Origin of the sequence: Brachybacterium sp. YJGR34, from assembly GCF_003347015.1 — a bacterium.
Classification (GTDB): domain Bacteria; phylum Actinomycetota; class Actinomycetes; order Actinomycetales; family Dermabacteraceae; genus Brachybacterium.
In genome coordinates this window covers 1-41623 of record NZ_PNFB01000027.1, presented here as the reverse complement: position 1 = coordinate 41623, position 41623 = coordinate 1, and the positions used below count along the sequence as shown (strand labels likewise).

40 protein-coding genes, 1 tRNA gene and 1 pseudogene are annotated in these 41623 nt (G+C 72.3%); 20 read left to right on the top strand and 22 right to left on the bottom strand.

The features are described from left to right. Positions 1–32: 32 nt before the first annotated feature. The 3 genes from CXH06_RS17040 to CXH06_RS17030 form a co-directional block, all read right to left on the bottom strand. Positions 33–1013: a ribose-phosphate diphosphokinase gene (locus CXH06_RS17040; RefSeq protein WP_114856396.1), complete on the bottom strand. Its 981-nt coding sequence runs from the start codon at positions 1011–1013 to the stop codon at positions 33–35. Then, positions 1010–2452, bottom strand: a complete 1443-nt coding sequence (gene glmU / locus CXH06_RS17035; protein WP_369832999.1) for a bifunctional UDP-N-acetylglucosamine diphosphorylase/glucosamine-1-phosphate N-acetyltransferase GlmU — start codon at positions 2450–2452, stop codon at positions 1010–1012. Before glmU ends, CXH06_RS17040 begins: the two co-directional genes overlap by 4 nt. Positions 2453–2580: 128 nt before the next feature. After that, positions 2581–2652: transfer RNA gene (locus tag CXH06_RS17030), tRNA-Gln, on the bottom strand. Between the two features lie 185 nt (positions 2653–2837). Here CXH06_RS17030 and CXH06_RS17025 point away from each other — a divergent pair. From CXH06_RS17025 to CXH06_RS17015, 3 genes are all read left to right on the top strand, one after another. Beyond that, positions 2838–3485, top strand: coding sequence for a TetR/AcrR family transcriptional regulator (locus CXH06_RS17025; protein WP_114856394.1), 648 nt, complete (start codon positions 2838–2840; stop codon positions 3483–3485). A 106-nt stretch (positions 3486–3591) separates the two neighbouring features. Further along, positions 3592–4128, top strand: coding sequence for a MarR family winged helix-turn-helix transcriptional regulator (locus CXH06_RS17020; RefSeq protein ID WP_114856393.1), 537 nt, complete (start codon positions 3592–3594; stop codon positions 4126–4128). A gap of 46 nt (positions 4129–4174) precedes the next feature. After that, on the top strand, positions 4175–6004 hold the full coding sequence (locus tag CXH06_RS17015) for an ABC-F family ATP-binding cassette domain-containing protein (protein ID WP_114856392.1): 1830 nt from the start codon (positions 4175–4177) through the stop codon (positions 6002–6004). A 48-nt stretch (positions 6005–6052) separates the two neighbouring features. On the opposite strand, the gene CXH06_RS17010 is transcribed toward CXH06_RS17015, so the two are convergent. The 5 genes from CXH06_RS17010 to CXH06_RS16990 all read right to left on the bottom strand — a co-directional run bounded on the left by CXH06_RS17010 (position 6053) and on the right by CXH06_RS16990 (position 11756). Continuing rightward, complete coding sequence (locus tag CXH06_RS17010) at positions 6053–7828, bottom strand: HNH endonuclease signature motif containing protein (protein ID WP_114856391.1); 1776 nt, start codon at positions 7826–7828, stop codon at positions 6053–6055. A 662-nt stretch (positions 7829–8490) separates the two neighbouring features. After that, complete coding sequence (locus tag CXH06_RS17005; protein WP_114856390.1) at positions 8491–8898, bottom strand: RidA family protein; 408 nt, start codon at positions 8896–8898, stop codon at positions 8491–8493. 52 nt (positions 8899–8950) lie between these two features. Next, the gene (locus CXH06_RS17000) at positions 8951–9877 is read right to left on the bottom strand and encodes a 4-(cytidine 5'-diphospho)-2-C-methyl-D-erythritol kinase (protein ID WP_114856389.1); all 927 of its coding nucleotides are present in this window, start codon (positions 9875–9877) and stop codon (positions 8951–8953) included. Further along, entirely contained in the window at positions 9874–10764 is an 891-nt protein-coding gene (gene rsmA, locus CXH06_RS16995) for a 16S rRNA (adenine(1518)-N(6)/adenine(1519)-N(6))-dimethyltransferase RsmA (RefSeq protein WP_114856388.1), read from the bottom strand. Before rsmA ends, CXH06_RS17000 begins: the two co-directional genes overlap by 4 nt. Beyond that, entirely contained in the window at positions 10761–11756 is a 996-nt protein-coding gene (locus CXH06_RS16990) for a TatD family hydrolase (RefSeq protein WP_114856387.1), read from the bottom strand. Before CXH06_RS16990 ends, rsmA begins: the two co-directional genes overlap by 4 nt. Before the next feature lie 262 nt (positions 11757–12018). On the opposite strand from CXH06_RS16990, the gene rpmF reads away from it, so the two are divergent. Continuing rightward, positions 12019–12189: a 50S ribosomal protein L32 gene (rpmF, locus tag CXH06_RS16985; protein ID WP_114856386.1), complete on the top strand. Its 171-nt coding sequence runs from the start codon at positions 12019–12021 to the stop codon at positions 12187–12189. A gap of 102 nt (positions 12190–12291) precedes the next feature. On the opposite strand, the gene rsmI is transcribed toward rpmF, so the two are convergent. Further along, on the bottom strand, positions 12292–13134 hold the full coding sequence (gene rsmI / locus CXH06_RS16980) for a 16S rRNA (cytidine(1402)-2'-O)-methyltransferase (protein WP_114856385.1): 843 nt from the start codon (positions 13132–13134) through the stop codon (positions 12292–12294). Between the two features lie 63 nt (positions 13135–13197). Here rsmI and CXH06_RS16975 point away from each other — a divergent pair, with 63 nt between their 5' ends. Then, positions 13198–14859 (top strand): dolichyl-phosphate-mannose--protein mannosyltransferase, encoded by a 1662-nt coding sequence (locus tag CXH06_RS16975; protein WP_232820407.1) that lies wholly within the window; start codon positions 13198–13200, stop codon positions 14857–14859. Positions 14860–14926: 67 nt separating this feature from the next. After that, complete coding sequence (malQ, locus tag CXH06_RS16970) at positions 14927–17044, top strand: 4-alpha-glucanotransferase (RefSeq protein ID WP_114856384.1); 2118 nt, start codon at positions 14927–14929, stop codon at positions 17042–17044. Here malQ and CXH06_RS16965 read toward each other — a convergent pair. The 5 genes from CXH06_RS16965 to CXH06_RS16945 form a co-directional block, all read right to left on the bottom strand. Further along, positions 17031–17507: an S-ribosylhomocysteine lyase gene (locus tag CXH06_RS16965; protein ID WP_114856383.1), complete on the bottom strand. Its 477-nt coding sequence runs from the start codon at positions 17505–17507 to the stop codon at positions 17031–17033. The genes malQ and CXH06_RS16965 overlap by 14 nt on opposite strands. A gap of 41 nt (positions 17508–17548) precedes the next feature. Next, complete coding sequence (locus tag CXH06_RS16960) at positions 17549–18094, bottom strand: LysR substrate-binding domain-containing protein (RefSeq protein ID WP_114856382.1); 546 nt, start codon at positions 18092–18094, stop codon at positions 17549–17551. A gap of 29 nt (positions 18095–18123) precedes the next feature. Beyond that, entirely contained in the window at positions 18124–18906 is a 783-nt protein-coding gene (locus CXH06_RS16955; RefSeq protein ID WP_114856381.1) for an alpha/beta fold hydrolase, read from the bottom strand. Beyond that, positions 18903–19613 carry an alpha/beta fold hydrolase gene (locus tag CXH06_RS16950; protein WP_114856380.1) on the bottom strand — a complete coding sequence of 237 codons (711 nt, stop codon included), beginning with the start codon at positions 19611–19613 and terminating at the stop codon, positions 18903–18905. Before CXH06_RS16950 ends, CXH06_RS16955 begins: the two co-directional genes overlap by 4 nt. A gap of 103 nt (positions 19614–19716) precedes the next feature. Next, positions 19717–20274 carry a GNAT family N-acetyltransferase gene (locus CXH06_RS16945; protein WP_114856379.1) on the bottom strand — a complete coding sequence of 186 codons (558 nt, stop codon included), beginning with the start codon at positions 20272–20274 and terminating at the stop codon, positions 19717–19719. Positions 20275–20609: 335 nt separating this feature from the next. Here CXH06_RS16945 and CXH06_RS16940 point away from each other — a divergent pair, with 335 nt between their 5' ends. The 5 genes from CXH06_RS16940 (at position 20610) to CXH06_RS16920 (ending at position 26962) form a co-directional block, all read left to right on the top strand. After that, positions 20610–22385 (top strand): SulP family inorganic anion transporter, encoded by a 1776-nt coding sequence (locus CXH06_RS16940; protein WP_114856378.1) that lies wholly within the window; start codon positions 20610–20612, stop codon positions 22383–22385. Continuing rightward, positions 22382–23719: an ion channel protein gene (locus CXH06_RS16935; RefSeq protein ID WP_114856377.1), complete on the top strand. Its 1338-nt coding sequence runs from the start codon at positions 22382–22384 to the stop codon at positions 23717–23719. The genes CXH06_RS16940 and CXH06_RS16935 overlap by 4 nt, the downstream gene beginning before the upstream one ends. Before the next feature lie 196 nt (positions 23720–23915). Next, positions 23916–25637: a SulP family inorganic anion transporter gene (locus tag CXH06_RS16930; RefSeq protein ID WP_114856376.1), complete on the top strand. Its 1722-nt coding sequence runs from the start codon at positions 23916–23918 to the stop codon at positions 25635–25637. A gap of 265 nt (positions 25638–25902) precedes the next feature. Beyond that, positions 25903–26292, top strand: coding sequence for an SHOCT domain-containing protein (locus tag CXH06_RS16925; protein WP_114856375.1), 390 nt, complete (start codon positions 25903–25905; stop codon positions 26290–26292). A gap of 22 nt (positions 26293–26314) precedes the next feature. Then, positions 26315–26962, top strand: coding sequence for a hypothetical protein (locus CXH06_RS16920; RefSeq protein WP_114856374.1), 648 nt, complete (start codon positions 26315–26317; stop codon positions 26960–26962). Between the two features lie 185 nt (positions 26963–27147). Here the strand turns inward: CXH06_RS16920 and CXH06_RS16915 are convergent, their stop codons facing one another. Continuing rightward, on the bottom strand, positions 27148–27639 hold the full coding sequence (locus tag CXH06_RS16915) for a DUF1269 domain-containing protein (protein ID WP_114856373.1): 492 nt from the start codon (positions 27637–27639) through the stop codon (positions 27148–27150). Positions 27640–27850: 211 nt separating this feature from the next. Between CXH06_RS16915 and CXH06_RS16910 the strand changes: the two genes are divergently transcribed. Further along, positions 27851–28579: a Pr6Pr family membrane protein gene (locus tag CXH06_RS16910; RefSeq protein ID WP_114856372.1), complete on the top strand. Its 729-nt coding sequence runs from the start codon at positions 27851–27853 to the stop codon at positions 28577–28579. A gap of 52 nt (positions 28580–28631) precedes the next feature. Here the strand turns inward: CXH06_RS16910 and CXH06_RS18390 are convergent, their stop codons facing one another. Both CXH06_RS18390 and CXH06_RS16900 read right to left on the bottom strand, forming a co-directional pair. Continuing rightward, the gene (locus tag CXH06_RS18390; RefSeq protein ID WP_157975799.1) at positions 28632–29417 is read right to left on the bottom strand and encodes a hypothetical protein; all 786 of its coding nucleotides are present in this window, start codon (positions 29415–29417) and stop codon (positions 28632–28634) included. A gap of 9 nt (positions 29418–29426) precedes the next feature. Next, entirely contained in the window at positions 29427–30038 is a 612-nt protein-coding gene (locus CXH06_RS16900) for an LURP-one-related/scramblase family protein (protein WP_198684100.1), read from the bottom strand. A gap of 352 nt (positions 30039–30390) precedes the next feature. Between CXH06_RS16900 and CXH06_RS16895 the strand changes: the two genes are divergently transcribed. From CXH06_RS16895 to CXH06_RS16880, 4 genes are all read left to right on the top strand, one after another. After that, positions 30391–31320 (top strand): phosphotransferase enzyme family protein, encoded by a 930-nt coding sequence (locus CXH06_RS16895; RefSeq protein WP_114856371.1) that lies wholly within the window; start codon positions 30391–30393, stop codon positions 31318–31320. A gap of 145 nt (positions 31321–31465) precedes the next feature. After that, positions 31466–32110 (top strand): class I SAM-dependent methyltransferase, encoded by a 645-nt coding sequence (locus CXH06_RS16890; RefSeq protein ID WP_114856370.1) that lies wholly within the window; start codon positions 31466–31468, stop codon positions 32108–32110. A gap of 243 nt (positions 32111–32353) precedes the next feature. Beyond that, positions 32354–32833, top strand: a complete 480-nt coding sequence (locus tag CXH06_RS16885; protein ID WP_114856369.1) for an Rrf2 family transcriptional regulator — start codon at positions 32354–32356, stop codon at positions 32831–32833. A 71-nt stretch (positions 32834–32904) separates the two neighbouring features. Then, positions 32905–33336: a carboxymuconolactone decarboxylase family protein gene (locus tag CXH06_RS16880; protein ID WP_114856368.1), complete on the top strand. Its 432-nt coding sequence runs from the start codon at positions 32905–32907 to the stop codon at positions 33334–33336. Between the two features lie 61 nt (positions 33337–33397). Here the strand turns inward: CXH06_RS16880 and CXH06_RS16875 are convergent, their stop codons facing one another. After that, entirely contained in the window at positions 33398–34351 is a 954-nt protein-coding gene (locus tag CXH06_RS16875) for an acyltransferase (protein WP_114856367.1), read from the bottom strand. A gap of 59 nt (positions 34352–34410) precedes the next feature. Continuing rightward, a complete protein-coding gene (locus CXH06_RS16870; protein ID WP_114856366.1) occupies positions 34411–35016 on the bottom strand; it encodes a TetR/AcrR family transcriptional regulator in 606 nt (201 codons plus the stop codon). 100 nt (positions 35017–35116) lie between these two features. Here CXH06_RS16870 and CXH06_RS16865 point away from each other — a divergent pair, with 100 nt between their 5' ends. From CXH06_RS16865 to CXH06_RS18670, 4 genes are all read left to right on the top strand, one after another. Continuing rightward, positions 35117–35854: an SDR family oxidoreductase gene (locus CXH06_RS16865; protein WP_114856365.1), complete on the top strand. Its 738-nt coding sequence runs from the start codon at positions 35117–35119 to the stop codon at positions 35852–35854. Positions 35855–35882: 28 nt separating this feature from the next. Next, on the top strand, positions 35883–37076 hold the full coding sequence (locus tag CXH06_RS16860) for a sorbosone dehydrogenase family protein (RefSeq protein ID WP_114856364.1): 1194 nt from the start codon (positions 35883–35885) through the stop codon (positions 37074–37076). A gap of 215 nt (positions 37077–37291) precedes the next feature. Continuing rightward, complete coding sequence (locus tag CXH06_RS16855) at positions 37292–38749, top strand: hypothetical protein (protein WP_114856363.1); 1458 nt, start codon at positions 37292–37294, stop codon at positions 38747–38749. Positions 38750–39202: 453 nt separating this feature from the next. Beyond that, positions 39203–39559, top strand: coding sequence for a hypothetical protein (locus CXH06_RS18670; protein WP_114856362.1), 357 nt, complete (start codon positions 39203–39205; stop codon positions 39557–39559). A 232-nt stretch (positions 39560–39791) separates the two neighbouring features. Here the strand turns inward: CXH06_RS18670 and CXH06_RS16845 are convergent, their stop codons facing one another. The 3 genes and pseudogenes from CXH06_RS16845 to CXH06_RS16835 form a co-directional block, all read right to left on the bottom strand. Beyond that, positions 39792–40181, bottom strand: a complete 390-nt coding sequence (locus CXH06_RS16845; RefSeq protein WP_114856361.1) for a hypothetical protein — start codon at positions 40179–40181, stop codon at positions 39792–39794. 261 nt (positions 40182–40442) lie between these two features. Next, positions 40443–40634: a hypothetical protein gene (locus tag CXH06_RS16840; RefSeq protein ID WP_114856360.1), complete on the bottom strand. Its 192-nt coding sequence runs from the start codon at positions 40632–40634 to the stop codon at positions 40443–40445. Positions 40635–40765: 131 nt separating this feature from the next. Continuing rightward, a pseudogene (locus tag CXH06_RS16835) lies at positions 40766–41124 on the bottom strand (transposase); the annotation flags it as partial. Between the last annotated feature and the right edge of the window lie 499 nt (positions 41125–41623).

Genomic DNA, 41623 nt, shown 5'->3' with positions numbered 1-41623 from the left:
CCCCCCGACGTCGGTGCTGCTGCGACTGCCGCTCAGACCTCGCCGTCGAAGAGGCTGGTCACCGACCCGTCGTCGAAGACCGCGCGGATCGCACGCGCCAGCAGCGGGGCGATCGAGAGCTGCGTGAGGCGGTCGAACTGCTTCTCCGCGGGGATCGGCAGGGTGTTGGTGCAGACCACCTCGCGCACGGAGCTCGCCTCGAGGCGCTCGGTGGCGGGATCGGAGAGGATCGCGTGGGTGGTCGCGATGACGACGGAGGAGGCACCGTTGGCGACCAGCGCATCCGCCGCCTGGACGATGGTGCCGGCGGTGTCGATCATGTCGTCGACCAGGATGCAGGTCTTGCCGGTGACATCACCGATCACGCGCTTGGCCACGGCCTGGTTGGGCCGCTTGGGGTCGCGGGACTTGTGGATGAAGGCGAGGTTCACGCCGCCGAGCTTCTTCGCCCACTGCTCGGCCACGCGGATGCGGCCGGCATCGGGCGAGGCGACCGCGATGTCCTCGTGGCCGTACTGCGCCTGGATGTACTCGGCGAGGATCGGCAGCGCCATGAGGTGGTCGACCGGGCCGTTGAAGTAGCCCTGCACCTGCGGGGCGTGCAGGTCCACCGAGATCATCCGGTCCGCGCCCGCGGTCTCGTACATGTCCGCCATCAGCCGCGCCGAGATCGGCTCGCGGCCGCGGTGCTTCTTGTCCTGGCGGGCGTAGGGGAAGCTCGGAGCGATCGCGGTGATCCGCTTGGCCGATGCGCGCTTGAGCGCGTCGATCATGATCAGGTGCTCCATCACCCAGGTGTTGATGGGCGCCGGATGGGACTGCAGCACGAAGACATCGGTGCCGCGCACGGACTCGCCGTAGCGCACATAGATCTCCCCGTTGGCGAAGTCCCAGGCGTCCATCGGCAGGACCTCGACCCCGAGCTCCTCGGCGACCTCCTGCGCGAGGACCGGATGGGCTCTGCCGGAGGCGAGCACCAGTCGCTTCTCCCCCGTGGTGACGATTCCGCTCATCGCTGCTCGTGCTCCTTGTGCTCCTCGGCGGCTGTGGCTGCGGGCGTCTGGGCAGCGGACCGGTCCTCGGCCTCGAGCGCGGCACGGGCCGCGACCTCGGCCGCGGTCCCCGCACGGCGTCGCAGGGTCCATCCTTCCACGTTCCGCTGCGACACCGCGTTCACGCCCAGGGCACCGGGCGGGATGTCCTTGCGCACAGTGGTCCCGGCGCCGGTCGCCGCGCCGTCGCCGATGGTGACGGGGGCGACCAGGACGTTGTCGGAGCCCACACGCACGTGCCGGCCCACGGTGGTGCGGTGCTTGTCCACTCCGTCGTAGTTGGCGAAGATCGTCGCCGCCCCGATGTTGGTGCCCTCGCCGATCTCGGCATCGCCGACGTAGCTGAGGTGCGGAACCTTCGCCCCCTCGCCGATCGAGACGTTCTTGGTCTCCACGAAGCCGCCGATCTTGCCCGTCGCGCCCAGGTCGGTGCCGGCCCGCAGGTAGGAGAAGGGGCCGACGGAGGCCCCCTCGCCGATCACGGCGAGCAGGGCGTGGGAGCGGACGACCTCCGCCGCGGCGCCCACCTCGGTGTCGCGCAGCGTGGTGTCGGGCCCGATCACGGCCTCCTCGCCGATCTCGGTGGCGCCGTGGAGCTGCACGCCCGGGAGGATGACGGCGTCCTGCGCGATGGTGACGTCGGCGTCGATCCAGGTGGTCGCGGGGTCGACGACCGTGACGCCGGCGCGCATGTGCCGCTCGAGGGTGCGCCGGTTCATCTCGGCGCCGAGCTGGGCGAGCTGGACGCGGTCGTTGACGCCCTCGACCATCATCACGTCCTCGGTGACGACGGCGCGCACCGAGCGGCCGTCGGCCCGGGCGACGGAGAGCACGTCGGTGAGGTACATCTCGCCCTGCGCGTTGTCGGTGCCGATGCGGCCCAGCGCGTCGCGGAGGACGGCGAGGTCGAAGGCGTAGATGCCGGAGTTGATCTCGTCGATCGAGCGCTGGGAATCGCTCGCGTCCTTGTGCTCGACGATGCCGAGCACCTCCGAGCCGTCCTCGCTGCGCAGGATCCGGCCGTAGCCCGTCGGGTCCTCGACCCGCGCGGTGAGCACGGTGACGGCGGCACCGGCGCTCTCGTGCGCGCCGACCAGCTCCCGCAGGGTCGCCGGGTCCAGCAGCGGCACGTCGCCGTAGGTCACCAGGACGGTGCCGTCGGCGGCGGCGACCTGCTCGAGGCCGCACTGGACGGCGCGCCCGGTGCCGGGGATCTCGTCCTGGTCCGCGACGGTGGCCTCGGAGGCGTGCTCGGCGAGGTGCGCGGCGACGCGGTCGCGCTCGTGGCGCAGGACGACCACCAGCTCGGCGGGGCTCGTGCCCTCCGCGGCGGTGAGCGCATGGACCAGCAGCGAGCGCCCTCCGATCTCGTGCAGGACCTTCGGGGTGCGGGACCTCATGCGGGTCCCGGCGCCCGCGGCCAGCACGATCACGGCGGCGGGGGCGATGGTCTCGACGGTGTCCACGTCTGCGGCTCCTCGGGGTCGACGGGTGGTGTGCGGCGGCACCGCCGGCGAGGCGGTGAGCGTTCCGCCATCAGGACTCGAACCTGAAACTTCAGAACCAAAATCTGAGGTGTTGCCGATTACACCATGGCGGAACGGTCCGTCGTCGTCGGCCGTCGCACCGGGCCCTCTGGGCGCCGGCAGGAGCGGGCGGCGCCGCGGGCGCGGGCCGATCCTATCGCCCGCGCCGAGTGGCACGGGCCGGGCCGGAGGAGCGGCACGGGCCGCCCCCGCGGGAGCGGCCCGGCGGGGTCGAGGGCCGTGTGGGAGACTCACGCCCATGGTGGACAGAACGACCTCTCGCAGGGCGTCGACCCGCATGACGGGCCGGGAGCGGCGCGAGCAGCTGGTCGCCGTGGGGCGCCGGCTGTTCGCCGAGAAGGGCTTCGACATGACCACGGTCGAGGAGATCGCCGCCCGCGCGAAGGTGTCCAAGCCCATCGTCTACGAGCACTTCGGCGGCAAGGAGGGGCTCTACGCCGTGGTGGTGGACCGGGAGGTCTCCACCCTGCTCTCCGACCTCGAGGACTCGCTCTCGGATCCGCGGGCCCATCCCCGGGTCCTCATGGAGCGGGCGGCCCTGGCGTTCCTGTCCTACATCGACGAGAACGAGGACGGCTTCCGGATCCTGGTCCGCGACTCCCCCGTCAGCCACGCCGGTGGCACCTTCTCCTCCCTGCTCACGGACGTCGCGCGGCGGGTGGAGGAGATCCTCGCCGCCCAGCTGTCCCTGCACGCCTATCCGGCGCGGGATGCCGCCCTCTACGCGCAGATGCTGGTGGGCATGGTCGCCTACACCGGCCAGTGGTGGCTGGAGTCGCGCACGCCCGCGAAGGAGATCGTCGCCGCGCGGATGGTGAACCTCTCCTGGCACGGCCTGAGCGCCCTGGAGAAGAAGCCCGCGCTGCGCGGTGCCGCGCGCCGCTGAGCGGGCGGAGGCTCCCGGCCGGTCGGCGACCACGCCGCGGGTGGCGCGCACCACCCGCATCGGCGGCCGCATGCCGTGCGCCGCGCCCCGCCCCTAGACTCGCCCCATGCCCACCACGCCCGAGGACTCCGCCGCGCCCCGACGCGACGAGGTCGACCGCATCCTCGAGGGATGGGAGCGGGCGCGCGAGGACCTGGACATCGCGCCGCTGGCCGTGTTCTCCCGCATCTCCCGCCTGGCGCGCTACCTGGAGGTCGCCCGGCGCGCGGCCTTCGCCGACGCCGGCCTGGACGGGTGGGAGTTCGACATGCTCTCCGCCCTGCGCCGCAGCGGCGACGACGCCCTCTCCCCCGGCGCTCTCATGCACGAGACCCTCGTGACCAGCGGCACCATGACCACTCGGATCGACAAGCTGGCGGCCCGCGGCCTGGTCAGCAAGAACCGCAGCCCGCACGACGGCCGCGCGGTCGAGGTGCGGCTGCGGTCCGAGGGCGTGGCCCGGGTGGACCAGGCGATGGAGCGCCTGCTGGCGGCCGAGCGGGAGCTGCTCGAACCGCTGAGCGGCGCCGGCGCGACGGATCTGGCCGCCACCCTCCGCTCGCTCCTTCTCACCTTCGAGGTGGACGACCCCCTTCCGCGGTGACCACGCGCCGCCCCCCGCATCGAACGAACCGAGGACTCACTCCCGCATGGCTCATCTGCTCGGCACCCAGTCCCTGCACGTCGCGCTCCCCGACCGCGTGCTGCTCGACGACATCACCGTCGGCATCGACGAGGGCGACCGGATCGGCGTGGTGGGACGCAACGGCGACGGCAAGTCGACCCTGCTGCGCCTGCTGGCACGCACCCAGGAACCCGACGAGGGACGGGTCACCGTGCGCGGCGGGGTGCGCATCGGCGTGCTCACCCAGCAGGACGAGGCCACGGCCGGCACCACGGTGCGCGAACGGGTGGTGGGCGACCGCCCCGAGTACGAGTGGGCCTCGGACCCGAGGATCCGCGACGTGCTCGCCGGGCTGCTGATGGAGATCGACCTCGAGACCCCGCTTGCTGACCTCTCGGGCGGGCAGCTGCGCCGCGTGCACCTGGCCGAGCTGCTGGTCGGCGACTGGGATGTGCTGCTCCTCGACGAGCCCACGAACCACCTGGACGTCGAGGGCATCTCCTGGCTGGCCGAGCACCTGCGCCGCCGCTGGGGCGCGAAGGACGGCGGGCTGGTGGTGATCACGCACGATCGCTGGTTCCTCGATGCGGTCTGCACCCGGATGTGGGAGGTCCACGACGGCGTGGTCGATCCCTTCGAGGGCGGCTACGCCGCGTACGTCCTGCAGCGGGTCGAGCGCGATCGACAGGCCGCGGCGATCGAGTCCAAGCGCCAGAACCTGATGCGCAAGGAGCTGGCCTGGCTGCGCCGCGGTGCGCCGGCGCGGACCTCCAAGCCGAAGTTCCGGATCGACGCCGCCAACGAGCTGATCGCCGGCGAGCCGCCGGTGCGCGACACGGTCGAGCTCACGCAGCTGGCCACCTCCCGGCTGGGCCGGGACGTCATCGACGTGCTCGACGTCGACGCCGGGTACGAGGACACCACCGTCCTGCGCGACGTCACCCTCCACATCGGTCCCGCCGACCGCATCGGCGTGCTCGGACCCAACGGCGCCGGGAAGTCGACGCTGCTGGCCCTGATCACCGGGGATCTCGAGCCGCAGGCGGGGCGGGTCAAGCGGGGCACGACGGTCACGGTCCGGCAGGTCTCCCAGCGGCTCGAGGGGCTGCAGGACCATCTGCGCTCACGGGTCAGCGACGTGGTGGGCCGGTACCGCAGCAGCTTCCGCGCCGGCAAGGACGAGGTCACGCCGGGTCAGCTGCTGGAGCGCCTCGGTTTCACCACCGCGCACCAGAAGGTGCTGGTGGGCGCCCTCTCCGGCGGACAGCAGCGCCGCCTGGACCTTCTGCTGACCCTGCTCGAGGAGCCCAATGTGCTGGTGCTCGACGAGCCGACCAACGACATGGACACCGACATGCTGGCGGCGATGGAGGATCTGCTGGACACCTGGCCCGGTCCGCTGATCGTGGTCTCGCACGACAGGTACCTGCTCGAGCGCGTCACCGACACCCAGTACGCGGTGCTGGACGGCACCGTGCGGCACGTGCCCGGCGGTGTCGAGCAGTACCTGGCGCTGCGCGCGGAGGGGGCGGGGACCACGGCACCGGCCGAGCCCGCGACCCGCTCCACCGCCGGTCCGAGCTCCGCCGCAGCCGGATCCGACGCCGACCGGACCCACTCCGCCCCCGCGCTCTCCGGCGCCGAGGTGCATGCCGCCCGCAAGGAGCTCGGAGCCGTGGAGCGGAGGATGGCGAAGCTGGGCACGCGGACCGAGTCGCTGCATGCCACGCTCGCCGCGCACGACCAGTCCGACTACCAGGGACTGCAGTCGATCACCGAGGAGCTGCGCGCGGTCGAGCGCGAGGTGGAGGAGCTCGAGGAGCGCTGGCTGGAGCTGTCCGAGCTGGTGGAGTGACCTCGTGGCGCGGCCGGACATGGCACGGTCGCGCCACCGTCGCCCGGATCAGGACCCGGGCGGCGGCGCGGGGCCCGGCGGCGCTCCCTCGACCATCACGACTCCGCCGCGGACGATGTAGTCCCTGCGCTGCTGCCGCAGCCAGTGCCGGGTTCGACCGCCACCGCCCAGGATCGCGTGCTCGTCGGGAAGCGCGGTGAGGGGCACCTCCAGCTCGGTGAGAGCCCGGTGCAGCGGGGCCTGGGTCCCGTCCTCCAGCTCGCTCCTGTGCTCCGAGGGGGCGGTCCCGGCCGCGGAACGGGCCCGGCCCCGCTCCGCCCGGCGTCGCGCGGTGCCGACGGGATCATGGTTGACGCCGCGGCGCCGGGCCTTCTGCCCGTACCGCGTGGTCCACTCGACGGTCCGCCGTGTCCCGTCCTCATCGGTGACGACTCGGACGCTCTCCCCCGACTCCTCCTTCTGGTTGTCGCCCGCACACAGCCCGTTGCCGTTGTCCCGGGAGGTCGGACCACCCTGGGACCAGGGGACGATGTGGTCGTTGTGGCGGATGTCCGCGTCGCAGAAGGGCGCCCGACAGGACTCATGGCTCCACAGGAGGAGGCGCGAGAGCGCCGGCGGGAACGCCCGGGACCGGGACTCGACGGCGACCAGCTGCCCGTCCTCGGGGTCGGTGTAGAGGCGTCGCAGGGTGAGCGCGAGGTCGGAGTCCTCCTCCGTCACCAGTGCTCGGCGCATCTCGTCACGGATGTGCTCGTGGGGAACGGGCCCGAAACCCTCGATCGTGGCCGCATCCGCATGCCGCGGTGCCAGGAGGGAGCGGTCGGTGATGATGACGCCGATGTCGAGGGCCGTGGGGTCCACGCCGTCGCCGCGCCCGATCAGCGCATCGGCGAGGAGATCCGCCATGATCTGCTGGTGTCCGCGCCGGTCGCCCTCGGCGCGCGCCTTCTCCGCCGCGTGCGAGAGGCCCTTGCGGATCCGGGCGGCGTCGAGCCCGGGCAGACGCGCGGTCAGCACACCCATCCCGTGCTCGGTGCGGCGCACCGTGACGCTCCGCTCCCTGCGGGCCTGATGGTGCCGCGCGGCGGCGCCGTCGGGATCGAGGCCGTGCAGCACCTTCTCCGCCTCCGCGCCCCATTCCCGGGGCCCGCAGTCCTCGAGGTAGGGCACGTGCGCAGCGAGGATCTCGTCCACCTGTCCGCGCAGCTCGGGGCTCGCCGGTCCCATGACGCGACCGACCCGGTGGGAGGACTCCGCCGTCACGCGCCCCTCCGCGAGCGCGGTGAGCATGCCGGGCATCGACTGGACCAGGCGACGGCAGGTGGCCATCGTCCGGCCCGCCGAGGAGCGGGAGCGGCGGAGAGCGCGCGACGCCTCGGCCCGGGCCACCTTCCGCGCTGTGCGGGGCGTCTCCTCGCGCTCGAGGCAGTCCTGCATCACCGCGGACTCGAGCTGCACGAGCGCACGCGCCTGGAGCGCGGACATCGCCATGGACAGGCCCTCGAGCCCGGAGAGCAGCGCGATCGCCTCCTCCGCCGAGAGGCTGTCCAGGGCGCTCGCCCCCTGTGCGCCGATCTCGGAGATCGCGGCACGGGCGGCCAGGAGGTCGACCGTCCCGAGGCGGAGCTCCTCCTCGCGCGCGACGATCTCCAGCTCGCTCTTCGCGATCGCGGGGCGCTCCAGGGCTCTCCTCGCCCCGCTGGTTCCCGCCGGTCCGGCCACGGAGGCCGAGCCGATCGACCTCGCGGGGGCGCACGCCGCCTCGCGGTCGCCGTCCCCGGCTCCCGCGACACCACCCGGCCCGCACGTCTGATCGATTCCCATGCCGACATCTTCCCATGAACGCCGCGCGACGGGAAGGGCTCGACATTCATTACTCGCCAGTGGTGCGAATTTGTGGATAACCACCCTGTGGGGAGGAAGAGTCGCGATCGGCGATGGGTCGGACACCGTCGAGCAGGCGATGCCCACGGCGCGGCGGCCGCGACACGCGCGCCGTCGGTCCGCCCGGGCCCACCGGGTGCCGGCAGGCGAAACGGGGCCGGGGCACGCACAGGGCATGAGGTCGGCGCAGGAAACGGAGGCCGACGGCGACACACGTGCCGCCCGCGCCCCGTCGCCCATCACCCGTCGCCCGTCGCCCGAGGGGTGGACGAGACCGGCCTCCCAGCTGCCTCGGACGTCCCTCTCGCCAGAGGTGTCGGACCTCGGATATACACTCCGGAAAGGGTGGCGGAAATCCCGCCGCGCCCTTTCATCGTGTCATGATGAACAGGAACTCAAGCGCGGCATTCTGCGCCCCAGGATCCGCCGGCTCCCCCTCCCCTCGGCGCGGTCGTCCGATGCCGCGAGGCCCGGTCCCTGGCGCGGCGCACACATCGCGCCCCGCGATCGGGCAGGGACGCCTCGGCGGACGATCGCCGGCCACCGGGGCATCGCCGGAGGCACCGGAAGCACCGGGGCAGCCGGGGCCGCCGGAGGCCCCGTCAGTCGACGACGGCCGCCGTGGCCTCGATCTCGACCAGCTGATGGTCGTATCCGAGTGCCGCGACCCCGAGGAGCGTGCTGGGCACGTCGTGGTCGCCGAAGGCGTCGCGCACCACCTCCCAGGCCGTGACGAGATCGACCTGCCGCGAGGAGGCGACGAGCACGCGGGTGGTCAGGACGTCCTCGAGCGAGGCGCCGGCGTCCCCGAGCGCCGTGGTCAGGGTCTCGACGCAGGCCGCGGCCTGGGCCGCGTAGTCGCCGATGCCGACAGTCGCCCCGTCGGCGTCGAGCGGGCAGGATCCGGCCAGGAAGATCAGCCGGGCCTCCGCCGGCGCCGTCGCCGCATAGGCGTACTCGGCGACATCGGACAGCGAGGACGAGCGGATGAGGGTCACGGCCGAGGGCATGATGCTCCTTCTGGTCGGGGTGCGGGCCCCCAGTATCCCCGCCGACCCGGCCTCAGCGCGCCTCGAGCACGGTCGCACCCGGCGCTGATCCCTGCGCCAGCAGGCAGGAGTCGACAAGCCCGTCGGCCGCGAGCCCGGCCGCGATCTCGCGACCGTGCTCCTCGTCCTCGACCAGCGCGGCGACCGTCGGCCCCGAGCCGGAGACCAGGGCCCCGAGCGCTCCGCGCCGCTCCGCCGACTCGACCACCGGCTCGAGACCCGGGTGCAGCGCGAAGGCCGCGGCCTGGAGATCGTTGCGCAGGGTGGCGCCCAGCAGCTGCGGGTCACCGGCGCCGAGCGCCTGGAGCTGCTGAGGATCGACCTCCGGGACCACGGCCGGCTCACGTCCCAGGGAGCGGATGATCTCGTCGTGGCGCCGGTAGACCTCCGGGGTGGACAGGTGCCCGCCCGGGACGGCCAGCAGCCAGTGCCATCGACCACGGGTGAGGACGGAGGTGAGGTCCGCGCCGGTGCCGCGCCCCAGGGCGGTGCGCCCGAGCATCGCGAAGGGGACGTCGGCCCCGAGGCGGGAGCCCAGCCGACGCAGCTCCTCGCCGCTCAGGCCCACGCCCCAGAGCTGGTCGAGAGCCACCAGCGCGGCCGCGGCATCGGCCGACCCGCCGCCCATCCCGCCCGCGACCGGCACCTGCTTGTGGATGTGGAGGGCCGCACCCTCGTCGATGCCGTGCTCGGAGCGCAGCAGCTCGGCCGCGCGCAGGGCGAGATTGCTGCCGTCCAGCGGGATCCGGCCCGGCACCTCGGAGTCGACCTCGAGGGTCAGCGCGTCGGCACGGGTCGCGGTGACGGTCTCGAAGAGGTCCACGGCATGGAACAGGGTGGCCAGGGCGTGGTAGCCGTGGTCGTCGACGGCGCCGACGGCCAGGGACAGGTTGATCTTGCCGGGGGCCCGGACCACCACCCGCCGCTGCGCGCGCGTCATCGCGCGGTCTCCGCCGCGGAGCGGGCGATCGCGCGGAACTGCTCGATCTCGAGGGTCTCGCCGCGCGCACCGGGGTCGATGCCGGCGCCGCGCAGGATCGCCTCGGAGCGTGCCGCGGAGCCGGCCCAGACGGCCAGCGCCGCACGCAGGGTCTTCCGCCGCTGGGCGAAGGCGGCGTCGACGACGGCGAACACCGCCTCGCGCTCCTGGGCGGTGCCCAGCGGCTGCTCGTGGCGCACGAGCTCCACGAGCGCCGAGTCGACGTTCGGGACCGGCCAGAAGATCTGCCGGGAGATGCGCCCGGCCTGCACGGCGCGGCCGTACCAGGCGGCCTTCACGCTGGGACCGCCGTAGGTGCGGGAGCCCGGCCCGGCGGTCAGGCGGTCCACCACCTCGGACTGCACCATGACCAGGGCAGTCCGGATGCTCTCGAAGCGTTCGAGGATCGTCAGCAGAATCGGGGTGGCGACGTTGTAGGGCAGGTTCGCGACCAGCGCCGTCGGCGCCCCGGCGTGCGGCAGCGCCGGCAGCTCGGCGACCTGGAGGGCATCGGCGTGGACCAGGCGGAAACGGTCCTCTGCCACCCCGCGGGCGCGCAGGGTCATCGGCAGCAGCTCGGCGAGACCGCGATCCAGCTCGATCGCGACCACGTCCGCCTCCGCCTCGAGCAGACCGAGGGTCAGCGACCCCAGTCCCGGCCCCACCTCGAGCACGGACTGCCCGGGCTCCACCCCGGCGCGGTCCACGATGGTCCGCACGGTGTTGGGATCCATGACGAAGTTCTGACCGCGCTGCTTCGAGGGCCGGATGCCGGCGGCCTCGGCGAGTTCGCGGATGTCGCGTCCGGTCAGCAGCATCCCCGCCCCGGCCCCCTCGGCGCCGCTCATGCCGCGAGCGCTTCCGGCCAGGCGTAGACCTCTTCGGTGGTCGCGCGCACCGCGCGGCAGGCGTGCTCGAGCTCGGTGCCGGTGACCTCCGCGATGGTCGCCATGGTCAGCGGGATCAGGTACGAGGAGTTCGGCCGCCCCCGGTACGGGACGGGGGTGAGGAAGGGGGCGTCGGTCTCCACCATCACGCGCCCCAGATCCACCTCCGCGAGCGCGCCGCGCAGACCGTCGGCGTTCTTGAAGGTGACGGTGCCGGCGAAGGAGAGGTAGTGGCCGCGGTCCACGCACTCCCGCGCGAACTCGGCGTCGCCGGAGAAGCAGTGGAAGACCGTGCGCTCGGGCGCGCCGTCCGCGTCGAGCACCTCGAGCACGTCGCGGTGGGCGTCGCGGTCGTGGATCTGCAGCGGCAGGTCCAGCTCCTTGGCCAGCGCGATGTGCGCCCGGAAGGACTCGATCTGCGCGGCACGGGCCCGCTCGTCCCCGCGGGAGGTGCGGAACCAGTCCAGCCCGGTCTCCCCCACCACGATCATGCCCGGGCCCCGCAGGAGAGTGGACACCTCCGCGATCGCCTCGTCCAGACCGATCAGGGCGTTGCCGTCGTGATCGGTGCCGCGAGCGTGCAGCGCCGCCTCGTTGGGGTGCACGGCGACGCCGCCGCGCAGGCTCTCCGGGCGGTCCGGCGCCGCGAGCAGGGCGGCGGTCCAGCGCACGGCCTCGAGATCCGAGCCGATGGTGATCTGCGCGTCCACCCCGGCGGCCGCGGCACGCTCGACATGGTCCCGCACGCCCAGCTCCTCGTCGCCGTCGGAGAAGTCGAGGTGGCAGTGATTGTCGATCACCGGGTACGGGAGCGGCTCCGGCGCCGGCGGCCAGGAGCGGTCGCGCTTCGCTCCGCGCGGATCGAGAGCCTCGCGATCGCGCACCGGGGCCAGGGCGTGGGCAGACGCAGGGGCGGAGGCGGGAGCGGGTTCGGTCTCGTGCGGTGACGGCATGCGACCATGGTAGGAGGCTCCGGGCGCGCCGCCGTCCACGACCGGGCGGCAGCCGCAGCGCTCCGCCCTCCGGCACGGCGGCCGCGGTGCGATAGCTCACGCCCCCGCAGGGGGCGAAGTGCCGCGAGATGTGGCAGGATAGTTCGTTGTTGCGCGTCCTTTCGTGCACCCGAGCGCCCCGATTCCGCTGGACCGGGTTCGGGTCGCTGCTCGGGACGGATGCCAGCACCCGTTCATCCTCCGGACCGTCAAGGAGCGTCCCATGGCAGTGCCCAAGTTCAAGATGTCCCGTTCGCGCACGCACTCCCGTCGCTCGCAGTGGAAGGCGAACAACGCCGACCTCGTGCAGGTGACGGTCCGCGGGCGCACCGCCGCGGTGCCGCGCCGCCTGGCGAAGGCGTACCAGCGCGGTCTCCTGCAGATCGACGACTGATCGCGTCGCGGGCTCCGGCCCGGCGTGGAATCCTCGGGGAACGCCCCCGGCACCTGGTGCCGGGGGCGTTCTCGCGTCCGGGCGGGCGGCGGCCCGCCGGCGTCAGCGCCGCCGTGCGAGGGCCAGGTCGTAGAGCGCGCTCGCGCCGACGCCGGGGTGCCGTGCGGCCACGTCCTTCGCCGCGTCCTTGAGCCGCTCCCCCGCCGCGGCCCGCGCCAGCACCTGCTCCACGAGATCCTCGGGCGAGGCGGCGGCGGGCTCGGCGCCCTCGACGACGAGGACCACCTCGCCCAGCACCTCCCCCTCCTCGGCCCAGGCCGTGAGCTCGGCGAGGGTGCCGCGCACGATCTCCTCGTGGGTCTTGGTCAGCTCGCGGGCGACCGCTGCCCGGCGCTCGGCCCCGAAGGCCTCGGCCATCGCCGCAAGCGTCGCGGCGGTGCGGCGCGGTGACTCGAAGAACACCATGGTGCGCTGCTCGGCGGCGAGCGGCTCGAGCGCGGTGCGGCGCCGGCCGTCACGGCGCGGCGGGAATCCCTCGAAGGTGAAGCGGTCCGGGGCGATGCCGGAGGCGGCGAGCGCCGTGAGGACGGCCGAGGGGCCGGGGATCACCGTGACCCGGTACCCGGCCGCGGCCGCCGCGCGCACCGCCGCGAAGCCGGGGTCGGAGACGACCGGCATCCCGGCGTCGGTGACGACGAGGACGCGCCTGCCTGTCGCCAGCGCCTCGAGCAGCGCATCGGTGCGCTCGGCCTCGTTGTGCTCGTGGTAGGAGAGGATCCGCCCGGTGGTGGTCACCTCCAGCTCCCTCACCAGGCGGGCGAGCCGGCGGGTGTCCTCGGCCGCGATCAGATCGGCCTCGCCGAGGGCCCGCATCAGGCGCACCGAGGCGTCCAGCGGGTTGCCGATCGGGGTCGCGGCGAGGGTGAGGACTCCGGATTCGAGCATCCGCCCATGCTAGTCAGCACCGGCCGCCCCGAGTCCCCGCCGGCGATGTCCTAGCATGTGCGAGTGCACACGGAGGAGGAGGGGTCCCGCCCCGAGGACACCGTGCTCTCCGCGGACGCGCCGTCGGACGGCTCCGCCGCGGGCCCGGCGCACGCCGCACCCCCCGCGGACCCGGACACCGCGCTCGCCTCCTTCCGCCGACGCCTGCACACCTTCGACCTGCCGCTCTCGAGGATGGCCTGGGCCGGGGCGATGGCCGTCTTCGGGCTCGCACTGGTGCTGCGGCTGTGGGGGCTGGGCTCGATCGGGGAGCTGATCTTCGACGAGACCTACTACGTCAAGGACGCCTACGCCCTCACGCAAGAGGGCGTGGAGATGTCCTGGCCGGACGAGCACGACGCCGTCTTCGAGGCCGGGGACGTGGACACCTACGAGGAGACCGGCTCCTACGTGGTCCATCCCCCGCTGGGCAAGTGGCTGATCGGCGCCGGGATGACGCTGGTGGGGGCCGACTCCCCCTGGGGGTGGCGCCTCTCCTCCGCACTGCTCGGCGCCGTCTCGGTGCTGATGCTCGCCCGGATCGGACGGCGGCTGTTCCGCTCCACGACCGTCGGCCTCATCGCCGCGCTGCTGCTCGCGATCGACGGCGTCGCCCTGGTGCACTCGCGCACCAGCCTGCTGGACCCCTTCGTGATGTTCTTCGCCCTCGCGGCCTTCGGCGCGCTGCTCATCGACCGCGACCGCTTCCGTGAACGCCTGGCCCTGGCCGCCGTCGACCTGCAGGAGCTCGGACAGGACCCCCCTGCGCTCGGGATCTCCGGCGGCCCGCGGCCCTGGCGCCTGCTGGCCGGGGTGCTGCTGGGGATGGCGTGCTCCGTGAAGTGGTCCGGGCTGTACTTCCTGGCGGTCTTCGGGATCATGACCGTGCTGTGGGACTGGTGGGCGCGACGCACCATCGGCCAGCGGGACTGGCTGGTGGGCGGACTGGTGCGCGATGCGGTCCCCGCCTTCGTCGCCATGGTGGGCACCGCCGCGGTCACCTATCTGGCCTCCTGGGCGGGCTGGTTCGCCTCCTCCGTCGGCTACCATCGCGAGCTCGCCGCCGAGCGCGGAGTGGACACCGGCAACGGCGTGCTGGACTCGCTGCTCTCGCTGTGGCTCTACCACCGCCAGGCGTACGCGTTCCATGTGGGCCTGGACTCCGAGCATCCCTACCAGGCCCATCCGGCGGGCTGGCTGCTGCAGCTGCGGCCCACCAACTTCTACTACCGCTCCTTCGACTACGGGGAGAACGGCTGCGAGGTCGCCGAGTGCGGCGCGCACATCCTCTCCGTCGGCAACCCGCTGATCTGGTGGCTGGGGACGCTCGCCCTGGCGGTCACCGTGGTGCTCGCGATCTGGCGCCGCGACGGACGGGCCTGGGCGGCGCTGGCCGGTCTCGCCGCCGGGTACCTGCCCTGGCTGCTGTACAGCGAGCGCACCATCTTCACCTTCTACGTCATCGCCTTCGAGCCCTGGTTCCTGCTGTGCCTGGCCTACGTGATGGCCCTGGTGATCGGCCCCCGGGGAGCGGACGGGGAGCGGCGCCTGGCCGGCGGGCTGTTCGTGGGCTCCCTGCTGGTCCTCATCGTGCTGGTCTCCGCCTTCTTCTGGCCGGTGTGGACGGGGCAGGTGCTGGACCTGGAGCAGTGGCGCTATCGCATGTGGCTGCCCAGCTGGACATAGACCCCGGTCCCTCAGTCCCGGGTCCGGACGTGGCGGGGATCACTCCGCGGGCCGCTACGATGACCGCATGGCCTCAGCGCTCCGCGACCTCGCCCGCGACCTCGGCGTGAGCACCCGGCACCAGGAATGGGACGGCACCGTCCAGGACGTCCCGGACAGCACACTGCGCGCCGTCCTCCGCGCTCTCGGCGCGGACGCCGACTCCGCGGAGGGCATCGCGGCGGTGCGCGCCGAGCACGAGCGCCGCCCCTGGACCCGGACCCTGCCGCCGGTCACCGTGCTGCGCGAGGACCTCGCCAGCACCGTCCCCGTCCACGTGGACCACGGCACCGCAGTCAGCGTGCAGCTGCGCCTCGAGGACGGCGGGCTGCGCCGGCTCGAACAGGGCGAGGACCACACGCCCCCGTACGACCTCGACGGCACCCTGCGCGGACGTGCCCGCTTCCACCTGCCCTCAGGACTCCCCCTGGGCTGGCATCGCCTCGTCGCCGAGACCTCCGACGGCGCCGAGGAGGCCGATCTGGTCGTCGCCCCGGCGCGCCTCACCGCGCACGAGCACCTCGCCTCCCGGCGCGCCGTCGGGCTCCAGGCCCAGCTGTACTCGGTGCGCTCGGAGCGCTCCTGGGGCATCGGAGACCTCGCCGATCTGCGGGACCTCGCCGCGATCACGGGTGCCCGCCACGGCGCGGACTTCCTGCTCGTCAATCCCCTGCACGCCTCGTACCCGACCCCGCCGACGGAGCCCTCCCCGTACCTCCCGGTCACCCGCCGCTTCACGAGCGCGCTCTACCTGCGGATCGAGGACGTCCCCGAGCTCAGAGACCTGCCCGCGCATGCCCGGCAGCGCATCGAGCTGCTGCGGCGGGAGGTGGCCGCCGGGAACCGGCGCACAGATCGCCTCGAGCGCGACGGGGTGCTCGCCGCGAAGCTCGCGGCGCTCGAGGAGCTGCACGCCGTGCCCCTGACCGCCGCCCGGCAGGCCCTGCTGGACGCCTACCGGGCTCGCGAGGGCCAGGGACTGGAGGACTTCGCCCTGTGGTGCGCGCTCGCCGAGCGCGTCCACGGCACCGCCGACGAGGACCTGCTGCACCGCCTCGACGAGAGCACCGTCGAGCAGGCGCGGCGGAAGCTGGCGGGCCGCATCGATTTCCATGTGTGGACGCAGTGGCTGCTGGACGAGCAGCTGGGCGCGGCGCAGGCCGCGGCCCGCGAGGCCGGGATGCGGATCGGTATCATGCACGATCTCGCCGTGGGGGTCGAGCAGCACGGCGCGGACGCCTGGCGGCTGCGAGAGGTGCTGGCCGAGGGCATCGGCGTGGGCGCACCGGCGGACCAGTACAACCAGCAGGGGCAGAACTGGCACCAGCCGCCCTGGCACCCCGAGCGGTTGCGCGAGGCCTCCTACCGGCCCTGGCGCGACATGCTGCGCACCCTCATGCGCCATGCCGGCGCGCTGCGGATCGATCACGTGCTGGGGCTGTTCCGGCTGTGGTGGATCCCCGAGGGGCACGAGGCCTCCGACGGCGCGTACGTCGCCTACGATCACGAGGCGATGCTCGGGATCCTCGCGCTCGAGGCGCACCGCGCGGGCACGATCGTGGTGGGCGAGGACCTCGGCACCTTCGAGCCCTGGGTCCGGGACCACCTGGTCGAGCGCGGGATCCTGGGCACCTCGATCCTGTGGTTCGAGGCCGACGACGAGAGCGAGCCGCTGCCCGCGGAGGACTACCGCACCCTGTGCATGGCCTCGGTGTCCACCCACGACCTCCCGCCCGCCGCGGGCTATCTGCAGGGCGACCACGTCGCGCTCCGCCACACGCTGGGCCTGCTGGAGCGCGGGCTCGACGAGGAGCTCGACGCCGCCGCCGCGGCCCGGGAGCAGGTCCTCGCGATGCTGCGGGCGGAGAGCCTCCTGGCGGACGGGACGACGAGCATCGAGGAGCAGGTGATCGCCCTGCACCGCCACCTGGCGCGCACCCCGTCGCTGCTGCTGGGCGTCTCGCTCGTGGACTGCGTGGGCGAGCGGCGGATCCAGAACCAGCCGGGCACCGACGAGGAGCACCCGAACTGGCGGATCCCGCTCGCGGACGCGGCGCTGTCCCCGGTGACGGTCGACGACCTGGCCGACCACGAGCGCACCGCGCGCCTGCTGGCGGCGGTGCGCGAGGAGCTCACCCGGCGGTGACCTGCTCCCACTGGTCGCGCTGCGCGAGGAACTCGCGCGCAGCCCGCTGGGCGCCCTCGAGCGAGTGGTGCGCGCCCCAGCCGCACTGGACCTCGTTGGCGGCCGGCACCTCCGCGGCCTCCAGGAGATCGCGCAGGCCGGCCTCGAGAACGGGGGCGAAGCCCTCGGCCGTGTGGTCCCCGAACAGCAGCACGTAGAAGCCGGTGCGGCAGCCCATCGGCGAGACGTCCAGCACGTCCGCGGTGTGATCGCGCAGCAGCTCGGCCATCAGGTGCTCGAGGGAATGGACCGTCTCGGAGTCGAGATGGGAGAGATTGGGCTGGGTGAAGCGCACATCGAACTTGGTGAGCACGTCGCCGCCGGGGAGCTCCTTGCGGTCCGCGATGCGGAGGTAGGGCGCGGCGACGGTGCGGTGGTCGAGGTTGAAGCTCTCGACGTTCATGCGGGGAGCGGGCTCGGTCATGGGTTCTTCTCCTCGGGGATGCTCGGGGGTCGGGGGCGGGATCAGCGGCTGGAGCGGGCGGTGCGCCCGCGCACCACGCCGACGAACTCCTGGCGCAGCGGGTCGTCGGCCGCGCGGGGCCAGACCAGCGCGATCCGGGTCGGCTCGCCGTCGCGGAGCGGGCGGTGGACGGCGTCCTTGCGGTGGTGCAGCCGGGCCAGGGACAGCGGCATGCGGGTGAAGCCGACGCCGGTCGCGACCACCTCCACCCTCCCGCGCGCATCGTCGGGGTGCTCGGAGGGGATCTCGGTCTCGCCCACCAGGTCGTCCTCGCCGATCTCGTCGAGCAGGCTCAGCACGTTGTCCGAGCCGACCACGATCGAGGCCCGCTCCTCCCACAGCGGGACGGCGTGGAGGTCCTCGGACTCCAGCGGGAGCCGGACGAAGCACATGTCGACCTCCCCCTCCGCGAGCGCGGCGTGCTGGCGCGAGAGGGCCACCGGGACGAGCTCGAGCCAGGCGTCGCGACGGCCGGACTTCCAGCGACGCAGGAAGCGATCGGGCTCGACGCCGGGCACGAAGCCGACGCGCAGGGTGGGGTGATCCATGGGTCCAGCCTACGGCGCGCGGCGGTGTCTCAGACCCCGGCGCCGCGGACGTCCCGCTCGGAGCGCGCCAGCACCCGCAGCAGCGCCGGGGTGAAGCGATCCGGGCGGGAGAGGTTCTCGAGGTGGGAGCCGCGGCCGAGCAGCTCGAGCCGGCCCCGCGGCGCGGCCTCGACGAAGGAGCGTTCGTCGAGGCGCAGCTGGTCGAGGCGGCCGTGCAGGAAGGCCACCGGCACCTCGACCCTCCGCAGATCCGCGCGGAGGTCGAGGCTCGCCACGGCGTCCATCGCCGGGGCGACCACGGTCGCCTCGGCACGGCCGCCGCGCAGGTAGGCCCGCGCACCCTCGGCGCCGAGGACGATGCGGAACACACGCCCGCCCGCTCCCGGGCGCATGCCCGGCACCAGATCGGACCACGCGATCATCCGCCCGTAGAGACGGGCCGTGGTGGCGGTGGGCTGGACGGCGGCGCCGCAGGCGACGAGCGAGCCCAGCGGGAACGAGGGCTCGGCCCGGGCGTTCCGGGCCGCGACGTGGATCGCGAGCATCCCGCCCAGCGAGCTGCCCACCAGGTGCACGGGCAGCCCCGTGCGGTGCGCGGCGCCGCGCACCTCCTGCTCGAGGGCCTCCCGCGCCGCCTCGAGGGTGAAGGGCTCGTCGCGGCGTTCACCGTGGCCGGGCAGGTCCGGTGTGCTCACCGCGTGTCCGGCGGCGCGGAGGGCCGGCACCTGCCGGTCCCATTGGCTGTGGGAGGTGCGGGTGCCGTGGACCATCACCACCGGCCACGGCGCCTCGGGCGCACCGCCGCCGTTCATGCCGGCACGCCCTGGGCCGCGCAGCGGCGGAGGATCCGGGTGAAGCGCTTGGGCCGCGAGAGGTTCGCGACGTGCCCGGCGTCCTCGAGGATCACCAGCTCCGCGTCGCGGGCGACCTCGAGGAAGAGGGCCTCATGGCGGCGGAAGGGGTCGTGCTCGCCGTTGACGAAGGTCAGCGGGACGTCGATCGCGGCGACGTCGGCCAGCAGATCGAGCGCGCCGATGGTGCGCACGACGGTCCGGATCACTCCGTGGGCGCGGCCCCCGCCGTAGTAGCGCCGGGCGGCCTTCCGGGTGTGGCGCCGGGCGAAGGAGCGCGCGATCCGCGCGTCGGAGTCCCCCGGCATCCAGTCCTTCATCGCCATCCACAGGCCGTAGAGCCGGGCCATCGCGGGGCCGGGCACGATCGTGCAGTCGGCGGCGACCACCCCGGCGAGACGGTCGGGCCGGGTGCCGGCCCAGTGCAGGGTGAGATAGCCGCCCAGGGAGAGCCCCACCAGCAGCGGCGGCTCCGCGCAGGCCTCGACGGCCTCGTCGATCGTCGCGAGCGCTCCCCGGAGCGTGAAGGGCTCGCCGCGGCGGCGCCCGTGCCCGGGAAGATCCGGGGCGATCACCTCGTAGCCCTTGTCCCGCAGCCGACGCTTCTGGCCCTTCCACATGGTCCGCGAGGAGCGCACGGCATGGATCAGCACGATGCTGCGTGTCACCGATCCCCCTCCCCTGCGCCGCGTCACCGGTCTCCGTCCCGGAGCGTACCGCCCGTCGGGACGTCCCGGCAGGTCCGGCCATGCCCGGGAGCCGGCCGCACCGTCAGTCCCGGGGATCCTCGCCGTCCTCCGGTCCCGAGGACGTCCCGGGGACCGCGGGCGCCGGGCCGTCGTCGAGCTGCCGCAGCAGGAAGACGAGGTCCAGCCAGCGCCCGAACTTGAATCCCACCTGCGGCAGCATGCCGACGCTGCGGAAGCCGAGCGCCTCGTGCAATCGGATCGAGGCGGTGTTGCTCGCATCGATGCCGGCGACCATGACGTGGACGCCGTGGGCCCGGGCCCGGTCCAGCAGGGCCTCCATGAGTCGGCGTCCCACGCCCTGCCCGGTGCTCGCCGGGCGCACGTACACCGAGTGCTCGACGGTCCGGCGGAAGCCGTCATGCGGGCGGAAGGGGCCGTAGCTCGCGAAGCCGAGCACCTCGCCGTCGGCGAGCGCGACCAGGACGGGGAATCCCGCGCGGCGCCGCTCCTCGCGCCAGCGTGCGCGGTCCGCGAGGTCCACCCGGGTGTCGTTCCAGATCGCCGTGGTGTGCTCGACGGCGTGGTTGTGGATCTCGGTGATCGCCGGGAGGTGCTCCTCGCGGGCCTCGTGGATCTCCATCGTGTCCTCCGACGTCTCGTCCGCGGCTCTCGGCGCCGCGGCTCAGGGTGTGTGGTCTGCGGGGGTGGGGCACCGGGGGTGCTGCATGGACCGGTCCGCCCCGCGACGGCCCCGCGCCGGAATCTCCCGACGGCGCCCTCGGCAGTCTCGTGGATCCACCGTCCCTCGCGCCAGGTCGTCCATGCCCTGCCGCGCTCGGTCGCCGCGGCCGCCCCTCGCCGCCGCTCTCCTCGCCCGCCCGTCCGGGACGGTGGGCCGTCTATGCTCCAGGCGGTGCGACGCAGTCACCCCGATCGGGTGACGTCCCCGACTCCGTCGTGGCCGAAGGTGGAGGCATGCAGCAGCGACCGAGACTCGTCACCGGTGCGCTCACCGCCACCGGCACCTGGCTGCGCAGCATCCGCCCCGAGCGCCGCCACCTGCGCCAGGACACCATCGCGGCAATGCCCAGCGCCGTCTCCAGCGTCCCCGACGGCATGGCCTCGGCGGCGCTGATCGGGGTCAGCCCCGTCATCGGGCTGTACTCGAGCATCATCGGTCCGGCCGTCGGAGGGCTGACCTCGAGCACGAGGATGATGATCGTCAGGACCACCACCGCGGCGGCGCTCGCGGCGGGCTCCGCGCTCGCGACCGTCGACGAGGAGCACCGCACCTCCGCGCTGTTCCTGCTGACGATCATCAGCGGAGCGCTGATGATCGTCGCGGGCGTCGCGCGCCTGGGCCGGTACGCCCGCTTCGTCTCCCACTCCGTGATGACGGGCTTCCTCACCGGTGTCGCCGCCAGCATCATCTTCGGTCAGCTCTCCGGTCTCACGGGAGCCGAGGTCTCCGGCAGCACCAACCTCGCCAAGGCCTTCGACCTCGTGAGGCACCTGGGTCGGATCGATCCGTGGACCTTCGTCGTCGGGCTGCTCACGCTCGGGATCCTGTACGGGCTGCAGCGGACGCGCTTCTTCTCCGTCAGCGCCCTGGCGGCCCTGATCCTGCCCACCCTCCTGGTGGTGCTGGCCGGGCTCGAGAGCGTCGCCCAGGTGCAGGACGGCGGCGAGATCCCCGCCGGCATCCCCCGACCGGCCCTGCCGGACCTCGGCCTGCTCTCCGTCGACCTGGTCGCCGGCGCCGCCGCCGTCGCGGTCATCGTCCTCGTCCAGGGGGCGGGGGTCAGCGAGTCCTCCCCCAACGAGGGCGGCGAGCCCTCGAGCACGAACCGCGACTTCATCGCGCAGGGGATCGCGAACGTCGCGGTGGGTCTGTTCCGCGGTCAGCCCGTCGGCGGCTCCGTCAGCGGCACCGCGCTGAACGTCGCGGTGGGCGCCCGCACCCGCTGGGCAGCGATCCTCTCCGGCCTGCTGCTGCTGCCGATCGTGGTGCTGTTCTCCGGGCTCGTCGGCCTCGTGCCCGAGCCCGTACTGGCGGGTGTGCTGATCTTCGCCGCGATCGGCGCGATCAAACCCGCCACGCTCAAGGTCATCTGGCGCACCGCGCTGACCTCGAAGGTCGCCATGGGCACCACGTTCCTCGCCACGCTGTTCCTCCCGGTCGCGGCCGCCGTCGGCATCGGCGTGGCGCTGTCGCTGGTGATGCAGCTGAACCAGGAGACCAACGATCTGAAGGTCGTCGAGCTCGAGCCGCTGCCGGACGGTCGGTTCCGGGAGAGGCCGGCGCCGCGAACGCTCACCAGCCACCAGCCCACGGTGCTGGACGTCTACGGCAGCCTGCTCTACGCCGGGTCGAAGACCATGCAGGCACGTCTTCCCGATCCCACAGGCGCCGAGGGCGCGGCCGTGATCATCCGACTCCACGGGCGCACCGCCCTCGGGGCGACCTTCTACCGGATGATGGCGGACTACGCCCGCCAGCTCGCCGCCCACGGCGGACGGCTCTATCTCTCCGGCCTGGACCCACAGCTGCTGGAGCAGGCCGAGCGCGCCGGCGGCATGGACCTGACCGGACCGGTGCAGGCGCTCACCGCGACCGGGCTGATCGGGGAGTCGACGAACCGGGCGCTCGCCGAGGCCCGCACCTGGCTCGTCACCCACGACGCCGATCCCCCCGCCCCCGATGCGGAGAGCGGACCACCCCCGGAGCCGAGGGACGGCGGGGACCGATGACCGGCCGCCCGGGAGGGCCCGTGCCGGTCCGCACGCCCACCAGCGCGGAGCTGCTGCGCACCGTGCCCCTGGCGCTGCTGATCGGCGTGATGTGCGCCGTCACGCTGGTGGCGCTGTCCTGGCTGGCCGAGCGCCTGCAGGTGGCGATCTGGGAGGAGCTGCCCGGCGCGTGGGGTCTCGCGGGAGCGGACGGACTGCCCTGGTGGTGGACCGTCGGCGTGCTCACCGTGACGGGACTGCTCGTCGGCGCGACGGTCCGGTGGACTCCGGGTCACGCCGGCAACGACCCGGCCACGACCGGCATGGTCGCCCCTCCTCTGCCCGTGCACGCGCTGCCCGGGCTCGCCCTCGCCCTCGTCCTCGGTCTCGCCGGCGGCGTCAGCCTGGGCCCCGAGAACCCGATCATCGCGCTGAACGTGGCGCTCGCCGTCTGGCTGGTCTCCCGCCGTGCGCGCACCGCCGTCGACCCGGCCCGTCCGACCGTGCTCGCGACCTCCGGCACCATCGGCGCGCTGTTCGCGACACCCGTGGCCGCCGCGCTCCTGATCACCGAGGCGTTCGCCGAGCGCGGGTCCGACGGACGCCGGGTGTTCGACCGGCTCTTCCTGCCGCTGGTCACCGCCGGGGCCGGTTCGGTAACGGCGTACGCGGTCGGTGCCCCGAGCTTCTCGGTCGATGTCGCCGCCTATCTCGCCCCGTCGGGGTGGGACCTGCTGACGGCACCGGCGCTCGCGATCGTCGCGGCGCTGCTGGTCGCCCTCGGCGCCTCCGCCCTGCCGATCGTGCACCGCGTGGTCCACACGATCGGCAGCCCCGTGCTCGCCCTCGGGCTCGGCGGGCTCGTCCTGGGCGTCCTCGGCGTGCTGGGCGGACCGCTGACCCTGTTCAAGGGGCTCGACGAGATGCAGCAGCTCGCCGAGACGGCGGACGAGCGCGCCTGGCACCAGATCCTGGCCCTCGCGGTGGTCAAGGTCGCGGCCCTCGTCGTCGCCACCGCGGCGGGCTTCCGCGGCGGTCGCGTCTTCCCCGCGGTGTTCGTCGGCGTCGCCCTGGGACTCGCGGCGACCGAGCTGCTGCCGGCCGTGCATCCGGCCGTCGCCGTCGCGGCCGGAGTCATGGGCGCCGTGATCGCCGTCGACCGCGACGGCTGGATCGCCCTGTTCATGGCGGCCGTGGTGGTCGGCGACGTGCAGCTGCTGCCGCTGCTGTGCCTGACGCTCGCCCCGCTGTGGCTCGTCGCCCGACTGCTCCCGGAGATGCTCGTCCCGGCGCCGGCCGCCGGAGGTCCCGAGTTCCGGGCCCTCGCCCGGCACCGGCCCACGGCGTCGTCATGATCCGCGGCCCGCTCGCGGCGACGGCCCGGGGCCCGCGACGGCCCCTGCTCCCCCACCCCGCCCGGCACCCGGTGCGCGGGTCTCGTGGACATGCCACCATGTGGCGCATGACCCCCTCTCCCCTCGCGCACGTGCACGCACCGGATCCTGAGGAGCGCCGGCGTCCCGGGCCGCAGCCGTCGGGGCGGGAGCGGGCGTGAGGGCGCGCGGAGGGGCCGACGAGACCTCGCGCCGCCGGGACGCGCCGAGGTTCGGCCGGCCGACCTCGCGCGATGTCGCCGCGGGTCTCGTCACCGGACTGTTCTCGATCCCGGAGGGCATGGCCTACGCCACCGTCGGCGGCTTCGCCGCGCCGCTCGGACTCTGGTCGGGTGCCGTGCCGACGGTCATCGGCGCCTTCTTCTCCCGCACCGTGCTGATGGTGACGACGCTGACCAGCGCCATCGTGCTGACGGCCCACAGCGTGCTGTCCGACGCGGGCCTGGATCCCGGCGACGTCGGTGCGATCGCCGCCATGACCGTCATGACCGGACTCTGGATGGCGCTCCTGGGCCTCCTGCGCCTGGGGGCCGTGATGTCGTTCGTCTCGACCGCCGTGATGACGGGCTTCACCGCGGGGATCGCGCTGCAGATCGTCGCCGGCGTGCTGCACGACGCCACGGGATACGCCCCTCAGGCGCACAACACGATCGGCAAGTTCGTCGAGTCGCTCCTGCACGTCGGCGAGTGGGACGTGCCCACGCTGCTCGTGTCCCTCTCCACCGTCGCGGCCTGGGCCGTCATGGTGCGCATCAAGCGGCTCCGCAAGGCCGCCACGCTCCTCAGCCTCGTCCTGGTCACGGTGGTCGTGGGGGTCGCGGGGATCGGCGTCGAGAAGGTCTCCGACATCGCCGCGATCCCGCGCTCGCTGCCGCCGTTCACGCTGCCGGACCTGGCATCCCTGCCGGCACTGGCGGCCGGGTCCTTCGCGATCGCCCTGGTCGCGCTCGCCCAGGCGTCCGGGATCGGCTCGGCGGTGCCCAACCCCGATGGCTCGCGCACCGACGTCTCGAAGGACTTCGTCGCCCAGGGCGCCGCGAACGTCGCCGGCGGCTTCTTCGGGGCGCTGCCGGTGGGCGGCTCGCTCTCGCGCACGGGCGTCGCCACCAGCAGCGGCGCGCAGACGCGCTGGGCGGGCGTCTTCAGCGGCATCTGGCTGATCCTCATCGTCGTCACCGTCGGGCCGGTCGCCGGCCTCATCCCGATGCCCGTCATCGGAGGCCTGCTGCTGGTCATCGGCGGCGAGCTGATCCGGGGACGGTGGCACGACATCCGGCTCGTCACGCGCACCTCGCGGCTGTCGGCCACGGCCATGATCGTGACCTTCGCGGCGACCACCGAGCTGCCGCTGCAGCAGGCGATCTTCCTCGGCGCGGCCCTGTCGATCGTGCTGTTCGCGGTGCAGGTCGCCGAGCGCGGTCGGATCGTGGAGCTGGTGCGCACCGGAGACGGCGACTTCCGGACCGAACCCGCCCCCGCCGAGCTGCCCAGCGGCCGGACCACCGTCCTGCACTACGCCGGAACCGGCTTCTTCGCCGAGGTGAACCGCCTGCAGGAGGAGTGGCCGCGGACCGCCGACACGCACGACGCCGGGCTCGTGATCTCGCTGCGGGGTTCCGCCGGCATCCCCTCGACGACCTTCCTCGAATCGCTCGACACGCTCCTGACCCGATGGCACGAGGCCGGCATCGAGGTGGTGCTCTGCGGGGTGCCCGCCGAGCTGCACGAGCACCTGGACCGCAGCGGACTGTCCGAGCACCTCAAGGGAGCGATCGTCGACGATTCCGGGGCCGTGCTCGCGACCGTGGGAGAGGCCTATCGGATCGCCGAGGGACGACGGCTCGCGCGGAGCTCGCCGTCCGCACCGGACGGGGCCTGACCCGCGCCGTCGGTCTCCCCGCCGCGCGGCCGGGCGGGGCGGGTCGAAGCGCCCCGGCGCCTGGTACTCTGCGGCATCGCCGGCGCGCCGACGCACCGGCGGCGCTCCCTGCCCTCGATCGGGGCGGCGAGCGCGTCCGGCGCACGTTCTGCACGCTTCACCCCAAAAAGGTGAGCCCCGCCGGACTCCGCCCGACGACCATCATCAGGGGCGGAGACTCGCACGGCACCCTCGTGCACGCCCACTGCCTATAGAGGAGAACATCATGGAGGGCTTCCCCCTCGTCAACCTTCTGATCCTGATGCTGTGGTTCTTCATGCTGCTGGCATGGATCTGGCTGCTCATCTCCCTGGTCGTCGACGTGCTGCAGCGCGACGACTTCTCGGGATGGGCCAAGGCCCTGTGGACCTTCTTCCTCATCGTCCTGCCGTTCCTGGGCAGCCTGATCTACCTGGTCGCCTTCGGCGGTCGGCTCAGCGCCCGCGGCCTCGCGCGCACCACGGGGATCCCCACGGCGCAGAGCACCCCGGAGCAGCCGCCGGCCCCGTGGCCCAGCGCCTCGGCCGAGCTCGAGAAGCTCATCAAGCTCCGCGAGGACGGCGAGCTGACGCTGCGGGAGTTCGAGACGCAGAAGGCCAAGATCCTCGGCTCCTGAGCCGAGCGAGGACGACACGCCCATGAACACCGATGTCGATCGGACGATCGGCGAGGACACCCCCGACCTCAAGGACTACATCTCCGTGGTCCTGCTGGCCGTGACCGCCGTGCTCACCGCATGGAGCGGCTTCGAGTCGAGCAAGTGGGGCGGGGAGATGTCCATCGCCTTCTCCAATGCCTCGTCGGCACGGGTCGAGGCCTCGCGCCACGAGACCCGGGCCGAATCGGCGCGGAACTTCGACCTGCAGATCTTCGGCTCCTACATCGAGGCGGTCTCGACCGGCGATGCGGAGCGCGAGGAGTTCGTGCAGACGCGGTTCACCGACCACTTCGCCGTCGCCTTCGAGGCCTGGATCGCCACGGAGCCGCTGGAGAATCCCGAGGCGCCCCGATCGCCCTTCGTCATGGAGGAGTACGTGCCGCCCGGGACGGCGGAGGCGGCGGAGGCCGACGCCCGCGCCGACCAGCGTTATCAGGATGCACTGGACTACAACCAGCGCGGCGACAACTACACGCTGCTGACCGTGCTGTTCGCGCTGGTGCTGTTCTTCAGCGCGATCTCGCAGAAGCTGCGCTCCGCGCGGCTGTCCTACGGCGTCCTGGCACTGGCCGCGGTCTTCCTCGTCATCGGGGTGGTCCTGCTGATCTCCTACCCGAAGATCATCTGACGGGCCGCTCCACCGGCGCCACCGCGAGGCGAGGGGGCATCCACCGAGTGGTGGATGCCCCCTCGCCGTGCGTGGAGCGGTGCTGCCTGGCCCGAGGCAGCCCCATTGCCGAGGCATCGTGTCCCGGACAGCGAGATGGCGCCGCCCCCGAGGGGACGACGCCATCTCACGATCAGGCGCGGAGATCAGTCCACGAACGCGAGGCGGAGAGCCTGCTCCTGCTCGTTGGAGAGGTTGGTGTGCACCAGGTGCGGGTGCAGGCCGGACTGGCCGAAGGCATCCTTCACCTTGTCCTGGACCGCGTCCGAGGTCAGCAGGAAGACGGCCGAGGTGCCCTCGGTGACCTCGTTGCGGACCTCCTTGATGAAGTCGTCGTCGATGCCGATATCGGCCAGCGAGCCGGCGACGCCGCCGGAGGCAGCACCGATGGCGGCGCCGAGCAGCGGGACGAAGAAGATCAGGCCGAACAGGAAGCCCCAGAACGCGCCACCGGTGGCACCGGCGCCGGTCAGGTTGTTGAGCTGCGTCGTCTTGGGCTTCTTCTTGCCGTTCTCCCACTTGACGGTCGCGGCGTCGACGACGCGGATGAGCTCCTCCTTCTGGAGGGTCTTGAGCAGGTCGACGGACTTGTCGGCCGAGTTCGCATCGTCGAACTTCCAGACGGTGAACGTTGCCATGGTGGCTCCTTCTTCTCGGGGTTCTTTCCACAGACTATCCTCCCGCGGCGGCGGATCACGCTCCTCGCCCCTTCCGGGTGAAAACGCGGCGGCACGCGAAGATACGCTCGGCGACGGGGCGAGCGCGCCGGCCGACGGTCGCCGCGCCTGCCTCGATCGAGCACGCGGGAGCTCCTCGCCCGCGACCCCTCTCATACCTCGGGAGCAGCTGATGTCCTCCTCGGATCCGACGACCGCTGCCGCGACGGGGCTCGCCTCCGGGGCGGCCCCGGTGCGCATCGTCTACCGCACCCTCGCGGTGCTCCTCATCGGATGGGGCGTGCTGCGGGTGACCGGAGCGGGCACGGCCCACTGGACGCCGTCGGCTCTGCTCTACTACACGGTGCTCTCGAATCTGCTGTGCCTGGGATGGATGCTGCTCAGCCTGGCGCGGAGCCTGCGCGGCACGAGCGCGGCGCAGCGGGCGACGCCCTCGGCACGGTGGGCCGCAGCCGTGATGATGGCGATCACGGTGACGATGCTGATCTACCTGGTCGTGCTCGCCCCCGCCGCCTTCTCCCAGCCGGGCACCTACGAGCCGTTCACCCTCACCGACAACCTGGTGCACATCGTGACGCCGCTCCTGGTCATCGTCGACTGGCTGGTGTTCGTCCCGCGGGGACACCTGCGCTGGTTCGACCCGCTGCTGTGGCCGGCGATCCCCTACGTCTACCTCGCGTTCGCCTTCCTCTACGGCGCCCTGGGTGGCGCGTTCGGCAATGGCGCCACGTATCCGTATCTGTTCATGGACGTGGGCCGGTGGGGCGTGGGCGGTGTGGTGCTGTGGACCCTGGGACTGACCGTGGCCCTGGAGGCCGTCGCCTTCGCTTCTCTGGGGATCGACCGGCTGCTGGCACGGGTGGGCGCGCCGCGGCGGGCCCGGCGTGCCGCCACCCTCTGACCGTACGCATCACCCGTCCCGATCAGGAGCGGCGGCGCCGGGTGAGCGCCTCTCAGGAGGTGCTCTCCGGCCCGTCGGCCTCCGCCAGGGCGTCCAGCGCCTCGTCGGTCTCCCGTGCCCGGTCGGCGACCTCGCCGGCGGCCGCCTCGATCGCGGCCGCGCTGATCAGCTCGGCATCGACGATCGAGCCCAGGGCGTCGACCACGGCGGTGTCGGAGACGATCTCGGCGGCGATCAGCGTACGCAGGGTGTCGATCGCGGCTGCCGCCTTGATGTCCTCGGCCTCGGCCACCGCGGCCGTCGCATCGAGCAGCGCGGCACCGGTCACGGCCTCGGCGATCTCGATGGACGCCTCGGCCTCGGCGATCGCCGCGACCTCCTCGCCCACGATCAGCGCCGCCTCGGGGGTGAGCAGGCCCTGGGCGATCATCTCGCCGCCGACGCCCCGCACGGCCGCCTTCAGGCGGGTGGCCCAGGAATGCTCGAACAGCAGGATGCCGACGGACTCGCCCACCGGGATCTCCTGCGCGATCTGCTCGATCTCCCGCGCGCCGATGCCGAGCTCGCCGCCGCTCGCCGTCTCCGTCGCACCGGCCGCCGCACGCAGCGCGTCGATCACCGAGCCGATCTCGACGGCGTCCTCCTCGTCCATATCGTAGAGATCGAGGTCGACGACCGTCTCCTCGTCCACCCGGCTCAGGAACCGCATGTCGATCACGCGAATGGTGCCGCCGGCGACCAGCGCCTCGAGCTCGGCGACGATCTCTCCGGTGAAGTCCGCCACGGGGCCGAAACCGACCGCCAGGACCTGCAGGGGGCCTACTTCGTCGAACGTCATCTCTTCTCCTCAGCGTCCCTCGTGGGCCATCATGTCGATCACGGTGCAGATCGCGAGGATCAGCGCATCGTCCTGCCCCGGCGCGATGTCGACGCCGTAGGAATCCCGGATCCGGAACCACTGCTTGGACACCGTCGCCACGGGCCTGCCGCCCTGCTCGATCCGGTACTCGTGGTTGACGATGTTGCCCTTGGTCGACAGGCCGGCTCCGCCGGGGATGTCGATCTGCCAGCGATCCCGCAGCGGCGTGATCAAGGCGTTGTGCACCTTGGCCGCCGGCGATCCGTCGGGCCGCAGGATGCTCATCGAGTCACGGACCCGGACCATGCGCTCCTGGATCTTGTACAGCTGCTGGCCCTGCATGGTCTCGAAGAAGAGGGTGGAGCGGATCCGCAGCGCCTTCCCGTCCACACGGAACGCCGGCTGTCCCTGCGCGTTCTGGATGACGAAGTCGTCGCCGATCGAGAACATCCGCTGACGCATCTGGTAGCGCGATCCGCCCGCCACGGCCTGCTGCGCAGCTCGGGAGCGGCCGGCGGCGACCCCGGCGACCGCCCCGGCGGCGACCGCCCCGGCCAGCGGGCGGCGGCGCGGCGCTCCGGCGGCTGCCCGCCTGTCCATCAACCCCATGATGTGTCCCTTCCGTCGCGAGCACGAGTTCCGCTCCGACCCTACCCCTGCCGCGGGCCGGACGGGTGACCGCGGTCACCCTCGACGACCGTGGCCGCGCAGGACGGCCCGCCTGCTCCGCCGTCGCCGTCTCCCCGCAGCGGTCCTCGTCGCGCTCTTCCTCCGGCGTCCGGCGGCACCGCCTTCAGGGCCGACGACGGAGCGGGTGGCGTCCGAGGTGGCCTGACGATCACAGCGCGTCCCCCTCGCCGCTCGCCGGTGGCGCCTCCTCCTCGATCGACCGGCCCCGAGCGCTCCGGAATCTCGCTTGTGGGCGGCACCCGGCCCGACGAGACTCGGGCTGATGGAATCGATGATGAGCACCGTCGCCGAGGGGTTCCGGCTCGGCCAGGTCGAGGAGATGGTCCCCGTCGCGGGCGGGTTCTCGAACGACCTGTGGCACGTGACCACGTCGAGCGGCGATGTCGCTGTCAAGGTGATGCGGGCCCATGCCGGGTCGACGGGTTTCCGCGACCGGATCGAGACGTCGTTCGCGATCGAGCAGAACGCCTTCCGGGCGGGCGTCCCCTGCCCCGAGCCCGTGCCGACTCCCGAGGGCAACGCCCTGCTCCGGGTGGACGGGCTCTGGGCGCGAGCCCACCGCTGGGTCGACGGCAGCAGTCCCCGCCCCGCCGATCATCTGGAAGACGCCGGGGAGCTGTTGGCCAGAATCCACCGGGTTGGCGCACCCAGCGTCCGACGGATCGTCGACCACCCGCGGGACGCCGAGACATGGGCCGCCCTCGCCGGACGCCCGGGGGTGCCGGGCGAGCTGTCCGAGCAGCTGCTCGCCGCCGCTCCAGAGCTCGCGCACCTCGGCGCCGCCACCGCGGCGAGAGGTCCGCTGGACGCCGCCCATGCCGACTCCCATGGTGATCTCGACCCCAAGAACACCCTCCTCTCCCGAGGCGGTCTGCTGGCGGTCGACTGGGACGCCGCCGGCCCCCGCCCGATCACCCGGGAGGCCGTCACCCTGGCTCTCGACTGGTCCGCGAGCCTCGAGGACTTCCGTCGGGCGCTCACGGCCTACACCGCCGCCTCCGGCGCATCGCTCCCCGGCGAACCGTGGGTCCTCGGCGGCTGGGTGGAGGCGCTGAGCGACTGGCTCGCCTTCAACGTCGAGCAGCGGGCGGATTCCGAACTCGGCGCGCACGAGGCATCGCAGGCATGTTCTCGCCTCCGTGCGCTGGCGAGCGACCTGGATGAGTACGTCGCAGCGCTCGATACGGTCTGACCTCGACGTTCACGGCGCATCGACGCAGACCGGGTCACTCCTCCCGAGGCCTCTCGGACCGCCCTGCAAAGCCACGGCACCGTGGCCGAGGACCCGCGCAGCAGACAGACGTCCCTCCGTCCTCTCCTCGTGGGAGTGTGATCCGATGAGCGACCCCCTCCCCTCGGTCCGAAAGTCCTACGGCGCTCGAGCAGCGGAGTACATCGCCGCTCTCGGGAGCATCGACCACGCCGCCGGCCCCGACATCGCTCTGGTCGAGCGCTGGGCGCGGAGCGTCGAGGGCCCGGTGCTCGACGTCGGCTGCGGCCCCGGCCAGTGGACGCACCACCTCACCACCCTCGGTCTCGATGCCGTGGGGATCGACCCCGTGCCCGCGTTCGTCGAGAGCGCCCGGGCGACCTACCCCGGCGTGCGCTATCGCGAGGGTCGGGCCGAGGACCTCGGCGTGGACGAGGGGGCGCTGGGCGGCGTGCTCGCCTGGTACTCGCTGATCCACACCGCACCCGACCAGCTTCCCGCGGTGCTCGCCGAGTTCGCCCGGGCCCTCCGCCCGGGCGGTGCACTGGCTCTCGGCTTCTTCACCGGGCCGAGGCTCGCGCCGTTCGATCACGCGGTCACCAGCGCGCACCACTGGCCGGTCGAGCTCCTCGGCGCCGAGGTGGCCGCGGCCGGCTTCACCGTCACCCACGCCGAGTCGCGCACGGATCCCGGTTCGCGCCCCCACGGCGCCCTGCTGGCGACGCGCTCGAGCCGGCACCTCGGGGAGATCGGCGCCGAGGACCTCCCCTGAGGCTGCCGCGCCGCCTGCCGACGCCGATCGCGTGATCCCTGAGGCCATCGGACCCCACAGGAGAGCCCTGTGCGTATTTCAGCTGTTCCGGACATCATCCACGCATTCCGCTGATATGTGGTCCCTCGAGCGCTGCACCGCAGGGTGCGACGGCAGCACCGACCCCGCCCTCACCGGACACGCAGCGACCGACGTCGCTCCCGGCGATTCCCAAATTCCCGGACACTCGCTATCCTGATTGGCATGCAGATGAACGAGGGGGTCGAGTGGGCGGCGCACTTCTGCCTGCTGCTGCACTGGCTGGAGGAGGACGATCCGCGCCCCATCCCCGGCGCCCGACTCGCGGAGGTCTACGACCTCCCACCGGCGTACGTCGGCAAGCAGCTGCAGGCGCTCACGCGGGCGGGGCTCACCCGGTCCGTGCCCGGCCGTCACGGCGGCCTGCTGCTCGCCCGTCCTGCCGCCGAGATCACCCTGATGGATGTGGTCGCCGCGATCGAGGGCACGGAGGAGGCCTTCCGCTGCACCGAGATCCGTCGGCGAGGGATCAACGCCGAGCGCCCCGCGCGTGAGTTCACCAGCCCCTGCGGCATCGCGATGGCGATGAAGTCCGCCGAGCTGGCCTGGCGCCGCGAACTGGCCTCGACCACGATCAGCGACCTCGCGGAGCGCACGCCCTCTCGCGCCGCCGCGGCGGCGCGCCGCCACTTCACACACCTCTGAGACCACTCGGCCGAACCGACCGACCACCCCACCCAAACCCGGATATTCAATATCCCTTTAAGGAGAGCACCATGTCACGCACCCCCACCCGCGACGCCTCCCCGGAGACCTTCAAGGCGCTGCTCGCCCTGGACGGGCGCCTGCGCCGATCACTGGGCTCCGTCCTCTACGGCCTGGTCAAGCTCCGCGCCTCCCAGATCAACGGCTGCGGCTACTGCGTCGACATGCACGCCACCCACCTGGAGCAGGACGGGCTGCCCCCGCGCACGATCTACGGCGTCGCCGGATGGCGCGAGAGCCCGTTCTTCGACGAGACCCAGCGCCTCGCCCTCACCGTCACCGACGCGCTCACGAAGGGCATCGACCCGATCTCCGACAAGCTGTGGGACGAGGCCGGCCGCCTCCTGGGCGAGGAGGGGCGGGCAGACCTCCTGATCGCGATCGGCACCATCACGACCTGGAACATCTCCGGGCTCACCACCCATCTGCACCCCGCCCCCTGATCCCGCGCGCGGCGCGCGATGCGGGAGATCGCGCCGGCCCGCATCGCGCGAGCGCCGATGCTCACCGACCGGGGACGACCTGCTCGATCCTCACGGCGGCACGGGCTCGCTCGCTCCGGGCGGGCAGCCGGAACAGGAGGCTCCCGGAGATCCGGGTCGCCGCCCAGGAGGCGCCGCCGCCCACCGCCACCAGCACGGGAGCGAGCACCCACCAGGAGATGTCCCCGATCAGCAGGTACGCCGCGCCGATCGCGGGGAAGTGCACGAGGTAGACGACGAGCGACTGTCGGCCCACCGCCCGCAGGGTCCGGGACCTCGGGACGCGCGGCGCGATCCACACCGCAGCGAGGATCCCGGCCACGGACACCGCGAAGCCCAGGAGCATCCCGGCACCGATCTCGCGACCGGCCGCTGCGCAGACCCCCGCTGCCGCGGCGACGACCGTCAGCGCGATCGGCACCGGAGCACGGACCTGCTGCCAGAGCTCGAGCCGCCGCGCGAGCGCCGCCCCGGCGAGGAAGAACGCCCCGTACCACAGGATCTGCTCATAGGCGTTCGTCCCCGGGATCGGCGCGAGCAGCACCATCGGCAGCGGCCACAGCCACGCCGGGACCCAGCGGGTCAGCGGCGCGACCAGGTAGCAGGCCAGGAGCACGGCCAGGAACCACAGGTGCCACGACCCCCCGATCCAGGCCCACGGATCCGTGAGCGTGCCGGGCGTCAGCAGCACGAGATTCGTGATCACCGTCCACAGCAGGAACGGCCAGAGGATGCGGCTCACCTTCCCGGCGCCATAGATCGGCAGCGGCTTCGCCAGCGACCGGGGCAGGAGGAGTCCGGACAGGGCGAGCATCACCGGCATCCGGTACGGGGCCAGCGCCTCCATGACCGGCTGCCAGGACGGGACCGTGCCGCCGAGCACGCCGGGGATGGTGAGCGCATGGTGGAGCAGGACGAGCACGACGGCGAGCCCGCGCAGCTCGTCCATCCAGTCGATCCGGTCCGCTGCACGCATGCCCGGATCGTATCCGGACCAGGGCGGACGGGGGCGGACGGCGGCGATCGAGCAGGGCCTCAGGCCCGGCCGGCCGCGCCGTGGAGCGCGTGATCGACCAGCCGAGGAACCAGCGTCTCGTCGAAGGGCACCTGGAGGACGAGCAGCCGGTGGTAGCACGCGCCCCAGAGCTGGTCGACGATCACGTCCAGATCGGCATCCTCCCGCAGCTGCCCCTGCCGACAGGCGGCGCGGAGCCGCTCACGGGCGAGCTCGCGCCGCGGTCGCGCGTACTCCTCGGCCCACGCCCGGGCGACACCGGGGTCGACCTGTGCGGCGCCGATCAGCTCGGCGACCGGTGTGGCAGCGCCGTCGCGGGTCAGCCATCGCACGAAGGACGTCAGCTGGGAGACGAGGTCCGCCCGCAGGTCGCCGGTGTCGGCGAAGGCCAGGACCGGGGCGCTCCGGGCGAAGTACGCCTCCGCGGCCATCGCCCCGGGCGAGGGCCACCACTTGTACAGCGTGACCTTGCTCGATCCCGCCTCCTTGGCGACGCGGTCGAAGGTCACGGCCCGCAGTCCCTCCTCGAGGAACAGGCGGCCGGTCGCCGCGAGGACCTCCGCGCGGACCTCCGCCGCGGGCCTCCTACCCCGTCCGCGCCGCACGGCCTGCTGCTCGTCGCTCATCGCTGCTCCCTCTCCTGACGGTGCGGCGCGGCACCTCTTGTGCTTCCACGCCCACCAGTTTAATGTACGAGTTGTTCATATCATGACGAAGGGATCTGCCATGAGCAGCACCACCGAACGCATCGCGATCGTGACCGGAGGGTCCGGCGGCATCGGCCGGGCGTGCGCTCTGCGCCTCGCCGCCGACGGGATCGCGGTCGTCGTGCATTACCACGGCAACGCGGAGCAGGCCGAGAGGACGGCCGCGTCCATCACGGAGCTCGGGGGCCGCGCGCTGACCGTCGGCGGCGACATCGCGGAGGAGGAGACGGCCGCGGCGCTGTTCGACACGGCCCAGCGGGAGTTCGGCGGCGTGGACGTGCTCGTGCACACGGCGGGGATCATGCCGCTGTCCCCCGTCGCGCAGCTCGATCTGGAGGAGTTCGACCGGGTCCAGCGCGTCAACGTGCGCGGCACCGTCGTCGTCGACCAGCTCGCCGCACAGCGGATCCGCCCGGGCGGCGCCATCATCAACTTCTCGAGCTCGATCACGCGCCTGCAGACCCCGACCTACGGCGCCTACGCCGCCTCCAAAGCCGCGGTCGAGGCTCTCTCGCTGATCCTGGCGCGCGAGCTGCGCGGTCGCGACATCACGGTCAACGCGGTCGCCCCGGGCCCCACGGCGACGCCGCTGTTCCTGGACGGCAAGAGCCCGGAGCTGGTCGAGCAGATCGCCGGCGGCAACCCGTTCCAGCGGCTCGGCACGCCGGAGGACATCGCCGAGACCGTGGCGTTCCTGGCCGGTCCCGCGCGATGGATCAACGGGCAGACCCTCTTCGTCAACGGCGGCGCGGCGTAGTCGCCGCCCCTCCCTGCCAGGCGTTGCGATGCGACCCCCAGAACTGCCCCTGTCCTCACCGTGGCGAGACGTCTCCCGTGCCACCGCGGTGGTGCTCAGCACCCTGTCCCTCGGCCTCGCCGTGGCAGGCTGCGGAGGCCCGACCGCTGATCCGTCCGAGCGACCGGCCCCCCGGATCTCCCCCGAGGCACCCGCCGATCCGACACCCGCGCAGAGCGCCGCCGCCACGCTCGGCGGGGTGGAGGAGCTGACCACCGGCCTGGAGGCTCCCTGGGGACTGACCTTCCTCCCCGATGGGACGGCGCTCGTCTCGGAACGGATCAGCGGCCGGATCCTGCGGCTCGGGACCGATGGCGGAGATCCCGTGGTGGTCGGCGTCCTGCCCGGCGTGGAGGTCTCCTCCGAGGGCGGGCTGCTCGGCATCGTCGCCTCCCCCGACTTCGACGAGGATCGCACGGTCTACGCCTCCGTCTCCGGCGCCGACGAGAACCGGATCCTCGCCCTCACGATCGCCGAGGACTTCGAGTCCCTCGCCGTCGAGCGGACGCTGCTCGACGGCATCCTGACCGCCGACCGCCACCACGGCGGGCGCCTCGCCATCGGCCCGGACGGGCACCTGTGGATCGGGACCGGCGACGCTTTCGAGCCCGAGAACGCCGCCGACGACGCCTCCCTCAACGGCAAGATCCTGCGGATCGCCACCGACGGCTCCCTTCCCGCGGACAATCCGGAGGACTCCCCCATCTACTCCAGCGGGCACCGCAACGTCCAGGGCATCGCCTTCGGGCCGGACGGCACCTCCTACGCCTCGGAGCTCGGCCACCGCACCTGGGACGAGGTCAACGTCCTGCGCCTCGGCGAGGACTACGGCTGGCCCGAGACCGAGGGCATCGACGGAGACACCGGGGTGGAGCCGATCGCCACGATCCACCCGGACGACGCCAGCCCCTCCGGCGTGGCGTATGCCGCGGGATCGCTGTGGATCGGGGCGCTGGGTGGACAGCGGCTCTGGCAGCTCCCGGTCGAGGGCGGCACCGCCACGGGCGAGCCGATCGACCACCTGGTGGGCGAGTACGGCCGGATCCGCACCGTCGAGGTCGCTCCGGACGGCGCCCTCTGGCTCCTCACCTCCAACACCGACCGCGCGACCTGGGGCGGCACCGATGCCCGCCCCGGCGACGACCGTGTCCTCCGTGTCGAGGTGACGGCGCCCGCGACGTGACTCGGAACGCAGGGGACACCCCAACCCCTCCACGCCCAGGATCCTCCCCACTGCTTGGCACGGGACACAGGGGCACCCGACCTACCAGCCGGTTCATGCCCGAACGTGACGCGGGGCATAAACGGTGTTCCAATCATGTAACAGACGTGTCGCCCCGGGCCCGTGAGCCGTGCCCGCGCCTCGGTGGTCGGGGCGACCTGAACGAGGAGTGGGCCATGAATGAACTTCCCAGTTGGGTCATCCCCCTGATCGTCATCGCGCTCGTCGTGATCATCGTGCTGATCATCGTCGGCGTGGTCGTGGGGAAGAAGAAGCGGGAGCGACAGCACGAGGAGGACCGGCGTCGTGCCGCCGAGATGCGTGCTCGAGCGGAATCGGAGCGCGAGCAGGTCAAGGACCGCGAGCTGAAGGCTCGGGAGCGCTCGCTGCAGGCTGAGCAGGCGAAGCTGGACGCGGACCGCGCCCAGCGCGATGCGGAGAAGAAGCAGCAGGCCGCCGATCAGGAGCAGGCACGGGCCGAGCAGGCCCGCACACAGTACGACGAGGACCTTCGCCGTGCCGATGAGGTCGATCCGGACAGCGATGTCAGAGCACGGAAGGGCGCTCGCGCCGATCGTCACGACGATGCCGCCGCCCCTGCCCAACAGGAGCGCCGGGGCGAGAACGGCATGGGCACGGACGCGGCTCTGGGCGGAGCTTCCGTCACGGGCGGTGCCGCCGCAGGTTCGGGCACGGAGAACAGGCACGCAGAGGGATCGGGCGCCAACGGTCACCGGACCGGTGGTGGCGAGCCCGGGCCGACAACGGCGAGCGACCCGGCCGTGGCTCGTCCCGCCCCTCAGGATGATCATCTCCGCGACGCTGCCGGCGAGACCCCCGGGCAGGGACTGCGTGCCGGAAACGACCGGGCTGCCGACGGCAGGAATGCCGAGCACGGCGAGCCCGGCAGGCACAGCGACACGAGCTCGAATCCCGAGCCGCTGACGAACGAGGAGTTGAAGCGGGCGCCGGGATCCGCGGAGGAGCACGCCGCTGCGAACTCCCCGACTCGACGCTCTGACGTCCGCCAGGAGAACTTCTCGCAGCGCGAGTCCCTCGGCTCTGAGTCTCCGCTCGATGCGGAGGCGTCCTCGCTGGGGAACGGACCGTCGCATCGGGCACCGATCTCTGCCGACGAGGACCACGCACCCGCCGGCCGGGACTCCTCCGCGTCGCGCACCGACGCCACCGTCCCCTCCCGCGAATCCTCGACCTCGGGCTTCGACCAGCACGGATCCACCACGGACAGGGTCGACGGGGCAGGTCGGACACCGTCCACGGACGGTGTCCCCGAGTCCCGCGACAGGGATTCCGCATCACTGGGCGACGCCGCGGACGACGCGAAGAACTCCTCCGTCCTCGGAGACCAGTCCGTCGGTCACGGCCCGTCCGTCCCGAGCGATCAGGGCCGGCAGCAGCCGAGCTCCGTCGGCGGATCGTCCGAACTCCATCGCGGCGACGCCCCGGTCCGCACCGGGACGGCGGGGAGCCATCGCGCGGCTGGTCCCGCGCCGTCTCAGGAGACGGGCCGGCCGCCATCGGAGGATCAGGACGCCGAGCAGCAGCGTCGGGACCACGACGAGCGTCATCCGGAGCTGGACCCGCTCAACCGCCGGGACAACGAGGGGTCCTGAGGTCTCGACCTCGTGAGCAGAATTCTTGAACGCTGCTCGTGAGCGTTGCCAGCGACGGGCCCGGGCCTCTGGGTCCCGGCCCTTCGTGGTGGATCGTGTCGGTTGCGCCGCCCATGGAGCGCCTGGCCGAGACGTTCCGGGAGCATCCCGTGATGAACCCGAGGTCAGTCTCCTTGGCGGTCGCGAGCTGCCACTGGATCGAGGCGTCCGCGGCGACGGTGCCGTGCCCCGTCGCACGGCGACGGACTGGTCTACCGGAGAGATGTCCTTCTGCACGGTGCCGTCGAGCGTCTCGACCATCTCCCTGGGCGCCTTAACGTCGAAGCCGTGACCGACTAGATCGACGAGCTCACCGAATGCCACGGCGCGGGGCTGAACGATGACGATCACGAAGAGCGTGGAGACCATCAAGGCCAGGACGGCGGCACCGAGCCCTGCGAGCTTGAGCGGCATATGCAACCCCGGATCGGTCCTGGTCCCGTCGTAGCGTGCCGCGGCGGTGCGCTCGCGAACTGTCCCCATTCCACCCACCGCACGTCCACCCAGGAACTGCACCCCTGGCGAGCCGGCGCCCGCACCGCCGTCCAGATCCTCGTCCCCGCGCTAATCCTGTTCGTGGTCGCACAGCCGATCATCGACGAGGAGCGCGGCGCCCACCTGCCCGACGCGTTGCGCGCCTGGTACGCGGCCGCAGCGTTCCTCACCGCGTTCGAAGTCGCCCTGACCCGCATCATGGCACTCCCGTCCGCGCAGCGCCTCCTCGGCGCGATCGGACTCGGCACCGGAGCAGCTGATGGCGACGACGCCTGACTGGCCGGGCCTCGACTGGACCTGCCACCTGTGCGGCTCCCCGTTCAACTCCCAGCGGGCAGCCGAGCAGTGCCGCGCCGAGTGCGAACAAGCGGACCGCGACGCCCGACGACGGTGACAACGAAAGCGCCCCCATCCAGGCCTCACGGCTGGGATGGGGGCGCTTTGCCATGCGAGCGATCTCCGGTGCGGCCCGCAGCGAGGCTCTTCGCCCTTGGTGCTTCGCGAAAGGTCAGGGGTAGTTGTCGCCGTCATAGAAGACGGTGTCGTTCGCTCCGGCGGGAACGACGGCGGCGGCCGTGTTGAAGTTGCTGGCCTCGGTCGGGGTGCCGAGGTTGGGCGGGTTGTTCGCGACAGCTCCTCGGAAGTAGCCGGGAATGTCAGGGCTCGTGCCTCCCAGAATGACCTCACCGCCGACAGGGCAGTCTGGGCCGGCCCAGGTGAGGGTCTTAGCGTAGGCGACGGGGCCCGCGGAGACCGCCCAGTTAGGATCGATCTGAGCGATGTTGAGGCTGAGCCGCTCGGTGGCGACGTAGAAGGTCACGGTGGGTTTCCCCGGCCCTTGTCCGTCGTTGACGAGCGTGTAGCGGGCGAGGAAGTAGTTCGAGACTGCCTTGGGCATCTCCCAGACGAGGCTCGTCTGGGTGAAAGTGAACGTTGGCGCTGCCGAGGCGGCGATCGCTGGCGCTGCCGTTGCTACGGCGATCGCAGGAACGGACCATCCTGCCGCCTTCAACAGCTTCCGTCGCGTCCCGGAAGACTCCCTCAACTCACGTCCTGGCTTCGACAACCCTGCCCCTACCTTGAGATCCCGTATGAGCCATTGTGCACGCGTCGCATCTACCGGTGCAACGATCAGCACTGCCTGTCGGCAGATGCCCGGTCAGGTGTGCTTCTGGTGCCTGCTCACGGTCGCCCAGAACACCGGCGCGTCGATCTCGATCACCCTACTGTCGCCGACATGCTCGGTGAGATCATCTGCGATCGCATCGACGTCGTAGCCCTCTGCCGAGGTCTGGGCATCTCCGCTGGCGATCGTGGCGTTGATGTACTTGATAAGGCTGTCTCTGTCCATGCTCGCTCCTCGTCGGGGGTGGGGTGACTCTAGCGCCTGCCCAAGCTCACGACTTAACCGCGACGCAGGACGAGAGGGACTGCTGCACGCATAGGTGCCATCTTGACCTGCCCTACGGTGAGGCTTCCACAGACTCCCAGCAGGCGGCAGCAGGTGTGAACGGGTGCCCCGGCGTCGACGAGTCGGTCGATCACCGGGTGGGCCCTTCTGGGGCGACTCCTCCCTCCTCGTCGAGCCACGTCGCTGCCCGGCGGAGGATCGCGATTTCTTCTTCGAGTTGCCGGACGCGTCCGCGAGCTGCGCGCAACTCCGCCGATTCTCGTGTGCTGAGGCCTGGTCTTTGGCCGTGGTCGATGTCGTCCTGCCGCAGCCAGTTGTGGAGTGTGACTGCGTAGATGCCAAGATCGGCGGCAGTCTGCTTGGCTTGCCGGCCCTCACGCACGAGAGCGATGGCGCGTGCACGGAACTCGGGAGGGTACGGGCGGGGCATGCGGTGAGCCTTCCATGAAGGCCATCGACTAGCGACGTCAACTGGAAACCAGGCCGTAGATCAGGTCAAACTGTCACCTGATCGTGCGGCAGTCCCGGACGGGAAAGTCTCCTTGCGTCACGCCGGTCGCATGCGCCACCTCGGCATCGGCCGCGCCCACAAGAGCCGGCCCGTCAGACTCCTCATCGACCACGACGACGTCCTCGTCACCGACCTCGACACCGGCACCATCCTCGCCGAGTTCACCATCGACACCACCCGCGGCTACCAGCCAAGAAGAAGGGCCCCGGTGAAAACCGAGGCCCTGCTTCGTGAACCATGTCCCGAGACATCTGCGAACGATGTCCCGAGACTTCACACACGGTGGAGCTAGGGGTGTCTGGTCTCAGCACATAGTTCGCACCTGTCTCGGGACATCGTTCGCGTGCACTGCCGGAGCATGTCTCGGGACATCGTTCGCACAATGAGCGATGGCGAAGAACCGGGTGATCGTCCTGTC

What these genes read in the sequence shown, in the direction of transcription:
- CXH06_RS17040 (WP_114856396.1), bottom strand. Translation starts at nt 1,013, where the DNA reads ATGAGCGGAATCGTCACCACGGGGGAGAAGCGACTGGTGCTCGCCTCC.
- glmU (WP_369832999.1), bottom strand. Translation starts at nt 2,452, where the DNA reads ATGAGGTCCCGCACCCCGAAGGTCCTGCACGAGATCGGAGGGCGCTCG.
- CXH06_RS17025 (WP_114856394.1), top strand. Translation starts at nt 2,838, where the DNA reads ATGGTGGACAGAACGACCTCTCGCAGGGCGTCGACCCGCATGACGGGC.
- CXH06_RS17020 (WP_114856393.1), top strand. Translation starts at nt 3,592, where the DNA reads ATGCCCACCACGCCCGAGGACTCCGCCGCGCCCCGACGCGACGAGGTC.
- CXH06_RS17015 (WP_114856392.1), top strand. Translation starts at nt 4,175, where the DNA reads ATGGCTCATCTGCTCGGCACCCAGTCCCTGCACGTCGCGCTCCCCGAC.
- CXH06_RS17010 (WP_114856391.1), bottom strand. Translation starts at nt 7,828, where the DNA reads ATGGGAATCGATCAGACGTGCGGGCCGGGTGGTGTCGCGGGAGCCGGG.
- CXH06_RS17005 (WP_114856390.1), bottom strand. Translation starts at nt 8,898, where the DNA reads ATGCCCTCGGCCGTGACCCTCATCCGCTCGTCCTCGCTGTCCGATGTC.
- CXH06_RS17000 (WP_114856389.1), bottom strand. Translation starts at nt 9,877, where the DNA reads ATGACGCGCGCGCAGCGGCGGGTGGTGGTCCGGGCCCCCGGCAAGATC.
- rsmA (WP_114856388.1), bottom strand. Translation starts at nt 10,764, where the DNA reads ATGAGCGGCGCCGAGGGGGCCGGGGCGGGGATGCTGCTGACCGGACGC.
- CXH06_RS16990 (WP_114856387.1), bottom strand. Translation starts at nt 11,756, where the DNA reads ATGCCGTCACCGCACGAGACCGAACCCGCTCCCGCCTCCGCCCCTGCG.
- rpmF (WP_114856386.1), top strand. Translation starts at nt 12,019, where the DNA reads ATGGCAGTGCCCAAGTTCAAGATGTCCCGTTCGCGCACGCACTCCCGT.
- rsmI (WP_114856385.1), bottom strand. Translation starts at nt 13,134, where the DNA reads ATGCTCGAATCCGGAGTCCTCACCCTCGCCGCGACCCCGATCGGCAAC.
- malQ (WP_114856384.1), top strand. Translation starts at nt 14,927, where the DNA reads ATGGCCTCAGCGCTCCGCGACCTCGCCCGCGACCTCGGCGTGAGCACC.
- CXH06_RS16965 (WP_114856383.1), bottom strand. Translation starts at nt 17,507, where the DNA reads ATGACCGAGCCCGCTCCCCGCATGAACGTCGAGAGCTTCAACCTCGAC.
- CXH06_RS16960 (WP_114856382.1), bottom strand. Translation starts at nt 18,094, where the DNA reads ATGGATCACCCCACCCTGCGCGTCGGCTTCGTGCCCGGCGTCGAGCCC.
- CXH06_RS16955 (WP_114856381.1), bottom strand. Translation starts at nt 18,906, where the DNA reads ATGAACGGCGGCGGTGCGCCCGAGGCGCCGTGGCCGGTGGTGATGGTC.
- CXH06_RS16945 (WP_114856379.1), bottom strand. Translation starts at nt 20,274, where the DNA reads ATGGAGATCCACGAGGCCCGCGAGGAGCACCTCCCGGCGATCACCGAG.
- CXH06_RS16940 (WP_114856378.1), top strand. Translation starts at nt 20,610, where the DNA reads ATGCAGCAGCGACCGAGACTCGTCACCGGTGCGCTCACCGCCACCGGC.
- CXH06_RS16935 (WP_114856377.1), top strand. Translation starts at nt 22,382, where the DNA reads ATGACCGGCCGCCCGGGAGGGCCCGTGCCGGTCCGCACGCCCACCAGC.
- CXH06_RS16925 (WP_114856375.1), top strand. Translation starts at nt 25,903, where the DNA reads ATGGAGGGCTTCCCCCTCGTCAACCTTCTGATCCTGATGCTGTGGTTC.
- CXH06_RS16920 (WP_114856374.1), top strand. Translation starts at nt 26,315, where the DNA reads ATGAACACCGATGTCGATCGGACGATCGGCGAGGACACCCCCGACCTC.
- CXH06_RS16915 (WP_114856373.1), bottom strand. Translation starts at nt 27,639, where the DNA reads ATGGCAACGTTCACCGTCTGGAAGTTCGACGATGCGAACTCGGCCGAC.
- CXH06_RS16910 (WP_114856372.1), top strand. Translation starts at nt 27,851, where the DNA reads ATGTCCTCCTCGGATCCGACGACCGCTGCCGCGACGGGGCTCGCCTCC.
- CXH06_RS18390 (WP_157975799.1), bottom strand. Translation starts at nt 29,417, where the DNA reads ATGACGTTCGACGAAGTAGGCCCCCTGCAGGTCCTGGCGGTCGGTTTC.
- CXH06_RS16900 (WP_198684100.1), bottom strand. Translation starts at nt 30,038, where the DNA reads ATGGACAGGCGGGCAGCCGCCGGAGCGCCGCGCCGCCGCCCGCTGGCC.
- CXH06_RS16895 (WP_114856371.1), top strand. Translation starts at nt 30,391, where the DNA reads ATGGAATCGATGATGAGCACCGTCGCCGAGGGGTTCCGGCTCGGCCAG.
- CXH06_RS16890 (WP_114856370.1), top strand. Translation starts at nt 31,466, where the DNA reads ATGAGCGACCCCCTCCCCTCGGTCCGAAAGTCCTACGGCGCTCGAGCA.
- CXH06_RS16885 (WP_114856369.1), top strand. Translation starts at nt 32,354, where the DNA reads ATGCAGATGAACGAGGGGGTCGAGTGGGCGGCGCACTTCTGCCTGCTG.
- CXH06_RS16880 (WP_114856368.1), top strand. Translation starts at nt 32,905, where the DNA reads ATGTCACGCACCCCCACCCGCGACGCCTCCCCGGAGACCTTCAAGGCG.
- CXH06_RS16875 (WP_114856367.1), bottom strand. Translation starts at nt 34,351, where the DNA reads ATGCGTGCAGCGGACCGGATCGACTGGATGGACGAGCTGCGCGGGCTC.
- CXH06_RS16870 (WP_114856366.1), bottom strand. Translation starts at nt 35,016, where the DNA reads ATGAGCGACGAGCAGCAGGCCGTGCGGCGCGGACGGGGTAGGAGGCCC.
- CXH06_RS16865 (WP_114856365.1), top strand. Translation starts at nt 35,117, where the DNA reads ATGAGCAGCACCACCGAACGCATCGCGATCGTGACCGGAGGGTCCGGC.
- CXH06_RS16860 (WP_114856364.1), top strand. Translation starts at nt 35,883, where the DNA reads ATGCGACCCCCAGAACTGCCCCTGTCCTCACCGTGGCGAGACGTCTCC.
- CXH06_RS16855 (WP_114856363.1), top strand. Translation starts at nt 37,292, where the DNA reads ATGAATGAACTTCCCAGTTGGGTCATCCCCCTGATCGTCATCGCGCTC.
- CXH06_RS18670 (WP_114856362.1), top strand. Translation starts at nt 39,203, where the DNA reads ATGCAACCCCGGATCGGTCCTGGTCCCGTCGTAGCGTGCCGCGGCGGT.
- CXH06_RS16845 (WP_114856361.1), bottom strand. Translation starts at nt 40,181, where the DNA reads ATGCCCAAGGCAGTCTCGAACTACTTCCTCGCCCGCTACACGCTCGTC.
- CXH06_RS16840 (WP_114856360.1), bottom strand. Translation starts at nt 40,634, where the DNA reads ATGGACAGAGACAGCCTTATCAAGTACATCAACGCCACGATCGCCAGC.